This is a genomic window from Chitinivorax sp. B (genome assembly GCF_005503445.1).
Taxonomy (GTDB): Bacteria; Pseudomonadota; Gammaproteobacteria; order Burkholderiales; family SCOH01; genus Chitinivorax.
On record NZ_SCOH01000002.1, the window covers coordinates 115,344 to 170,991 of the forward strand.

General features: G+C 55.0%; 60 protein-coding genes and 2 pseudogenes (2 of these 62 only partly in view). 10 read left to right on the top strand and 52 right to left on the bottom strand.

Annotated elements, in window-relative coordinates; genetic code table 11:
• The 6 genes and pseudogenes from FFS57_RS01955 to FFS57_RS01980 all read right to left on the bottom strand — a co-directional run.
• Positions 1–234 carry the beginning of an SDR family oxidoreductase gene (locus FFS57_RS01955; RefSeq protein ID WP_137936072.1) on the bottom strand. The gene continues 795 nt to the left of window position 1, outside the view, so only the first 234 of its 1,029 coding nucleotides appear in the window; its start codon is at positions 232–234; the stop codon falls past the left edge of the window.
• 96 nt (positions 235–330) lie between these two features.
• Complete coding sequence (locus tag FFS57_RS01960; protein WP_137936073.1) at positions 331–837, bottom strand: RNA pyrophosphohydrolase; 507 nt, start codon at positions 835–837, stop codon at positions 331–333.
• A 92-nt stretch (positions 838–929) separates the two neighbouring features.
• Entirely contained in the window at positions 930–1,718 is a 789-nt protein-coding gene (locus tag FFS57_RS01965) for a polyamine aminopropyltransferase (protein ID WP_137936074.1), read from the bottom strand.
• Entirely contained in the window at positions 1,718–2,653 is a 936-nt protein-coding gene (gene ttcA / locus FFS57_RS01970; protein ID WP_137936075.1) for a tRNA 2-thiocytidine(32) synthetase TtcA, read from the bottom strand. Before ttcA ends, FFS57_RS01965 begins: the two co-directional genes overlap by 1 nt.
• Positions 2,654–2,755: 102 nt before the next feature.
• A pseudogene (locus FFS57_RS26205) lies at positions 2,756–2,926 on the bottom strand (cupin domain-containing protein); the annotation flags it as partial.
• Positions 2,927–3,140: 214 nt separating this feature from the next.
• On the bottom strand, positions 3,141–3,872 hold the full coding sequence (locus tag FFS57_RS01980; protein ID WP_137936077.1) for a pseudouridine synthase: 732 nt from the start codon (positions 3,870–3,872) through the stop codon (positions 3,141–3,143).
• A gap of 133 nt (positions 3,873–4,005) precedes the next feature.
• On the opposite strand from FFS57_RS01980, the gene FFS57_RS01985 reads away from it, so the two are divergent.
• The gene (locus FFS57_RS01985; protein ID WP_137936078.1) at positions 4,006–4,575 is read left to right on the top strand and encodes a DUF3617 domain-containing protein; all 570 of its coding nucleotides are present in this window, start codon (positions 4,006–4,008) and stop codon (positions 4,573–4,575) included.
• 143 nt (positions 4,576–4,718) lie between these two features.
• Positions 4,719–4,943 (top strand): RNA-binding S4 domain-containing protein, encoded by a 225-nt coding sequence (locus FFS57_RS01990; RefSeq protein ID WP_171013512.1) that lies wholly within the window; start codon positions 4,719–4,721, stop codon positions 4,941–4,943.
• Positions 4,944–5,146: 203 nt separating this feature from the next.
• Here the strand turns inward: FFS57_RS01990 and FFS57_RS01995 are convergent, their stop codons facing one another.
• From FFS57_RS01995 to FFS57_RS02025, 7 genes are all read right to left on the bottom strand, one after another.
• Positions 5,147–5,764: a hypothetical protein gene (locus FFS57_RS01995; RefSeq protein WP_137936079.1), complete on the bottom strand. Its 618-nt coding sequence runs from the start codon at positions 5,762–5,764 to the stop codon at positions 5,147–5,149.
• Positions 5,765–6,184: 420 nt separating this feature from the next.
• Positions 6,185–6,463, bottom strand: a complete 279-nt coding sequence (locus FFS57_RS02000; RefSeq protein ID WP_137936080.1) for a hypothetical protein — start codon at positions 6,461–6,463, stop codon at positions 6,185–6,187.
• Positions 6,464–6,588: 125 nt separating this feature from the next.
• The gene (locus FFS57_RS02005) at positions 6,589–7,032 is read right to left on the bottom strand and encodes a hypothetical protein (RefSeq protein ID WP_137936081.1); all 444 of its coding nucleotides are present in this window, start codon (positions 7,030–7,032) and stop codon (positions 6,589–6,591) included.
• 54 nt (positions 7,033–7,086) lie between these two features.
• The gene (locus FFS57_RS02010; RefSeq protein WP_137936082.1) at positions 7,087–9,252 is read right to left on the bottom strand and encodes a replication endonuclease; all 2,166 of its coding nucleotides are present in this window, start codon (positions 9,250–9,252) and stop codon (positions 7,087–7,089) included.
• Positions 9,249–9,593, bottom strand: coding sequence for a hypothetical protein (locus FFS57_RS02015; protein WP_137936083.1), 345 nt, complete (start codon positions 9,591–9,593; stop codon positions 9,249–9,251). Before FFS57_RS02015 ends, FFS57_RS02010 begins: the two co-directional genes overlap by 4 nt.
• Before the next feature lie 90 nt (positions 9,594–9,683).
• Positions 9,684–9,953, bottom strand: a complete 270-nt coding sequence (locus FFS57_RS02020) for an Ogr/Delta-like zinc finger protein (RefSeq protein ID WP_137936084.1) — start codon at positions 9,951–9,953, stop codon at positions 9,684–9,686.
• Between the two features lie 12 nt (positions 9,954–9,965).
• Positions 9,966–10,160, bottom strand: a complete 195-nt coding sequence (locus FFS57_RS02025) for a hypothetical protein (RefSeq protein WP_137936085.1) — start codon at positions 10,158–10,160, stop codon at positions 9,966–9,968.
• A 166-nt stretch (positions 10,161–10,326) separates the two neighbouring features.
• Here FFS57_RS02025 and FFS57_RS02030 point away from each other — a divergent pair, with 166 nt between their 5' ends.
• The gene (locus FFS57_RS02030) at positions 10,327–10,665 is read left to right on the top strand and encodes a helix-turn-helix domain-containing protein (RefSeq protein WP_137936086.1); all 339 of its coding nucleotides are present in this window, start codon (positions 10,327–10,329) and stop codon (positions 10,663–10,665) included.
• On the opposite strand, the gene FFS57_RS02035 is transcribed toward FFS57_RS02030, so the two are convergent.
• The 26 genes and pseudogenes from FFS57_RS02035 to lysC all read right to left on the bottom strand — a co-directional run bounded on the left by FFS57_RS02035 (position 10,662) and on the right by lysC (position 34,943).
• Positions 10,662–10,988: a hypothetical protein gene (locus FFS57_RS02035; protein WP_137936087.1), complete on the bottom strand. Its 327-nt coding sequence runs from the start codon at positions 10,986–10,988 to the stop codon at positions 10,662–10,664. The genes FFS57_RS02030 and FFS57_RS02035 overlap by 4 nt on opposite strands.
• 261 nt (positions 10,989–11,249) lie before the next feature.
• Positions 11,250–11,555, bottom strand: a complete 306-nt coding sequence (locus tag FFS57_RS02040) for a hypothetical protein (RefSeq protein ID WP_137936088.1) — start codon at positions 11,553–11,555, stop codon at positions 11,250–11,252.
• Between the two features lie 372 nt (positions 11,556–11,927).
• The gene (locus tag FFS57_RS02045; RefSeq protein ID WP_137936089.1) at positions 11,928–12,323 is read right to left on the bottom strand and encodes a hypothetical protein; all 396 of its coding nucleotides are present in this window, start codon (positions 12,321–12,323) and stop codon (positions 11,928–11,930) included.
• An 8-nt stretch (positions 12,324–12,331) separates the two neighbouring features.
• Positions 12,332–12,841: a hypothetical protein gene (locus tag FFS57_RS02050; protein WP_137936090.1), complete on the bottom strand. Its 510-nt coding sequence runs from the start codon at positions 12,839–12,841 to the stop codon at positions 12,332–12,334.
• A gap of 66 nt (positions 12,842–12,907) precedes the next feature.
• On the bottom strand, positions 12,908–13,408 hold the full coding sequence (locus tag FFS57_RS02055; protein WP_137936091.1) for a hypothetical protein: 501 nt from the start codon (positions 13,406–13,408) through the stop codon (positions 12,908–12,910).
• A gap of 8 nt (positions 13,409–13,416) precedes the next feature.
• A complete protein-coding gene (locus FFS57_RS02060) occupies positions 13,417–20,511 on the bottom strand; it encodes a polymorphic toxin-type HINT domain-containing protein (protein WP_137936092.1) in 7,095 nt (2,364 codons plus the stop codon).
• Positions 20,512–20,596: 85 nt separating this feature from the next.
• Positions 20,597–20,968 (bottom strand): hypothetical protein, encoded by a 372-nt coding sequence (locus FFS57_RS02065; RefSeq protein WP_137936093.1) that lies wholly within the window; start codon positions 20,966–20,968, stop codon positions 20,597–20,599.
• Between the two features lie 390 nt (positions 20,969–21,358).
• A pseudogene (locus FFS57_RS26210) lies at positions 21,359–21,541 on the bottom strand (hypothetical protein); the annotation flags it as partial.
• Between the two features lie 10 nt (positions 21,542–21,551).
• Positions 21,552–22,661, bottom strand: coding sequence for a phage late control D family protein (locus tag FFS57_RS02070; protein WP_137936094.1), 1,110 nt, complete (start codon positions 22,659–22,661; stop codon positions 21,552–21,554).
• A complete protein-coding gene (locus FFS57_RS02075) occupies positions 22,661–23,104 on the bottom strand; it encodes a phage tail protein (RefSeq protein ID WP_502705888.1) in 444 nt (147 codons plus the stop codon). Before FFS57_RS02075 ends, FFS57_RS02070 begins: the two co-directional genes overlap by 1 nt.
• Entirely contained in the window at positions 23,105–25,816 is a 2,712-nt protein-coding gene (locus FFS57_RS02080; RefSeq protein WP_137936095.1) for a phage tail tape measure protein, read from the bottom strand.
• A complete protein-coding gene (locus tag FFS57_RS26155; RefSeq protein WP_137936096.1) occupies positions 25,809–25,925 on the bottom strand; it encodes a GpE family phage tail protein in 117 nt (38 codons plus the stop codon). The genes FFS57_RS02080 and FFS57_RS26155 overlap by 8 nt, the downstream gene beginning before the upstream one ends.
• Before the next feature lie 8 nt (positions 25,926–25,933).
• On the bottom strand, positions 25,934–26,221 hold the full coding sequence (locus FFS57_RS02090) for a phage tail assembly protein (protein ID WP_137936097.1): 288 nt from the start codon (positions 26,219–26,221) through the stop codon (positions 25,934–25,936).
• A 15-nt stretch (positions 26,222–26,236) separates the two neighbouring features.
• Positions 26,237–26,746 carry a phage major tail tube protein gene (locus FFS57_RS02095; protein ID WP_137936098.1) on the bottom strand — a complete coding sequence of 170 codons (510 nt, stop codon included), beginning with the start codon at positions 26,744–26,746 and terminating at the stop codon, positions 26,237–26,239.
• A gap of 16 nt (positions 26,747–26,762) precedes the next feature.
• Positions 26,763–27,935 carry a phage tail sheath protein gene (locus FFS57_RS02100; protein WP_137936099.1) on the bottom strand — a complete coding sequence of 391 codons (1,173 nt, stop codon included), beginning with the start codon at positions 27,933–27,935 and terminating at the stop codon, positions 26,763–26,765.
• Between the two features lie 113 nt (positions 27,936–28,048).
• Positions 28,049–28,798 (bottom strand): phage tail protein, encoded by a 750-nt coding sequence (locus tag FFS57_RS02105; protein ID WP_137936100.1) that lies wholly within the window; start codon positions 28,796–28,798, stop codon positions 28,049–28,051.
• Between the two features lie 10 nt (positions 28,799–28,808).
• Positions 28,809–30,035, bottom strand: coding sequence for a phage tail-collar fiber domain-containing protein (locus FFS57_RS02110; protein ID WP_137936101.1), 1,227 nt, complete (start codon positions 30,033–30,035; stop codon positions 28,809–28,811).
• Position 30,036: 1 nt separating this feature from the next.
• Positions 30,037–30,657, bottom strand: a complete 621-nt coding sequence (locus FFS57_RS02115) for a phage tail protein I (protein WP_137936102.1) — start codon at positions 30,655–30,657, stop codon at positions 30,037–30,039.
• A complete protein-coding gene (locus FFS57_RS02120) occupies positions 30,650–31,558 on the bottom strand; it encodes a baseplate J/gp47 family protein (RefSeq protein WP_137936103.1) in 909 nt (302 codons plus the stop codon). The genes FFS57_RS02115 and FFS57_RS02120 overlap by 8 nt, the downstream gene beginning before the upstream one ends.
• A complete protein-coding gene (locus FFS57_RS02125) occupies positions 31,555–31,920 on the bottom strand; it encodes a GPW/gp25 family protein (RefSeq protein WP_137936104.1) in 366 nt (121 codons plus the stop codon). The genes FFS57_RS02120 and FFS57_RS02125 overlap by 4 nt, the downstream gene beginning before the upstream one ends.
• Positions 31,917–32,582, bottom strand: coding sequence for a phage baseplate assembly protein V (locus FFS57_RS02130; protein WP_137936105.1), 666 nt, complete (start codon positions 32,580–32,582; stop codon positions 31,917–31,919). Before FFS57_RS02130 ends, FFS57_RS02125 begins: the two co-directional genes overlap by 4 nt.
• 206 nt (positions 32,583–32,788) lie before the next feature.
• Positions 32,789–33,502, bottom strand: a complete 714-nt coding sequence (locus FFS57_RS02135; RefSeq protein ID WP_137936106.1) for a hypothetical protein — start codon at positions 33,500–33,502, stop codon at positions 32,789–32,791.
• A gap of 81 nt (positions 33,503–33,583) precedes the next feature.
• Complete coding sequence (locus FFS57_RS02140; protein WP_137936107.1) at positions 33,584–34,021, bottom strand: phage virion morphogenesis protein; 438 nt, start codon at positions 34,019–34,021, stop codon at positions 33,584–33,586.
• Entirely contained in the window at positions 34,014–34,475 is a 462-nt protein-coding gene (locus FFS57_RS02145) for a phage tail protein (RefSeq protein WP_137936108.1), read from the bottom strand. The genes FFS57_RS02140 and FFS57_RS02145 overlap by 8 nt, the downstream gene beginning before the upstream one ends.
• Positions 34,472–34,687 carry a TraR/DksA family transcriptional regulator gene (locus tag FFS57_RS02150; protein ID WP_137936109.1) on the bottom strand — a complete coding sequence of 72 codons (216 nt, stop codon included), beginning with the start codon at positions 34,685–34,687 and terminating at the stop codon, positions 34,472–34,474. The genes FFS57_RS02145 and FFS57_RS02150 overlap by 4 nt, the downstream gene beginning before the upstream one ends.
• Positions 34,680–34,943: an Rz1-like lysis system protein LysC gene (gene lysC / locus FFS57_RS26215; RefSeq protein WP_212749154.1), complete on the bottom strand. Its 264-nt coding sequence runs from the start codon at positions 34,941–34,943 to the stop codon at positions 34,680–34,682. Before lysC ends, FFS57_RS02150 begins: the two co-directional genes overlap by 8 nt.
• 64 nt (positions 34,944–35,007) lie before the next feature.
• On the opposite strand from lysC, the gene FFS57_RS26220 reads away from it, so the two are divergent.
• Positions 35,008–35,142, top strand: coding sequence for a hypothetical protein (locus FFS57_RS26220; RefSeq protein ID WP_502705889.1), 135 nt, complete (start codon positions 35,008–35,010; stop codon positions 35,140–35,142).
• 88 nt (positions 35,143–35,230) lie between these two features.
• Here the strand turns inward: FFS57_RS26220 and FFS57_RS02160 are convergent, their stop codons facing one another.
• The 8 genes from FFS57_RS02160 to FFS57_RS02195 all read right to left on the bottom strand — a co-directional run bounded on the left by FFS57_RS02160 (position 35,231) and on the right by FFS57_RS02195 (position 40,029).
• On the bottom strand, positions 35,231–36,037 hold the full coding sequence (locus FFS57_RS02160) for an N-acetylmuramidase domain-containing protein (RefSeq protein WP_137936111.1): 807 nt from the start codon (positions 36,035–36,037) through the stop codon (positions 35,231–35,233).
• A complete protein-coding gene (locus tag FFS57_RS02165) occupies positions 36,028–36,339 on the bottom strand; it encodes a phage holin family protein (protein ID WP_137936112.1) in 312 nt (103 codons plus the stop codon). The genes FFS57_RS02160 and FFS57_RS02165 overlap by 10 nt, the downstream gene beginning before the upstream one ends.
• A gap of 2 nt (positions 36,340–36,341) precedes the next feature.
• Positions 36,342–36,704, bottom strand: coding sequence for a putative holin (locus FFS57_RS02170; protein ID WP_137936113.1), 363 nt, complete (start codon positions 36,702–36,704; stop codon positions 36,342–36,344).
• 2 nt (positions 36,705–36,706) lie between these two features.
• Positions 36,707–36,916, bottom strand: coding sequence for a tail protein X (locus FFS57_RS02175; RefSeq protein WP_137936114.1), 210 nt, complete (start codon positions 36,914–36,916; stop codon positions 36,707–36,709).
• The gene (locus FFS57_RS02180; protein WP_249383849.1) at positions 36,916–37,380 is read right to left on the bottom strand and encodes a head completion/stabilization protein; all 465 of its coding nucleotides are present in this window, start codon (positions 37,378–37,380) and stop codon (positions 36,916–36,918) included. The genes FFS57_RS02175 and FFS57_RS02180 overlap by 1 nt, the downstream gene beginning before the upstream one ends.
• A gap of 93 nt (positions 37,381–37,473) precedes the next feature.
• Positions 37,474–38,154 carry a phage terminase small subunit gene (gene gpM, locus FFS57_RS02185; RefSeq protein ID WP_137936115.1) on the bottom strand — a complete coding sequence of 227 codons (681 nt, stop codon included), beginning with the start codon at positions 38,152–38,154 and terminating at the stop codon, positions 37,474–37,476.
• A complete protein-coding gene (locus FFS57_RS02190) occupies positions 38,151–39,179 on the bottom strand; it encodes a phage major capsid protein, P2 family (RefSeq protein WP_137936116.1) in 1,029 nt (342 codons plus the stop codon). The genes gpM and FFS57_RS02190 overlap by 4 nt, the downstream gene beginning before the upstream one ends.
• Before the next feature lie 31 nt (positions 39,180–39,210).
• Entirely contained in the window at positions 39,211–40,029 is an 819-nt protein-coding gene (locus FFS57_RS02195; RefSeq protein ID WP_137936117.1) for a GPO family capsid scaffolding protein, read from the bottom strand.
• A 144-nt stretch (positions 40,030–40,173) separates the two neighbouring features.
• Here FFS57_RS02195 and FFS57_RS02200 point away from each other — a divergent pair, with 144 nt between their 5' ends.
• Positions 40,174–41,943, top strand: coding sequence for a terminase ATPase subunit family protein (locus FFS57_RS02200; protein ID WP_137936118.1), 1,770 nt, complete (start codon positions 40,174–40,176; stop codon positions 41,941–41,943).
• Position 41,944: 1 nt separating this feature from the next.
• Positions 41,945–42,994: a phage portal protein gene (locus FFS57_RS02205; protein WP_137936119.1), complete on the top strand. Its 1,050-nt coding sequence runs from the start codon at positions 41,945–41,947 to the stop codon at positions 42,992–42,994.
• Positions 42,995–43,080: 86 nt separating this feature from the next.
• Here FFS57_RS02205 and FFS57_RS02210 read toward each other — a convergent pair whose 3' ends face one another.
• Complete coding sequence (locus tag FFS57_RS02210; RefSeq protein WP_137936120.1) at positions 43,081–43,953, bottom strand: antA/AntB antirepressor family protein; 873 nt, start codon at positions 43,951–43,953, stop codon at positions 43,081–43,083.
• Positions 43,954–44,179: 226 nt separating this feature from the next.
• A complete protein-coding gene (locus FFS57_RS02215; protein ID WP_137936121.1) occupies positions 44,180–45,874 on the bottom strand; it encodes a recombinase family protein in 1,695 nt (564 codons plus the stop codon).
• 58 nt (positions 45,875–45,932) lie between these two features.
• Here FFS57_RS02215 and FFS57_RS26225 point away from each other — a divergent pair, with 58 nt between their 5' ends.
• On the top strand, positions 45,933–46,274 hold the full coding sequence (locus FFS57_RS26225; RefSeq protein ID WP_137936122.1) for an acyl-CoA thioesterase: 342 nt from the start codon (positions 45,933–45,935) through the stop codon (positions 46,272–46,274).
• A gap of 65 nt (positions 46,275–46,339) precedes the next feature.
• Here FFS57_RS26225 and FFS57_RS02225 read toward each other — a convergent pair whose 3' ends face one another.
• From FFS57_RS02225 to FFS57_RS02235, 3 genes are all read right to left on the bottom strand, one after another.
• Positions 46,340–46,843: a hypothetical protein gene (locus tag FFS57_RS02225; protein WP_137936123.1), complete on the bottom strand. Its 504-nt coding sequence runs from the start codon at positions 46,841–46,843 to the stop codon at positions 46,340–46,342.
• 98 nt (positions 46,844–46,941) lie between these two features.
• Entirely contained in the window at positions 46,942–47,511 is a 570-nt protein-coding gene (locus FFS57_RS02230; RefSeq protein ID WP_137936124.1) for a YqiA/YcfP family alpha/beta fold hydrolase, read from the bottom strand.
• Entirely contained in the window at positions 47,508–47,933 is a 426-nt protein-coding gene (locus FFS57_RS02235) for a type IV pilus assembly protein FimV (protein WP_137936125.1), read from the bottom strand. Before FFS57_RS02235 ends, FFS57_RS02230 begins: the two co-directional genes overlap by 4 nt.
• 293 nt (positions 47,934–48,226) lie before the next feature.
• On the opposite strand from FFS57_RS02235, the gene metH reads away from it, so the two are divergent.
• The 3 genes from metH to FFS57_RS02250 all read left to right on the top strand — a co-directional run.
• Positions 48,227–51,928, top strand: a complete 3,702-nt coding sequence (metH, locus tag FFS57_RS02240; protein ID WP_137936126.1) for a methionine synthase — start codon at positions 48,227–48,229, stop codon at positions 51,926–51,928.
• Between the two features lie 454 nt (positions 51,929–52,382).
• Positions 52,383–54,530: a UvrD-helicase domain-containing protein gene (locus tag FFS57_RS02245; RefSeq protein WP_137936127.1), complete on the top strand. Its 2,148-nt coding sequence runs from the start codon at positions 52,383–52,385 to the stop codon at positions 54,528–54,530.
• Between the two features lie 44 nt (positions 54,531–54,574).
• Positions 54,575–55,648, top strand: the 5' portion of a protein-coding gene (locus FFS57_RS02250) for a tetratricopeptide repeat protein (protein WP_137936128.1). It continues 630 nt past the right edge of the window; only the first 1,074 of its 1,704 coding nucleotides appear in the window; the start codon lies at positions 54,575–54,577; the stop codon falls past the right edge of the window.

Genomic DNA, 55,648 nt, shown 5'->3' on the forward strand with positions numbered 1-55,648 from the left:
GATATCGCCCTCAATGAAACGGAAACGTTGCCATTGGGCCTCCGTGACGCTGCTGTTGATCAGCATCAGATTGTGGCGGTGCCCGGTGGCAAAGTTATCCAGACCAAACACTTGCTGATCCAGCTTAAGCAGGGTTTCAACCAAATTCGAACCGATAAAGCCGGCTGCGCCGGTGACAAGCCAAGTTCGAGGATGAAGTTGAAGATTTTGACGAAGGCTTTCGTATGCAGTCATAAGGAAACGTTTAAAGGCCGATCAAAGGCCCAAAAGAGAGACTTGATTGACAAGTTATAGCAAACAAAGTGCCGACATAACGCCGGCCCCTTGCATTCAGCGAGATTCGCCATTACGCGTTCGACGGTGGTCAGACATCAGATAGCGTTCGAGTTCCTTCAGTGCCAGCGCATACACATCACGCTTGAATTCAATCACACTATCGATCGGCGCCCAATAATCATTCCATCGCCAGGCATCAAACTCCGGGTGATTGGTCTTGCGAAGACTGACATCGCAATCTCGCCCGACCAATCTGAGCAAAAACCAGATCTGCTTTTGCCCTTTATAGCTGCCGCGCCATTCGCGACGAATCCAGTTGGTCGGCACGTTGTAACGCAACCAGTCCTTGGTACGACCCAAAATACGCACATGGCGTGATTCCAGGCCGACTTCCTCCAACAGCTCTCGGTACATCGCTTGCTCGGGAGACTCCCCGGGCTTGATGCCACCTTGTGGAAACTGCCAAGAGTGTTCGCGTATCCGCTTCCCCCAAAAAACCTGATTTCTTGCGTTACAAAGTATGATGCCGACATTAGGGCGATAGCCGTCCTTGTCGAGCATGGTAAATTACCAAATTGTGTAGTTGGCTCGATTTTTTCACATTTCGGAAGGGATGGAAAGCGTCGTTACTACAGCCGTTTGCTGCACTAGGACTATATCAGCAGACGCTTATCCGAATGCATATTCAACTTGCCAAGCTGACTCACAAAAACTGGGAATTCCAAGCCATACTGCTGCTCCAAGGCTTTCGCCCGGTCACGCAAATCCGTCCATTTAGGATTGCCTGGCGAACGCTTGAAAGCCAGAACCGTGACATTGCCTTTGGTTTGTGCGGGCAAACAGGCCACATGACCGTCAAATACGCGCTCAATACGTTGTAGCCAAGTATCAAACAAGCGGTGGTTTCCCCACAGATTAACCACCAACACGCCATCCTGTGTCAGTGCATCGCGACAATGCTGGTAAAACGCCTCGGTATTCAACTGCTCAACGATTTCATAACCGTCATAGCCATCCACCAACATGACATCTGCCACCTCATTGCGGCCAGCCACATAGCAAGCGCCATCCTCCAACAGGATCTGCAATCGATCATCGTCGGACGGCACGCAAAACATAGCCCGTGCAACTTGTACAATCTGCGGGTTGATTTCCACCACCAGATTGATGGCATTAGGTAGGTACCTATAGATCCATTTGACGACTGAGCCCCCACCCAAGCCAATCGTTACAATCTGCCTGGGATCTGCATGAAACAGCAGAAAACCCATCATGCAACGGGTGTATTCCAATACCAATTCATCGGGTGCCGATACCTTCATCGAACTCTGCACGGTAATTGACCCGAGGTGGAGCGAGCGAATACCTTTTTCCTCGCTAACATCGACCTGACCATGCATCCCAGTCGACTTATACAGTCGTTTGCTTCCAAACAGGCCCATTATTCGCAGCCCGTTGCCCGCTTGCTGGCCAGAATATTGGGAAAGGCCACAATAGCCTCAGCAGACACAGGATCGGTAAAGGTTTCCTTATCGAAAGCCTTATCACCATCAGGGTTGGGTAAACCAGTAGGTTGAAGGCCGCGGAAATCGAATAGGTTCGGATCTGCCAAATGGGATGGCACTACATTTTGCAACGCTGTAAACATGGTTTCGATGCGCCCTGGGAATTTCTTGTCCCATTGGTTGAGCATGTCCTTGACTACTTGCCGCTGCAAATTGGGCTGTGAACCACACAGGTTACATGGAATGATCGGAAAAGCCCGCATCACAGCGTATTTTTCCAGGTCCTTTTCACGGCAGTAGGCAAGCGGACGGACTACCACATGGCGGCCATCATCCGATACCAATTTAGGTGGCATGGATTTCAACTTTCCGCCATAAAACATGTTTAGAAACAGGGTTTCCAACATATCGTCACGGTGATGACCCAAAGCGATCTTGGTTGCACCTAATTCGTCTGCCACTCGATACAAAATACCACGACGCAGGCGGGAGCACAGTCCGCATGTGGTTTTACCTTCCGGTACGACACGTTTGACAATACTGTAGGTATCTTCCTCAACAATTCGGAACGGCACGCCAATTTTCGCGAGGTAATCCGGCAGAACGTGCTCAGGAAAACCTGGCTGTTTCTGATCCAAGTTGACAGCCACCAGTTCAAAATCAATCGGGGCATGTTTTTGCAGGTTCATCAAAATATCAAGCATGGCATAGCTATCTTTGCCACCTGACAGACAAACCATGATCTTGTCACCTGGCTCAATCATGCTGAAGTCGTTGATTGCCTCACCTACTGCATGTCGCAATCGCTTGGTAAGCTTATTTACGTTGAATTCTGCCTTGCGCGCGGCCTCGGCCTGAACGTTGCTGTCCATCGTACCTACTATCCTGAAAAAACCAACGGGGCTCTGTGCCCCGCCGCTAACATTAAGAAATTACTGACATTTTACCGGATGAACAGAAAAACTTCGACCCTGTCATTCAACTGACTTACCTGGTTCGAAAACCACATACAACTTACGTGCCGGCTCAAGTACTCGCCATGTACCTTTAAAACCAACTGGAATCATAAAAGTACTACCTGCTGACAGCATGATGTACCCACCCTGCTCACTCTTGATTTCAACTTTACCCGCCAGCAAATGGCAAAATTCGTTGTCAGCATACTAGACACACCAACTAGCAATGCCACCCTCCCAAATGCCAGTACTGAATTCACTTGTCACATCCGTAAAATAATTCCACACCTGTTGAGCACCCAAACCTTCAACACTTCTTTCAGGCATCAGATCGAATGTTTCAGGCGCCACTGCTTGCGTATCAAGCACTACAATATCCCGAATGCCCACACCCACATTCGCTTCAGAATGATTCGTCTGCTGACAGATACCGCCATTGTCCCTGTGGCAAATTACCCAACATCACTTTTCCAATTCGAATTCGCTTCAAGCCAACCACTTTCAGGCCAACCAAGTCACACATACGACGAATCTGGCGCTTTTTGCCTTCACGCAAAATGAAACGCAGCTGGTCTTCGTTTTGCCACCATACTTTCGCTGGCTTTAGGGCTTGGCCATCCAGTGACAAACCATGATTCAGTTGGCGCAGGCCATCTGGCGACAATTTACCTGCCACCCGAACCAGGTATTCTTTTTCTACCCCGCTGTCTTCCCCAATCAGTTGTTTGGCAATACGACCATCCTGGGTCAGTACCAACAATCCCACTGAATCGATATCCAGTCGTCCTGCTGGGGCCAGCCCTTTCATATGCCCAGGTTGAAAACGAATCCGAGAAGGATCTTCGCGCCACTGACGATCAGGTGTAATCAATGTTGCTGCAGGCTTATAACCCTGTTCAGCTTGACCAGACACATACCCGACAGGCTTGTTCAGCAAAATGGTGACACGCTGACTTTGTGTCGCTTTGGCTTGGGCATCCAACACAATGCGTTGCGAGAGCAGCACCTTACTACCGAGTTGATCGACCACCACACCGTCGACCTTGACCCATCCTCTGGCGATATACTCATCTGCCTCTCGGCGAGAGCACAAACCAAGCTCCGCCATGCGCTTGGATAGTCGAATTGGTTCCATTTTGCATCTGCTTCAGTTGACTAACGGCTATTGTACCCCGCCGAACGCACAAAGCAGCAGACGGTGCAATCGCGTATGCTGGATCAAGACAGCATTTTTCAGATGATCCAATCGATTATCAAGGAGTACAAGCATGAGACACGTCCTCACTATCGGCCTGATTCTAACTGGCCTTTGCCCACTCACTCAGGCGAAAGGCCCACAACTAGGCGTTACTTTTCCAAATATGAAGCTAGGCTTGTGGGAGGTTCACAGTGAAATTGTCGGTAACGATGCACAAGCCGAAGTCATGCGCCAGCAACAAAAACAGATGCAAGAAATGATGAAGAAAATGTCACCGGAAGCACGGGCTCAAATGCAACAAGCTATAGGCAAGCAAGGTATGCATTACGATCCGGGCAGCGGTAGCGTCAAGGTCTGTATCAAACCTGAACGCATCCAGTCTCTGAAGCAGGGGGAAGTGGAAACACCTCAGCATTGCTCGAAACCAGTCATCACAACCCGAAACAACGGCTGGTCATTTACAATGAGTTGCAATGAAAAAGGTCGACGCACAGACATGACTGGGAATGTCACATTGAGTGGCGACAGCGCCTATACCAGCACTTTCAACATCGCCTCGCAAAACGAGACGGGACAAACCAAGATCATGGCGTTCAAGCAATCCGCCAAATGGATTTCAGCTGCTTGTATTCAAGGCTGACTAATTCGATGACAACTCGGCAAGTATCCCTTGATGCTCAGTCTCATCTTGCGGGTTGCATAGGCCAACCAGTATGCTACTGCGCCCTACTTGGCACTATAAGCAGGTAGGCTTTTTTGCTTGTACTCAAGAAATAATACCCAATGCCTGAAATCGAATTTGAATTACGTGACGAATTTGTGGAGCTCCATCAATTACTGAAACTAACTGGGCTGGCCGACAGTGGTGGCATGGGCAAGATGTTAGTTTCGAATGGAGAGGTCACTGTAGATGGCCAACCAGAAAGCCGGAAAACCGCCAAAATTCGTGCCAACCAAGTTGTAGAATGTCTAGGTACACGCATCATCGTGCGCAACTCCAATCAGTGAACACCGTCCACATGAATACAACTCGGCACTTGATCCATATCACATCACTTGTCATGCGCTGGGGGGACATGGATGCACTTGGCCAGCCATAGGCAATTCAAAATATATACGTCAGCCATGTCACAGAATTGCCAGGGCGTTACAACTTTCTAAAGATAAACCGGCCGAAGCCGGTTTATCAGAAGAACGCTAGTTCACTGCACCTATTCCTTTGATGGGTACCAGTACGATATGCCTTTTGCAATAACCCCATCGACTCGACCAAACCGATTTTCAAGCGCCATCACCACATCAGGCGGAAAGGCTGGTAGGTCACCCACCAAATAACTGACATACCGTTCAAATTCAGGATGATTCTTCCAATAGCCGCCATCGATGGCCGCATCCAATGATCGATCAAACCAAGCTCGCAATATTAATAAAGCACCCTCCACATGGCTTTCTGCTTCTTCAACAGCCATTAGAGCGTAACCGCGCTTTTTACTGGCCTCACGCCCCACATGATGCTGAGGCGTGTACTTCAAGGCAACGGCAGCCAATTCAAAATTTTCATGTCGGGCTTGGTGCTCTTTGCGATCTTCAACCAGATCGGGACAAAACAGCCATCCGCAATAGGCACAGGTTGCCACATTGCCCGAATGGACGAGATGCTGATCAAGCGCCTGCTGCCTTCTCTTTTTCAGTTCGTGGTAATTTCGTACGCCAAATAGATTCTGAGCGGCGAGCGATAGCAGTTGAGCATGTGAACGCTTAGACAAATCTCGCCCAAGCTTCTTTGCTTCTCGTTTGACATGCATCATATCTGCAAAAGTAACTTGCATAGGGCCTCCAGTTCTTCAGTGGTCCGCTCAGTGAAGCTATCATTTCAAGACTGGGAATGGCCTACTACGGGCCTGGTAGTGCATCAAAGCTTTGCGTATGCGGACGTGCCAGCACCTACCGAGTGCATGCCCCGCAGGTTAGTGATTCAGCCGATTGGTGTCAACAAACACCTATTCGCAGCAGTTCTGCTGAAAATCAGAAATCGCAAACAAATTAAAAAAGCCCATGTCTTTGGCATGGGCTTCTGAAATTTTCTATATCTGGACATTACAGGTAGTTAATTCTTACCAAGCTTCCAAAATCATCAACAACAGCTAAGTATGGTAAGGCTGGGATGCCGAACAAAACTTCACGAACAAGAGTAAATCGACGATCTAACGGCCACTTTTCGATATAGCATTGATACATATGCCGCCTACCTAAGCCGCTTGCATGGAAACGTTTTGGACAACTGCTACTGGTGGTTCACTGTACACACGAACATGGCCTTGTCCGATCAATGTATTCTTGTAGATACCCAGCGTGACATTGAAAGCCTCTCTTGCCACACTTGAACCCACTTCGATAACACGTCCATTGCGATCAACAATCGCCAACTGAGCCGGTTCACCGTCACTTGTTTCGACTTTCAGCCCTTCAAAGCAGGTTCCGCTGATTTTTGCTGCGGCAAGCTGCCCAGTTTTCGGAATTCCAATCATTGCATTTCCTTTTTGTTAGTTTGTATCTGAGATGTTTTGTTCTGTTCTATACGCAGTTGCCCAAAACAACTGCGCTAGAAATCGTTTCTGTTCTGTTGCTAGCCAGTGCTGCCAGCTGATCCATTTCAAAATATGTCCGTTGCACATAAAGCGGGTTTCTCGTCGGTGTAGCCGTCCAGATAAGATGACCATTGATATTGCCGATCCAGGCACTGCCCAATATGGTCGGTCAACAGTGATTCCGCCTGCTCCGGATCAAGCTTCCGATACTCAACCCACATTGCAGGGTGATGACCGAAATGGACTGAATAGCTCACATCTTCTCGTTCGAATTCCGGCAACGCCGCGAGCCGTTTCTGGTAAAGCAGAAAATTCAGCATGTCGTTAATGCACTGCAGCCTTTGAGATGCATTCAGCACCTTCGCCAATTTGTATTGAATGGCATTTCTAATTTTGCGCATTTCATTGTCTGACGTTGTCCAGATAGGGCAATCACTCCCCATCAAATGCACAAACTCGACTCGCTGCATTTTCTTTTTCCTGTACTTCTGCATTCTTCGTTTTTTCATTTTTTATTTTCCTTATCATTCAAACAAATAGACTGCCCACGCGCACATACGCGCTTAAATCCAATCCTCTCCATCCCAATCATGAAGCACCATCGCAAAGGGCGGACTGCCGGAAACCAGGCGCCGAAGTGCCATTTCTTCGAACGTTGGTTCTAGATGCGCCTTTCTATGTCGTTCCAATCGCGTTATTAAGTTGATTGGAACCGGCCGGCGATGGCGGTGATAGAAATCGCGTAGTTTTAGATCCACTTCGTTTTGCTGCTGGTTATTACAGTTATTGACACGAGTCCAAGCTGTGCGGCGCGCCGCACCGGATGTGCTCGCCGGGGGCTCGCGACGTTTGATTTCCCATTCATGGATGCGGGTGGTGACACACTGCCCGGTTTGGGCATCGGTCACCCCGAGAATGCGGCAGCCGGTTTCTTCCCCATATTGATTGGCCACGCCACGCTCTTTCAGCGTGACCAATGCCAATTCCTTACGTGGGCAATAGACGCCACCCATGGCTTCAACATACCGCCCCCACTTGCTGGCATCGGCTGCCAAGGCTGCATCCATCAATGCCCCTTCGCTATCGATGTGACCGAACTGGGCCTGCAACGCATCGCGCTGCTCACGCGCCTGTAACGCTTGTTGCAGGCTGCAATCGGCGCCACCGGGCGGCGTGTCTTCCGACAGCTCCCCCGCATTCAGGCGGCGCAATTCCCGCCAGATCGTGACCGGCACTGCGCCCAGCTGTTGAAATTGGCGAATCCCCCACACGCTGGCCCATGCCTGTACCCGCTCGGCAAATGCGGGCGCGTCGATGCCGTCGAAGGTGTCACCCATGGATTCACCGTTGACCTTGCATCCGGTCAACGCCTTGCAGATGTACTTGACGATGTAACCCGCTGCGCTGCCCAGTTGCAGATCAATCGGCAGTACCTTGACGCGGACTTCCTCACAGCCGGTGACCTCTTCCGGGGATTCACGCAGCGCGTACTCACACAGAACCTGCATGGCGCGGGCATGCTGCGCTGACTCGGAGAACAGCAATAAATGCCAGTGCGGGCAGCCATCGTGGTGGGGTTCCGCCACCCGGAAGCCATACAGCCGGATACCTTCCTGATGCAGTGCGGCCCGCACCTCACTCCACAACTTGGTCAGATACGCCTGGGCATCCCGTGGGGTGCTGCCGTCGTATTTGGGGTTGGCTTTGCCGGTGGCCTTGATGAAGGCGTGAAAGCGTGACGGGCAGGAAATCGTCACAAACGAGCCCGGATGGCCGCGCTCACGGGCAATCTCTTCAAATCCCCGCACCCTTACCATCAATTCCGCAAAGCGCACGCTCGGATTGCTGACACCCACATCCGACAGTTCCGCCAGCGTGTAACAGTCACCCTGTTCGTTGATGGCTTCGGTTTGTTCCAACATGGCCCGATTGCGCTTACGCTGGCCACGTACCCGTTGCAAGGCCTCCTCCGACACATACAGCGCCCGACCTGCACGCACCATGCCCATGCGAATGGCAGCGGCTTCCAGGCGGCGCAGATGCACCACCCGCAATTGACGGCGCCACCACTTCGGGTCTTGCAGTCGCAGCAACAGGCTCTGCACGGTGACACCGCGTTTGCCCACTGCTGGCAATTTCGCTTCCACCCGCATCACTACTTGCTTGGCAAGTGCCAGGCGGCTGGCATCGTCACCCCAAGGCAATTTGGCAATGCTCGCCACATGGTTCGCCAGTGCCTGGGCGTGCTCGACCAACTCGGCATCGGTGGCGGACGCGTTGACCTGATCACAGATGCCTTGCAGCTGCTGCAGGATTTCCCGATACAGCGCCATGCCGTGTTGCCAGTCCGCTGCCGTGAACTGTGGCTGCTCCACCACCAGCTTATCAATGGGCTGTATGAACAGCGCCGGCAGGCTGGTGACTTGACTGGCAAGCTCCCGTGCCTGTCGGGTCAACTCGTCATCGGTGACAGCGGGCTTGATGGGGGCGGCTTCCGGGTCCATCGCCTTGATGACCTCGCGGAACAGCGTGACACCCTTTTTCCAGTCAGTGGCGGCAAAGTGGGCAATCGCCAACTCATCGACCGGCTGGCGGAAGTACTCGGGCAAGCTGAACCACGCCTGCTTGCGCAGTTGCTTGACCCACCATTCCCCCCAGATTTCCCGCGCCTCTTCAATCGGCGTTGGCAAAATCGGCTTGGTGGTGATCGGATCACGACGAAACGTCATCGCTTGGCCCCCTGATCACGCATTTGCTTGGTCTCTAGCGCATGCCAAATCTGGCCGAGTTGGGCGCGAATGGTGTCGAAGTGAATCGGCGTTACATCCAGTGCCAGTTTCTGACTGAGGCTGGCCATACCGATCATCTGTTGATTGATGGCCAGCAAACCGGACTCCAGCAAGGCGAGGGCTTCCAGCTGGGCACGGGTCAGCGGCTTGGTCATGGGGACTACCGCAGCGGGTGTGCTGACCACGGGCACCCGGCGGCGATTGTGTTTAGCCTGGGCCAGTTGAACACGCATGGCCGCCAGCGAGATGGCAGCGAGTTCACGTCCGGTGGCGGTTTGCATGGTGGTCCTTTCCAGTCAGTAGGCAAAGCGAGCCCCTCACCGACCTAATCAGGTCGTGATCGGCGGAATTCGCGTCGTGGGTTTTAGGTGTTAACTATCGAAATCCAGCGTGAGCTGGTTACTGCGATGTAGTACCGATGCGATGGCATGTAGCCGTGCACGATTGGCGACAGGCAAGTGAACATGTGGATTCGGTATTGCTGAGGGGGACAGGGTTTCCAGATGCTCACGCAACGCTCGAAAGGTATGGCCACAAACGGGGTTCGAACACTGGAAATACTCTTCCTGTGTAATCTCAGTCAGGTAACGGCTGCTTCGGGTATTGGCCGTAAAGCCGCAATGTGCGCATTTGGTTGCCATCCCGTTACACCTTTATCGTTGTTGCTTTTCCCATACCTGCAGGCCGGTCAAGTAGACCAAACGGGCAAGTGCGCCATCCGTCAGATTGTGACGGACAGCCAATTCATCAAAGCGCTTACGCTCGTCTGGCATCAAGCGCATGGCAATAGCACGTTTGTCGATTCCATTCGGAATGCGACGACGCATCGACCTGTTTTGCATATGCATGATATCTCCCTGTAGCGGGTTGTATTAGAATGTATGTTACAGCCATTCATAATACATAGTATTCCATACTTTTACAATGGATTTCTATTGTATATCTTATCTTGAGTTGGCATAAACATGCAAAACCATACAAATCTAACTTGTCTCAGCCAACGGAGAATGAACGATGAGCGCAGCACCTGACCTCGATTTCGGAACTCGATTGTTTTCGGAGCGTAAGCGGTTGGAGATGACACAAGGCGCAATGGCCAAAGCGGCAGGGGTGACGGTGTTAACCTATGGAAACTATGAACGCGGCACACAAACGCCAAATGCGACGGTGCTGGCGAACTTGCATACGATTGGTGTAGATGTGCTGTTTGTGCTGACAGGCACTCAGAACGAGGCCGTTTTGTCACCGGATGATACGGAATTGCTGGTGTCACTGAATACGTTAGACACCCGCCTACGGCGTAGCCTTGTGACGGGTGTATTGGAAACCATCAAGGTATATAACGAAAATTAGACAATCTTTCGAAGTTGTTCACCCTGCTGATGGATTTTAGCGTGAAGCGGTTCCAGCAACGAATAGACGTTCGCAGCTGAAATTGACTTGTCACCTGAACTGGACAGAAAGTCCAGGATTGTTTCCATGCTTCGTTCAACAATTTCTATATGGCCAGAAATCGTTTGTAATGGTTCGAGATTGGCCACAACAACGTCAATCTGACATTGCAGGTCGTTATATACATTGGCCAAAGTCGGGCTGGCGACAGCAACTTCTGTTTCCAGCCGGGCAATTTGATCGGAAATTTTGCTAAGCACTACAAATGGCGGTTTTTTTATCATTATTCGTTTATATCTTGAACTTCAAACTGAACAATGATAGTAAGCCAGATGCTGCATCGCAGCAATAGTCACACAAACAATTTTAAACTGGATTATAAAATTGTTTAGGATGTTGGCATATTGACTATGGGCAATGCATTTGCTGAATGAATCTCAACTGTAATGCGCAGTAACCCACCGTATCTAAAAAGTAAAAGCCAGCACTGTGACACTGGCTTTTTTTGCGGGGCAGGCTGGTACGGTAAATAATTGCAAATATGGCTACGCGGTCAAGTTACGGATAGCTGCATAGGGCACGTCTAGCAAACCTGATTCACCCCGGAAAAAGTAACGGCCAGCCCTGCTGTCGATCATGCGATTGATAAACGCCCTATCACCCCTGCGAAATTTAGCCGCAACCTGACAGCCTGCGGTGTCCATCATGATCAACTTGTTCAACAACGCTTCAAAAGTGGCGGAACACCCCCCAGGCAAAAACAGGTGTGGCACCACTGCAAGCGCGCCAGAATCCGCCTCTACGTCTTGATAGATTGCCCGCCTAGCGGCACCTTGATCAACAGCCCACATGACGCCAGTCAAAAACGGGCCATGGTCATCTGCAAAATACTGCCCAGAAAAAGGCGACAAGCACACAAAAATACTATCCGACACCTGATGAAGCGCACGGCCGATTTTTTCAGTATTGATACTATAACTCGACAAAGCACGTAACGGTGTCCAGACCGGTATTGCCAATAGTTGATGGGCTAATTGCCATTCAGACTTTATCCCATTGAATGCCCCCCTAAAAGTTCTGTATTTTTTTATAAAGACCAATAGTTTAAGCCAGCCATCAATTGAAACGGGATTATATTCAGTGAATTCAGAGCAGCTTCAATGAGTCAGAGAAAAAATCACACTCCCATATCTCAAATCCAGAAGTTTGCTTAACGGTCCTTGCTAGGTGCCCCGAGTGGTGATGTACAGCAGCGGATCATCGGTGGCGCTACCATGCGCGGTGCTCCACAGTGGTGTTTGATATTGCCCAGCTGGGTAACCGGCGATGATATCATCGCTCACATACTGGTAATCCTGACTACCCGCGCCATCTGTGCGGCCGATGCGCTTGCCGTCGGCGTCGTAACGGTAGCGGCCCAGCAGGGTGCCGGCGGCGCTGTCCAGGTTGATCTGGGTCAGTTGTTGCAGGCTGTTGTACCGGAAGGCGTGTTGCACAGTGCCAACACGCTTCAGCGTCAGGTTGCCGTTCGGGTCGTACTGGAAGCTGCCCAGCAGGGCGTTGGTGACGGCAATTATCCGACGAAATCGACCACTCTGATCCCAACGATTTACTCCCATACTACACCTTAGCTTGTTTTTGGGGGAAGCTTATATAGTGCTGCATATGGCTCTTCACTCTCTCCGCCCTTGGGGTTTCGGAAGAAGAAGGTATATTCTCGGCTGTCCAATTTCCTATGAACAAACGCCCCGTCTGAAGCAATTCTATATGAGCCAGCTTCTATGCAGCCATTTGGCATAATTTCCATAAGGGTATCCCTAATTGCTCCATACGTTGGCAGGCAGGAATTTGGTAGAAACGAAATTGGAATTGGCACTACCGATCCTTTATCCTCTTCAATCTCCATTGTAATAGCCCGTAATGCAGCTCCAGGTTCACATGCCCACAATATTCCAGCAATAAATGGTGCCTGCGGATTACTCACAAGGCAGCCTTCTTTATATGGACTAACCAAAATATAGATGTTCTCTCCGGCTATATACAGCGAATTTCCAAGTTTATCGAAACTATTACCTGATGAAGTCAAATCAGAAATCGGTGTCCATCGCTTTATTGCAAATACGTCCTGAATATCCATAACTACCTCGTCAAGACCGTCACCTTCTCACCCGCTGCAGGCTGCTTCATCCATTATAAATTCGTGCTAATAAGAAAGCTTATATATCACAGCATATGGCAATTCATCGTCTCTGGCCTCTCTCTCTCGAAAAAAGAAGGCAAAAGATTTTGATTCTATTGATCGATGCACAAAGGCTCCATCTTTGGCAATTCGGTAAATTGCCGTCTCTAAATACTCTTCAGATAGCACTGACTTCAGCACTTTCTTTACTTGGCCGTAGGTAGCATCGACGCCGAAGGGGAAAAACTCCTTCGGCACGACTCCTGAAGCCCCTTGATCAGATTCAATGTCAAAATTCGTTGCGCGTAAAGCAGCGCCATTGTCGGCAGCCCACATAACTCCTACGATAAATGGCGCCCCGGGATCGGTCGCTAGGCTCTTGCCCTTATAATTGGACACTATCAAGTATGTTGATGAGCCTACAAAATAAAGCCTTTCTCCGATTTGTTCACAAATATTCAATTTGCCGCTTAATAATTTAAGCGAAGTCCATTTTTCGATATCAAGCAGTTGTAAATCTTGCATATTTCATCCTATTGAGGCCATTTGAATATAGCACCACCTACATTCCCCTTCTGCAAAGCGCTGGTCGCTGCATCCTTTAAAGGGCCATCAGGCAGATTTTCTATTGCAGATCGAACTTCTGGCATCCACCTTTTTAGCTTTTCAGGAGAGAGGGTTGTTGGATGAATTCCATTGGGTCCTCTATATTTTGCATCCCACACAAAGATCTTTTCAGCATCAACACTGAAGGTTATAAAATCAGCGCCGCGTGCAGTTGCTTTTCCTGGGGCTGCGATTCCTATATGCCCAAGGTTTTCAATCGCATTTTGATAACCCCTTAACTCCCCAATCGTGCCGTTGATATGGCTTAATTTCGAGTTGGACAATACTTCAACGCTAGTCGTAATGGCTCTGGCACAAGCACAATTCCCATTGTTATGAACAAACGCCTTCTGCTTACCCGCAAAGTAGGTATGGAAGTCGGCAACGGTGAAGTTGTAGGTCGTCTCAACCCGGTTCAGCGATGTCAAGCTTACCACCAGCAGCGCGCCCTGATTCAGGCTATCCAACACCATATAGGGCTTCAACGCCGCCGCGTCTACCCAGCCTTGGCCTTGTACCCAATACGGGTGGTTGTCAGTGACGTTCATCTGCTCGATGGCACCGGTGACCAAGTTCCGTGTCACCAGCTGATACAGTGGCTTGCCCTGGGTCGTCATCAACTGCGTGACAGGTTTCAGCGCAGTGGCACCGGTCTGCGGATCACGCGCATAGACCCGTTGCCCGACTTTGATCTGCTCAATGGGCTGGGAGCCGAATTCGGTTTCGACCGGGGTGCCGGCCGGGAAGCAGCAGCAACTATTGACGATTTGCCCGGCTGTGCCTGCTCCTTTCCCCAAGCCGGCCAGCCAATTCCCGAAACCACTTGCACCAGCGGTTGCCGGCATGGAATTGAGGAAATCCAACGAAGGATGCTCAGCAGCAAAGTTCGCATCATTCTTGAACTGCTGCCAATTCCCCCGTGCCCATTCCTTGGAATCGGCCCAGACTTCCTTGGCGCTTGCCTTCACACTGCCAAAGAAATCGCTGATAGCGCTACCAGTGGCCTGCACCGAATTACTCGCCCCATACACCTGTGCCGGTTGTGCCTGGCTGGCGAAGGTCACCGATCCGCTACTGCGTTCCGAATAGGCATTGCTGGTGGTGATCACGCTGCTGGCGTAATAGCTGCCGCCCCGGCTGTTGTACGCATAGCCGGCGTTGCCACTGAAGTTCTGGTTAAGCTGGTTGTTGAACTGCCGATCAATCTGCCGAAACAGCGCATCGCTCAACGTGCGTTCGAAGGCATGACCGGAGAGGAAGGTATCGCTCAACGACATCAACGCAAACCCACTGGGGTCGGTCGCACTCAACGGGTTGTTGTGCACATAGGCATAGCGGTTGAAGTCCTGGCTGTTGTCTGGGTAGAACACGTTCGGGTCCGGGGTCATGAAACGGCCAGCACGTGGGTCATAGATGCGGCCGTTCATGTGTACCAGCTCAACCCCGTCCAGATGGTCATGACCGGTGAAGCCATGGCGGGTGGTGGTGCCGTTCAAGCCGGCCTGATCCGGCCCGCTGGGTAGCCGGCGTTTGCCGAATGGGTCATAGGCCAGCCGCTCGATGACGGCACCGGCATCGTCGGTGATGACAGCAATCGAGCCCAGGTGATCAGTCAGGAAGTAATGGGCGGTTTTATTGGCATTGCCAGCCTGCTGGCTGACCTTACCGACCAATTCACTGCCGGCATACAGGTACACATGGTGGGTGGTGGTATTGCCCTTGGTTTCCTTTTCGTAATGGGCGCCGCCGTGGGTTTCCGGGCGCAGGTGGTAAAGGGTACTGTTGCCGGTCGGCCCGCTGGCGGTCTCCTTGACGCGCAGACGTTCGGCGTCATACACAAAGCTGACACTGGCGGCCGTACTGCCAAAGCGTTGCACGGCCTTGGGCAGGTTGGACGCAAAATAGCTGGCGTTCCGCACCGGCGAGCCGCCGATGAGTTCGTCGGTCAGGTTGCCGTTGTCGTCATAGCGGTAGAGGGTGGCCTTGGTGCTATCGGTGGGGGCGTTGAGTGCATAGGCCATACTGACCGCATGTGGTCGGCCATTGCCGTACACATAGTGGTAACTGAAGTCGGATTTGCTGACCAGATTGCCCAGGTCGTCATAGCTGTAGAACTTGTAAATGGACTGGCCAGCGTTGGTCAGGATGGCTTGCGTGAGCCGGTTCAGCCGGTCGTAGTCGAAGGTTTCCGCTAGATTCAGCGGCTTGTTGGCGGCCGGGTCCAGGCTGTAATCCACCCGTTTTTTCAGGTTGCCCAGCTGGTCGAATTCAAAGCCGAAGTCCTGAATGGCCTGCCCGGCGGCGTTGCGGGTCATCACCGCTTGCAGCAAACCGTCCGTTTCATAGTAGTTGCGGTTGACGGTGTGGCCGTTGCCCAGCAGGAACTGGGTGACCTGCCCGGCGGCATTGGTGGTGTTGGCCTGCCAGTACAGCTTGCTGCTGTCGGCCTCGCGGATGGCTTGCAGATAGCCTGACGGGGTGTACTGGTAACGCAGCGTGAAGCCGTTGGGATAGCTGCGGCTGGCCAGCAAACCGGTTGCTGGGTCGTAGCTGTTGGTCAGGGTGTAGGTGGTATCCAGCTGGTCGGTCAGGGTCTGAACGCGGCCCAGGCGGTCATAGCTCAAGCTGCGGGCAGTCTGATTGTCGGCAGAGACCTTGGCCAGCTTGTCGATACCGTTCGCCGCCGTGTCGTATTCCCACATGCTGGTCAGGTCGCGTTCGGTGCGCTTCACCAGCCGGCCCAAGGCGTCATAGTGCAGGCGGGTCGGTTGCTGGCCGGCCGGCTGTTGCAAGTAGTTGGCGTCACGCTGTGCGATCAATTCTCCGAAGGCGTTATAGTCGTACTCCCAGCGGCCCATGTCCGGGTCAATGGTTGCCACCTTGCGCCCCAGCGCATCAATGGTCATGGCGATGACGTTGCCCTTGGTATCCGTCACCTTGGCCAAGGTGCCCAATGGGTCATAGGCAAAGCGCTGAGTCAGCTTGCCATCGACCTTGGTCTGCTCGATCTGCACGATTTGCCCCAGGCCGTTGCTGAGTTTGCGGCTGACCACGGTCTGCTGATTGTTGCTGGCCACGGTCTTGGTCTCGGTGCTGGCCAAGCCGTCATAGCTGTGGGTAAGGGTACCGGCGTTCGGTAAGGTCACTTTCTGCAGCCGGCCCAACAGGTCATAGCTGTGGCGGGTCCATCGTGCCATGGCACCGGGACGATACGGGCGGGATTCGCCGTCCAGTTGGCCAAGGGCGTTGTATTGCTTGTCTTGCCAGACTGGCGCGCCGTCAAAGCCAATCACTTCCGTGCGTAACTCACGGCCCAAGGCATCCAGGGAGAGGGTTTTGTTGGGACGCGCGGTTTCGCTGATGACGATCTGATAGCTGCCGGTGGCAGGGCAACTGCTGGTGCACCCTTGGTACTGATAGCGGCGTAGGCGGCCATCGGGCAGCGTTTCGCTGACGATGCGGCCCAGCGCGTCATAGCTGGCCTGCTGTAAGGTCAGGTGGTTACGGTCGATCACTCCGTTCAAGCTGTCAGCGAAGCGGGTGTCATAGCCGCGTTGCTCCTGGGTGGGGCGATTGGTGGCGATATCCAGCGCATGCTGGAGACCGATCACGAAGCGGCCGGAAGTATCGTAGGTTTGACGACTGGAACGGGTTTCGATCACGGGTGTGGGGTTGGCGCCGTCACTCAGGCGGGTGAACCCCGTGACATCGGTTTGCGTGACATTGCCGACACCGTCATAAGTCAATTGGGTGGTCAGCTTGTGCTTGACGTCAAAGCCGGCTGCGGTGCCACCACTGTCCACCGTCTTGAGGCGGTGCGGCTGGTCGGGGTAATAGCTGGAGCGGCTGACGGTGGTCTTGCTGTCGCCATCAAAGCCGGTCACAGTCGTGCTGACCTGGGTGGGCAAGCCTAACAGCCACATGCCCGGCTGATTGGTGTATTGCGTGGTGGTGACAGTCTGGCTGGTCTGCCACTGATTGGCGGCATCCAGGCTCTTGGTGGTGACGATGGTCTGCCCGACGTTGCCATACTCATCCACTTGGTTGTATTCGGTCTTTTTGCTGATCAGCAGCCGATTGGCTATCAGCGGGTCGTACGTATGGGACTGGCTGCCGTTGGCATAGCGATGCACCCGGCCCGGGGTCAGGTTGTTCACTGTGTAGGTGAAGGTGTCCTCGCTGAGCAGGTTGCGGTCCTTCTGTTTTTTGACCGCCATCACTGCCCCGGTATACGGCCAGCCCTGGCCATAGTGGGTGAGGGTGTCCACCCCAAGCGGATCGGTGGCCATCACCTGGTGGAAGCCCAGGAAGCCGCGCCCCTTGGTATCGAAACGGCCGGCACGGTAGCTGTATCGGTGGGTGAGGAACCCACCGATCCCGTTGCTGCGCTCAATCGTGGCGACCACGGTCAGTGCCTTGGTCGGGCGCACGCTCGGATAGACCACCGGCAGGGGGTCCTGATACAGCTGGGGGTTGTCGGTCAGGTCATAGCTGATTTTGCTTTCAGCGCCCAAGCCATCGACGATGCGTACAATCTTGTCCGGATCGACACTGCTGCTGCCGACCAACAGCGTTTCATAGTTGCGCGCCCCGTCGCCATAGCGGTCATACGAGCCCAGGCTACCCGGCCGCGCCAGCCCGACATGGCTGGCGACCTGGTAAAAGCGGTCGGCGGCGGTGTCCTTTTTATGATGTAGGGTGCCGTGGCTATCCGTGACATAGATGCCACCGCGTGACAAGAAAAAGCTTCTGACTTCGCCCGCCTGGGCTTTCCAGAAAGTACTGGTGATGTGGCGATTGGTCCGGATCAGCTCATCCACCTCATTCACGGGCGCGGTATACAGGCTGCCGTTGACCAGCACGCCCAGTTTGCTGGCACCCCACTGGAACGACTGGACGTTGTTGGCCAGCTTGCGGAACTCGGCGCGACCTTGACCGCGTAGCCACAATTCCCCGGCCTGGTTGCTGATCAACACCCGACCGTCTTCCACCCGGAAATCCGTCACCTTGCGGCCAGTCACCACCGCTTGCCAGACATTGGATGGGGGCTCGGCAAAAATGATCGGCCGCGTCCACACATCGCCCTGATCGTCCAGCAGGTAGGCGGACAGGTGATGCCCGGTTGGCGCTTCCTGCAGCAGGAAACTGCGCAGTTTGCGACCCGCTGGCGGCAGCACCGTATAGGGGCTGCCACGGGTGCCGGTACAGCAGGCTTCCACCTGCAGGTTACCGCTGATAGCATCGTGCATGGCCAGATAATGCTCGGTCTGGTCGAAGGCTTTGACGTTGGCGGCGCTGATGTTGAACACCGGGGTGCCCCAGGGGCTGGGGTCTTGGCATTGGGTCAGCTGTTCGCCATCGGTCAGCACGGATTTCAGCGTGCTGTGCTCACCCGACCAGCCAGCACGGGATTGCAGGATTTTCTGGTCACTGCACTGCTGATAGGTGGATTGCAGGGCGCCCTGCTTCAGCACGTCGTAGCCGAAATACATGCGGCCGTCGATGCCTTGCGAGATGGAACTGAACTTGTATTCTTTCAGCCCTGGTGCGACATTGAAGCCATACAGCACATCGCTGAGGATGCGCGGCACGGTGAAGGTTGGCCCGCCCGGTTGCTTGACGTATTGCAAGGTACTGGGCAGGGTGATCCAGTTGCTGTGCAGCAAGATGTCGTCGGTACCGCGCACCAGCAGTTTCGTTGGCTGGGGATTCGACCAATCGAAGCGGGTGCCGTTGTAACAGGTTTTGCTGCGGCTGGTCGGATCGATGCCGCATTGCTGGATGCTTTCCAGCCGCGACACCGCCGTCATTTCGCTGGGGTGGTATTGCAGGGTGTACTGGGTGATGGCCTCGCTGAAGCCGGCGGCGTAAATCGAAATGGTACTGATTCGGTAATCGTTCCACAGCGCGGCAGTGCCGACCTTGGCAAATTGGGTATCCGGGCGTTTGGCATAGTCGAATATCACCCGGTTACCAGCATAGCTGACATTGGCCAAGCGATACTGGCCGCCGTTGCGGTCTTTCTGGTATTGATAGTGGATGGTGTTGCCGTCACGGTCGCGGCGCAGGTTCAATGCCCAGGTATGGATAGGATTGCCCGCGGTTACCGCACGACGACTGGCCCCTGAGCCAGGGCGCGCCATCCCAGGCACGTTGACGTCAATCTGACTATCCGGGCTGCTGCCGTAATCCAGTATCCGGCCATCGCGGGTATAGACCTGAAAGAAAGTCGGCCGATCAGCCGGCCCAATCGACACGATCCGGCTGAACCCTTCCAGGGCGGTGCGGTATTCGTTCCAGCCGGTGGCGGTATCCACCCCGGTGGGAATCAAGCGCTCGCCATCCAGGCAGAACCCGTCATGAGTATCGAATTCGACTGCCCCGACCTGGGCATCCTGGGCGATGGTCTTGGCACAGCGGGTCACCGCGGACGCCCCGCCCAGGGTCCAACCCATGCCTAAGGGGCCATTGCCAGCATGGCTGTTGTAACGCAAGGCCAGTTCCGGCACCAAGCCTTTGACCCCACGTGGCAACGCCAGCGGTATTTCATAGACCGCCGCGCCCCCGCTATCAACCGACAGCTTGCCGGGCAGGCTGCCCACCGTGTTGCCGGGTACCGGCACGGCATATCGGACCGGTTGCACCGCCGTCGGCTTGGCATCCGTCCAACCGGGTGAGGTCAGCGAGGTGCCACTGATGGCGGGTAGTTCCGGCAAGGCCGAAATGTCCCAATCGGTGGCAGGGCTGCCCCCACTGCCGCCGCCAGGGGTCGGCGGTTTCTCGTCATCCGTGCTCAGCAGCAGGATCAGATCGACCAGTTGCTTGCTGGTCTGCGCGGCCAGGGCAGCGGCCCTGCTGTCGGCTTTGGGGGTGGTTTTAGGCTTGGTGGCAGCTGGCTTGGGTGCCGGGGCGGCCGCTGTGGCGGGTGGATTGGGCAAATACGCTGGCACATTGGCCAACGTGGATTGACCTAACAGGCTGGCCAGGGCGATCAACAGCACGATGCGGGTCGAATAGGACATGGTCAAGGCTTTGTGCGGACGAGACAAGGCCGACCGTTGCCAGCCGGCAACGATCAGCGGCCATTCGGGTAACGGGAAACGGGCGCTATTCGCCCAGCATCAGATAGCCGGGGGTGGGCGCTTGCTGGTAGGTCGGGACGATGTTGCAGGCAGCGGGTGCCGGGGCGCCAGGGCGGTCCCAATAGGCCACGGTGGTACCGGTCTTGGTGGTCACGGCCGTCTTGGCCGTGGCAAAGAAGGTGGCACAGACTTGCGGTGTGATACCGCGCCAATCGCTGTTCAGATTACAAAGCTGCACCCAGTCATTCCGCCAATCCGGCCGGATGAAGAATTCACCATTCTCGCTCATGTAATGCTGCAGAATCTTGCCGGTACACCAGAGGCCGGCTGCCGTGGCAGGCAACGATAGGCAGCACGCGGCCACGCCAGCCATCATGCAGGCTTTGAATGTAAACATGGTTCAGTCCAATTGTTGATTTAGATGGGTGCGGTGTTTTTCGGTTGGGTTTTAATTGGAGCGGTACGGATGGTGTTAACCAAAAAACACAGTGCAAACAGGATGGTTGCGAACTATAGAGATTCAAAAATCAACGTGCAAATACATATTTTTACAATCAAATACCGAATTACTAACTATCGATCTTTATCAATTACTGAAATGGCGGGGGCGCAATTTGACCCGGTAGCGCATATCCGATTGAAATGTCACAAGGATGACAGGCTGGCCAGCAGGGCGAGCTGGCTTGTTATCCAAAATAACAAAGGGGGGTTGCGTGGTGCATACGCATATGCAGGCACCCAGGCAACCCCCATGCAATCGTGCCGAATCGGCGATGTTCAGGCTACGTTAGCCGCCCATATAGGCCATGACCTTCACCACCTCTTGCGGTGCCCGCCCCGTCAGCACTAAAAAATGTCGCCATACGCCATAGGGCACGGTGCGGGCATTTTTCGGGTTGACGTCGTCCCCTGTGGCACCGCTCTTGAAGGCGCGGATGCGGCGATCACCTGACAGGCCCAATGGGCCTAATTGGCGTTGCCTACGCCATCGCTTCCAGCCGCATTTCTAATTCAACAGTACTCGTGAAACCGGCATGACTGATTTGATGCGTGACTTTTGACACGATCCAGCCACAGGCATCCATCTCCGGCTTGAACCCGACCACTTGCGCGGGCAGTTCCGGAAACAGCTCCGGCCGGCCTTCCGCCAACGTTAAACTGAACTCGGCCACACCGCGTTGCAGCTTTTGCCAGGCGGCCTTGGCGCCCTGCAAGGCGGTGGCTTCGGTGGCGTAGATATGCCGCAGTACCTTTACATTGCGGGTATTCGGTTCTAACGCCTTGGCTTGGGTGGCTGTCCAATGCTTGTGCTGGGTGGCGTTGCCTTTTTTGCTGACACCGGCCTTGCGTTCAAACTGGGTGTGGGCATCCACCAACACTTCCCCTTTCTCGGCTTTATCCAGGTTGTGCCAATAGGCTTTGACGGCGGTGTAAGCATTGCGGTCAGCCGCACTGAAGCGGTGTTGGTCGCCACTTTGCCGGGTAAGTGTCACTGTCGGAAATGGCTTACCAGTGACGCTTTCCGCATCGCCGGTTTTGCAGAAGATCAGCCGGCCGTGTTTGACGGTGGCAATGGCATCGTATTGCTGCGCCAGGCGGGTGAGTAGATTGGCGTCGCTCTCACTGGTCTGGTCCAGATGTTCAACCGACTTGGTCGCAAGCCATTGGGGAATGGCGGGCTGTAGCTGGTTGGCTTGGGCAATGTCCCTGACGATGTCACCCACCGTGCATTGATGAAAGCTTCTTTCCCGTTTGCTGGTGATACCGGCCTGCAGATCGGCGGAACGAGCGCGAATCGTCAGCATGTCGGGTGGTCCGCTGTGCTCGACTTCATCCACGATGTAACTGCCTTTATCCACCAACGGTTGACCGGCCCAACCGATGGCCAGCGTCAGTTTGGCGCCACGGGGTGGCATGGCCAACAGCCCGTCACTGTCGTCCAGGGTGATATCCAACTGATCCACGTCGAACCCGCGATTGTCGGCCAGCGTCAGGCTGATCAGCCGTTGATTCAAGACTTGGTTAATGTCTTTGCCATTGACTCGGATAGCGTAGGCGGGGCGTTTTAATACGTCTTGCAACTGATCCATTACGCCACCTGATCCAGCAATGCAGCGGTGGCCATGCCCAGCTGCTCGATCAGCGATTCATCCACTCGCTTCAAACTCAGCGTGAAATCCATCCGCCGCGCCTTGCCATCGCTGAAGAAATCCTGACGGCGGATGTCCAGCGCCGCGATGGCGAACCAGCCATAAAGGGTGCCGGTCCCCTCGATCAACGGCCACGCTTTACCCTCGTCGGCCATCAGCCGCAGCAACGACAAGGCGGTATCACCGCCGGTCAGCTCCGGCAGCAACAGCCCGGACAGGGTGATGGATTCTTCATCTGGTCCCAGGTATTGATAACTCGGCCGTAGCCCGACCCGGCTGTTACTGGCCAGCCGCCAAGCCAATTGCTGTTGCAGTTCCTGATAGGGTAGCGTGTCCAGCCTGAACACGAACAGCCCCAGGCTCATCATCGGTAAATCCATCATTCAATCCTGATCAGTGAAACGGGAACGGCTGCGGATGGCTTGCTGGCGTAACACCTGTTCCACCTGCCGCGCCACCAGTTGCGCCAAGTGTTGTTCATTCATGCCAGGGCTGGCTTGAATGCTGATGTTGATCACTGGCGCTGGCGCGGATGCGCTAACACTGCGCTGGGCTTGCATCGGTGGGCGGTGGTCCAACGTTACCGCGCCCGCCAGATTGCCCGCCGTGCCGATGGCCAAGCCCGCGCCCAAGCTGGTCAGCTTGCTGGTCATGCTCCGTAGCGCCTGCAACGGTCCGCCTTGGCTATCGCTCAGACCTTGGGTGAAACCGGCCATGGTGAAGCTGCCCAGCTCGGCAAATACTCGGCTGGGGGAATGAATGCCCAGCTTTTCTTTCATCCAACTGATGGCGCTTTCGCCCACACCATTGATAGCACCTTTGAGCTTATACAGTCCGGCCATAAAGCCCGTCACTAGACCATCCATGATCTGCCCGCCCAGCGTGGCGAACCGGTTCACCAAGCCGCCCAGGAACGTGGTGATACTGTCCCAATGGCGGATGATCAGACCGGGCAAGCTCCAGTTCAGGAAGAGATTGACCATGCCTTGCGCCACCGCCGCAATACCGGCTTTGATCCGTTCCCAGATGGCCAAAGTAATGGCGTGCAGGTCTTGCCAGTGCTGTACCACGAACCCAACCACAGTCCAATTCATCAGCACATCGCTGATCCAGTCCACTACGCTACCGACCACTGACTTGATACCTTGCCATAGGGCGGCAAACTTCGGCCCCAGCCAGTCCCAATTGCGCCAGAGCACATAGGCCAGTCCGGCAATCGCCGTGATGGCTAAGCCAATCGGATTCAACAGCAGTACTCTGCCCAGCCATAACAGCGTATTGCCGATCATCGCCAAGCCACCATGCAGCAGCGCCAAGGCGCCCCCGCTGGTACTTGCACTGAGACTGAGGGTCTTCAGTGCAAACGACACGGCGGCCAGTGGCGCCAGCACGGCCGCGACAGCCAGCAGCAAACTACCCACCACCGCTAACACCAAGGCCAGCACGGCGGCAATCTTGGTCAAGGTGGCGGCCAGTTGCGGATTAGCTTTGGTCCAGGCGGCAACTCGATCCGTGACCCGGCCCGCCGTGGCCATGATGTCCAGCAACGGTTGGCGCAGTGTCTGGCCGATGGCGCTGGATTGATTGAACAGCTTGTTGTGCAGCATCTGCCAGCGCGCCGACAAGGTGTCGTTCTTGGCGTCGCCCTCACGCTGCATGCTGCCGCTGGCCTTGGCATCGTTGACCAGCTTCAGCTGCTTACGGTATTCGTCCAGGTTGTCCGCCAGCTTCAGTGCGTCATCGCCGTATTCCTTGCCGAACAGATCCACCATGACCCCCATGCCATCCCGTGCTGGCAGTTTTTTGACGGCCTCCAGCACGTTCAGAATGGTTTTGGTCGTGTCCTTGGCCATAGCGGTTTGCACCTGCTTGGCGGTCAGCCCCAGTGCTTTCAACCCATTCTGGAAGCGCTTCGGCTGTTTCTCGGCAATCGCCAGTTCCCGCACCATGGCTTTGCTGGCAGTAGCGGCAATTTCAGGCGAAGCGCCCAGACTAAGAAAGGTTGAGCCCAAGGCCGCCGCTTCCTTGAAGTTCATGCTGCCCGTGCTGCCAGCAATCCGTTGCATGACATTGATGATGTCTGCCCCTTTGGATTGGGCGTTGTCATCCAGATAGTTCAAGGTGTCGCCTAGCTGGTTGATGTGCTTGATCGGGATTTTGTAGGCATTGGCAATCTTGCCTAAATCCTCCCCCAGCTGACCGGCTGGCAGGTTAAAGGCCGTCGCCGCCAGCGCCCCGGTTTCAGCAAACGCCAGCAGTTCGGCGCGACCCTTGACGCCCATGCGCGCACCGCCTTCCACCAGCGCGGCCAGCTCGGTGGTCGCCATCGGGATGCGTTCGGCCATGGCTTTGATGGCGTCGCCCAACTGGTAATAGGTCACGGTCAAGCGGCCATGGTCATCGCGGGCACCCTCCACCTGCCTTGCCACCCCCAGCATGGCATCCTCGTAACGGCTGTAATCGCGGATGGCTTTGATCACCGGTAGGCCGGCAGTGGCGCCCATGCCCACCGTTGCTGCGCCAACCCCGGCCAAGCGCTCGCGGTTTTCTAAACGGTGCTCGTATTGGCTGCGGGCGGCCTGCAGCTTGCGTTGCTGGTCGGCCAGCCGCCCCACTGCCGCTTGTTGCTTGTGCATCGCCTGGGTGGTGTCGTGGATGCGGCTGGCCAACTCACGTTCGTGCTGGTTCAACCGGCCAAGGCTGATGCCTTGTTGCTCCAGCGCGGCGCGGGCGGCTTTGGCGCCCGTCAGCTGCTTATCGTGGGCCAGCGTGAGTTTTTCCACCGCGATTTGTGCGCTTTGTAACTTCCGTTGCATGGCCTCAGTGGGGCTGGCCGTGGCGGCCAACTGCTGCTGGTACTGGCGCAGCTTGTGCCGGGCATCACTCAATTTGTCAGCGGTGTGCTTAGCGTCCTGGCTCAACTGGCGGAAGGTGGTGATATGGCCTTGGGTATCGTTCAAGGCTTTCAGTTGGTCGCGGGTCGCTTTCAACTGCTTAGATAAGCCGGTACTGCTTTGCAACACCGCCTTGATCGGCTTGGTGGCCTTGTCCAAGGCTGCCAGTACCACTTCCAGGCGTAGATTCTTACTACTCATGATTGCTCCACCTGACCCGCGCCGCTTCGCGCCAGTCCATCAACTCGGTTAACGACATGTGCTTGAAGGCAGACGGCGGCCAGTGAAACACCAGCGCGATATCCGCCATCGCATCTTCTACCCGGGCAGGGAGTCCGCCAGCGCTTGCCTCGTCAGCAAAAAAGCCACTACCTCGCTACCCAGTTGTAAGAAATCCGCTGGGTCCAGCTTGCTGATTTCCGGCTCAGTCAGTGCCGGGATGGTGATGCGGGGCAACAGCTTCATCAAGGTGATGGTCTGTATCTGCAATAACTCGGTCAACGCGCAGCCGCGCAGTTCGCCGGCGCTGGGTTTGCGCAGTTCGATGGTGGTAATGGTTTGGTCGCCGCGTTGAATCGGCGTATCCAGGGTAATGGTCTTATTCATGTCTGTTTTCCAGGGTTAGAGGCCGATGTTCTTGCGATGCTGGGCGAGACGATCCACCCCCATCACCTTGAATATCTTGTTGACCAGGTCGATTTCGAGCCAGTCCTTGCCGTTGACGGTGGCCTTGTAATAAGTGCAGTCGGTTTTGACCTTCCAGGTGCTGTTGTCACCCGGTTTGGCGTCACCCGGGTCCAGCTCGTTATGGCGGCCACGCGCCACAATTTCGACGGCTTGATGCATACCGCTGCCTTCTTCGGCATAGCTGCCCATGAAACGGATCAGGCTGGCATCGACCGTGTCCGCACCAAAGTCGGCCACGATCTCCGCTTGCGGACCGTTATAGGTGTGCTCGATTTCCAGCTTGTCGATGGCCTTGTGCAGCGCCACTGGCCCTAACATGCCAGCACCGTGGTAATCCTCGGTTTTGATGGCCAGCTTGGGTAATTTGATTTCCACCGCCTCATCAATGAAGGTGTGGCCGTTCACGAACACATTGAACATGCGCAGGGTTCTGGGGAGTGCCATAGATAACTGTCCTTTCTCAGCCAGTTACTTTGCTGGCGAAATCCAGCAGGTAACGGTCGGTGATGCGTTGCCGCAGTTGTAGGTTCTCCAGTGGCGGCACCGGCGTGTAGTCGTAATCCAGCGTCAGCTTGCCGGCCTTCAAGGTGTCCTTGCTGTTGGCTTGCTCGTCATACCAGCAATCGAAGCCCAGTAGATAGCCATTGGTGACCAGCTCGCGGCCCTTGGCGCGGATGCCTTCCACAATGTCCCTGACTAGTGTCGGATGCATCGGCTTATCGATGGCCCACAGGTGCGCGTCGGCGATGGTGTCAGCCAGCACTTGCGCAGTGCGGGTGGTGTTCTCGAAGGCAAACAGCGGATCGGTGGCGCAGGTACGGCTGCCCCAGAAACGGAAGCCATCGCGGCGAATCAAGGTCGTCACATTGGCCGCGTTCAGGTACCCCGCATCGGTAGCCGGGTCTTGTAAGTCCCAATACACGTCCTTATTGATGCCCTGTACCCCTTGCACGGGCACATTCGACAAGGTTTTGTGCCAGCCTTCGGCTTCATCCAGGTAGGCGCGTAGCCCCAAGGCGCGAGCGGTGGCGTAAGCAATGTTTTCGCTGTTGCTGGTGGTGTTCCAGTTCACAAAGTCTGGCCAGATCACCATCACTTCGCGTTGCCCGAAATTGGCGCGGTAGGTGCTGGCGTCTTCCTTGGTCTTGCAGTTCCAGGCGGATACGTAGGCGAAGGCACGCAGCTTGGCGGCGACACTGGCCAGTTCGGTCGCCACCGGCAGGCTATCCAGCCCAGGGGCGCCCAGAATGCGCGGTTTCACCCCTAAGCGCGATTGCGCGGCCAGCAAGGCTTTGATGCCCGTGAATTTGCCATCGGGCGTGGTGGTACCAATCACATTGCTGGTAGTGTCGGCGTCGGTGGCCCCTTGCTTGACCCGTACCACCACCACCAGCGGCTTGGCTTGGTCGGCGATGGCATCCAGCGCAGCGGCCAAGGTGCCTTTGCTGCCGGCCTTGCCAATGGCGGTGTAGATGTCGGTGATTAAGACCGGGGTGTTTTCTGGAAAAGTGACCGGGTCGGCATCCTCGGCGAGGGCGACCAAGCCAATGACAGCGGTTGAGATAGTACGAATCGGCCGGGTACCCTCGTTGAGTTCCAGTACCCTGACCCCATGATGATAGTCGGTAGCCATATCAAGCCAAGTTCCCGTGAGTTAGACGGGAACACTGTACGGGTAAGCCCAACCCACTGCAGCAAGGACTGGTCGTATCAGCCTCGGCCACAAGCAACGCCCTGCTGCCGGGCTTACACCGCCCAGTGTTGGCGGCTGGCGGCCTCGCGCAAGTGCTGGCTGGCACTGTCGGCCAAGGCTTGGGCGGTGGTTGCATCCTGGGCTTGGCGAATGGCTTCCTTGGCTTTCAGGCGCCAGGCACGGATGCCATACAAGGCGGCATCCCACTTGGCCGACTCGGTCAGGATGCGCTCGGCCGCTTGCTGACCATTGCAACCGGTAGCCTCGGCCCAGGCTTGCACCGCCGGCGGTACCGTGCCGCGATAGCTGGCGGCTTGATAGGCACTGGCCTCGGCGCGTGCCCGTTCGTACTCCATGACCCGCAACGGGTCGCCGGCCACCTGTTGCCGGGCACGGTCGGCCGCCTCGTCCAGCTGGTTGGCCAGTTGGGTTTTGAGTTGCAGCAACAGCGCAGCCGCCTGAGTGGCGTCCAGCTGCCATTGCCCGTGGCGCCAGACGTGTGCCGGACTGGGTGGCGCTTGTTCGGTGGCGCCCACCTCGGCCGGGCTGGCGCCGAGCTGGGTCAGCTGGCACGGTTCGCCGGTGGCCAGCCGCCACAATGGCACCGCCCGCCAATCCGCAGCCAGTGTCCAGGTCTGACCGTCAAACACCGCCACCTGCTGCGGCCCGGCTGGCGGTGGCGGTTGCTCGGTGGCATGGATCGGGACCAGATAGCGCCCCGGCTCCAGTGGCGATGCACAGGCCAGCGAGTGCGCCAGGTATTCGCCGGTGTGCGGGTGGTAGTGATAAATACGGGGGGACATGGTCACTCCTTTAAAAACGAATACAGGCCAGCAAGGCCACGTTACGTGGGCGGGCTTCGTCGCCGCCGGGGTTCAATTTGCCATGCGGAAAGGTGCGGGCTTCGCGCTGGGTGGCGGCAGGGTTGCCCAAAATGGCGATTTCGTTGCTCATGCCGGGCGCGCCCCAAATCCCGATGTCTTTCAACGGCGCATAGCCGTCATCCACCGCCCCGCCGGTTTCCGTGACCAGGTAGTGATCATGCTTCAGGTTCTGGCTACCTTGGCCATAGCCGACGGTGCGTCCCGGATCGATCCCGCGCCCCTCATCGGCGGCCCGGAAGAATTCGCCGCGCAGGTCGGGTACCCGGAAGCTGGTCGCGTCAACCTCGGCATAGTAGACGCAACCGGCTTCCCAGCTGTTGACCGGTTTAACCAGGTTGTTGTCTTTGGCCCAGCTCCACAGCCCGCCATACACCGCCTTGGCCAAGCTGGCACCATTGGCCAGCACCGTGCCCGGTGGCGGGGTCGGGGCGCTGTGCAACAGCATGTCCCCACACTGGATCGACCGATACAGCTTCGCCCCGGCCACCCAGCCCATCAAGCCATAAGGGGGAACATAGATGATGTCTTCCTGCTTGCTGCTGGGTACGGCGCCGTAATAGCCGATGGCATTGCCAATGCCGTAGCCGGCCAGAGTGCTGGCCTTGTTGGCCTTGCCCGCGATCAGGGTGTTGACGTCATCCGGGGTGGTGTATTGCGGGTGCGGGTCACTGGCCTTCACATGCTCGATCAGCACTTGGTCCGCGTATTGCCGTGTCGCCAACACCACACTCGGATCAATCTTCAGTTCCACTGCCGTGGTACTGCTGACGATCAACACCAGCCGGATGATCTGGGTGCGGCCGGAGCCGCTGGCCAGCACTGGCTTGTAGGTGTCCGGGCAGTTGGCCACCGCGCACAGGTCGCCGGCCGCGTCGTACAGGCCGATTTCGCGTATCCACCAGCCGCCGGCGTCTTCGGGAATGATCTGTTCCGCCACCAGTTGATTGGGATTCTTCGGGTCAACCGACAGCTGGTTGAGCGCGGCACGGCGGGTTTCGTGAAGCAGGCTGGTTTGGCTGCGGTTGGGCTGCGGCGTGCTACCGTTGCCATCGCCGACGCCCATGTGCGTCAGTTTCAGGGTGGTGCCCAGGGCGGTGGCGTTGGCCAGCTTGGCTTCGCCGACGGCGGTCAGGATGGCGTAATACTGTGGTGTCATGTCAGGGGTTTCCTTGTATGGTCAGGGTATCAATCACATGCGACCCACCGGCCGCCCATAGCTGCCCGGTCAGGGTCAATTCGGCCGTGGTATAGGGGTAAATGGTCAGCACATCGCCGCCATAACTGGCCACGGTCACCGCTACGGTACCGCTGGTTTCCAGGCTGATGGCCAGGCCCAGCAGATGCCGCGACAGCGGCTTGGCGTCATCGATCACCCGTTCCAGCTCGCCATACATGGCATCGGTGATGCCCTGTTGGCTGACGCCCACCCGTAGCCGAAAGGTGCCGGGTGGGCCTTGGGGCGTGGTCTGCCACCATTCCAGGACTTCGATCAAATAGCCGAGCGGTTCCACCACCCGCCGTAGCGCGCCGATGGTGCCCTTGTGCTGATGCACGTAGAACGACGCTTGAATGACCTTGCGCTTGGTGTCGTCCGACCAATCGACGTCCCAGCGGTCCACCGACAGCGCCCACGCCAGATACGGCAACAGCGCAGGCGGACAACTGGCCGGGTTCCACAGGCTGCGCAGTGGTACCGGCAAATCACAGTTGCTGGCCAATACGGCCGCTGTACTGCGTTCAAACGGGGTCGTCCCAGGCGGTAACAGTTGATCAGTCATCGGTACCGCCAATGTCAATCTGTGATGCCGTGCAGTACGCCGCCTGATGGCCGGCCAATACCAGATCGGCAGCCGGCTGGCTCAGCTCCACCCGCTGCACGCCTTCCACGTGCAAGGCGGCGAACAGCGCGGAGCGGCGAATGTCGCGCCCCAGCCGGCGTTGCTGGGTCAAATAGCGTTGCAGGCTGTGCCCCGCAGCCGCGCGGATCAACTCCGCTTCCGGCCCCGGATACAGGTACAGCGTGGCAGCCACGGTATAGGGCACGATGGCGGCGCTGTGCACGGTGACCCGGTCACCCACCGGGCGCACGTTGTCGTCATTGAGTGCGGTACGGACCGCATTCAATAAGGCCACTGAGGCGGTGCCATCGCCTTGCCGGGATAGCACCGACACCAACACTTCACACGGGGCGGGGCTGGTGGCGGTGACATCGGCGACTTGGCCATCGGCCGACAAGGCATGCGAGATATAGGCGGCACGCGGTCCGGCTACTGATAGCCCCTCGAAGGCCAGTTGCGCTCGTGCCCGTAGGTCGTCGTCGTTTTCCCACAGCTCGACCTTGGGCGGCTGGGCGCTGGCATCGGCCTGTTGTAACCGCTGGCGGCGGGTGTTGAGATTGGCGCATAGCACGTCCAGGTCAGCGTCCTTGGCGTAGGCCAATAACACCGCTTGGGCGGCTTCGTTGATGCGTTGCCGTAGCAACAGCTCGCGGTAGGCGTTCTCCTGTAACAGCGCGGTCAGCGGTTCGCTGTCCAAGGCCAGCGTGGCGGCCACCGCTTCGCGTAAAGCAACCGGCAGCGCCGCCAGCAACTGTTGCTTACGCTGGCTCAACAGGGTTTCGTAATCCAGCACCTCGATCACAGTTGGCGCGGGCAATTGGGTTAGGTTGATGGCCATCAGGTGGAACCTCGTAACGGTAGCTGTAGCGATTGCAGGGCGGTAGCGGGTTGGTCACGGCGGCGCAGCTCGATGGCAAGTTGAAGGAAGCCCGCCGACTCACCGGCTTGCAAGCTGACCCGCTGGAGTTCCACGCGCGATTCCCAGCGGGTAATCGCCATCACGCAGGCCGCAATCAGCTGTAGTTGCGTGGTACCGTTCAACGGTCGATCCAGCAAATCCGGAAGCAAGCTGCCAAATTCACGGCGCATCACCCGGCTGCCCAGCGGCGTGGTCAGAATCACCCGCAGGCTTTGCCGGATGTGATCCAGCTCGGTCAGGGCGGCCCCGGTAGCGGCATGCAGGCCCAGATAGCGCACGGTCATGATGGCACCCCGGTATGGCCGCCATGGGGGTCGGGGTGGTTATGTTTGTCCAGTACGACACCATTGCTCGACAGCGTGCCGTGATTGGCGAAATGGCCTTGATGCTCAATGGCACCGCTGATGACGGTTTTACCGCTCGCCCCCGCTTGGCCCGCCATGCCGGCCAGATAGGTCAACAGCGACTTGGCCAGGGTCTGGCCGTCAACGGTCAGATTGCCGTTGATCTGTACATCGCCGGTAAACACCGACTGTGGACAATCCACCGTGCAACGCTGGCTGGCTTGCACCCGAGCGGTTTTAATGCCGGTGGCGGATAGGCTACCCGTGCCATGGTGGTAACGGATCACCGCGCCATCCGGAAAGGCGCACACCTGTTCATCGAGACTATTAGACGGGCTGGGGTGTGGCTCGGCATACAAACCCAGCAACACCACCCCGGCAGCGGGTTCGCCGCTGGGTGACAGCAATAGGCATTGCTCGCCCACCGTGGGCGGTGACCAAGTGCGGGTAGACCCGGCGCGTAACGTCAACCAGGGCAGCCAAGTGGAGTGCAGGCCGCCCGATTGCACCCGCACGCGGGGTGGTTGGGGTTGAATGGCAAGGATGGTACCGAACCGAATCAGTGATTCGAGACGGCGGGCAAGATCAGCGTAAGAGTCCATGCGGCGAGTGTGCCGCAGGGACTGTATGCACGGGAATCAAGGGGGGTTGTGGGAGACACAGGAACAACAGACCGCAAGTCAGTTCAGACTAATGCAGTCAATCTTAAGACACCTCTGCCTAGATCGATTTTTTTAATTTCTTGAGCTTAAATGGCTGATTTTATGCGACATAATTTACCATTTTACTAGCAAGAAGATGTGTTTAATTATTTTGAATAGCTTAATTGAATACTCTTATTGAAATCAGCGATAGATGCCACAAATGCAATATCATGCAGTGAGCCGATTTCTAAGGTGTATGGTGAATCGTTTGAATCCCCACGATCCAAGACTACACGATACTCTTGCTGATGGGAAAATTTAAGATGTTTTCTAAATAGAATCTCTTCATTTTTGAAAATATGACTTAATTTTCCAGAATCATAATATTCAACGAGATTGCCCTTGCACTCAAATCCATTATCTTTAGCAGCGCTCATGATCCGTTCTTTAAACTTTTTCGCATTGTATATAATTACAGACTTCTTGCCGAGCGAGCCATTCTCTTCAGGTAATTTAAAGCAATCTTGCAGCCCCTCTACAGAAGAAAACTCAGATGGCTTATCTTTACCTGTGTAGACGGCATGCATGCAAAAAATATTCTTTGCAAGATGAATAGGCGATTGGATTGAAACAGGGGACGCCAAATCCATTGATTCTATTCTATGTGCAACTCCATTAAAATTTAATGTTATTTTTATATCACTCGGCTGCAGCCAGTGTGATAAACCCTCATGCCGATCCAATCTCCCAGTATTGTCGTCTTCAAGCTTTACGAAGTAACTTAATGGATTCATATACATTGATCCATTTAAGAAATGTTCCAAGTGTACTTCATTATCAAATGTTTTTATTAGCATGTGAATATATGCATTATTCATGGAGCAGTCATTCCTGTTAAATTTTGTTTAAAAGGCACCCAGATTTATATTAATGCTAGGTATTGTAATGAAGTATTTTGATTAAAGTAGATTCAATGCATTTTTTCGAATTTGTGTAATATCAGGCTCTGTCAACCCCAGTAATTGACGTTCCACATATTGAACCACGACCCCACTTGGTTTGATCCTATCACGTAAGCCTTCCTGATGCACCCGCGCAATCCGACTGACTCGACCCACAAACCCCACCACTGCTAAATCCGGGCTGGCTTCAATCTTCAGATACTTGGCCGTACGCAGCTTGGCAAACATACCGCGTCGCAATGCCCCTTGCTGTTGATGCAACTGCGGCTTACGTGGCGCGTAGGGCGTGCCATCCGGGTTCAACTGCGCGGCAATGCGTTGTTGCTGACTGCGGCGTAGCTCGGTGGCGATCTGCCGCGCCAGCTTGCGGCGCTCGGCCGGTTTCAGCTTGGTCAACAGGCTGTTCAATTCACTTTCCCAGCGTAATTCAGCCATCGATCACCTGCCCATTGGCGATGATCTGTAACGGATTGGGCATCGGCCAACGTTCGCCCAGGTCCGGTTCCGGCAGGTGAATCGCCTGCAGGGTGTCGCCCTGCTGTTTCACTTGAACAGGTTCGGATAACTGAATCTGCAGCTTCAAGTCATAGCTGCTGTGATTGAGGATTTCCGCTTCGAACTGGATGGCTTCACGGGCGGTGTCCGGGTTCTGCAACAGCGAGGGCTGATATTGCCGCAACCACTGCAACACCGGCACCATCACCCGGTCGGTATGGCCCGCGAAATCCAACAGCCCGACCGTCACCTTGTAACGATACTCGAACGAAGGCCCGCCCAATCCAGCCGCGATCTGGCCGGACTCGATGTAAATCACCAGGTGATCCGGATTGGCCGCCAGCTCCGGCAAGGCGGCTTCCAGGGTAGCCCGCAGGCTGGCGGGCTTGTTCATCGGCGGCGCTCCCGTATGCTTTGGCAGTCAACACAACGGGTGCAGCACGGCATCGCTTGGCGTCGTGCTTCAGCAATGCGTTCGCCGCAGTCGTCGCAATGGCTTTGGCCGGGGGTAGCCAGCATCAAGGCAGTGGCGGCCTGTTGTCTTGCGATGGCTTCCGCGCGTTGCCGCGCTTCCAGCGCCTGGGCGCGGTCATAGACATCACTCATGCTGCATTCCTTTCTGACACTGTGCGATCAGTGCCACTTGTGCCGCGCAGGCTTCCAGCGCTTGCCGATGCGCGATCAGACTTTGCGCCAGCTGCCGGTTGGTGGTCGGTTGCTCGCTGGGTAAGGGGCACGGTGTCACGCTCGGGCACAACTGCACCTGAATTGGGGTTGGGCTGGCGGTGGGTGAAGTCGAGCAGGCGGGCAATGTCGTCAGGCAGACGAGTATCGCCCCAATGCTGGTTTTCGGACTGGTCATGGGTCAGGGCATCCAGGGTGGTCAGACGGCGGGTGGCCAAGTCACGGCTGGCCTGTAGCCGCATTTGCAATTCGGCACTGTAGGCGGCTTGCAGGCGATTCACCTGCAGCAGCGCATCGATCTGCCCGCGCTGCTGTTGCAAGCTGGTGTACAGGATGTCGCGTTCGGCTTCGATAGTCATGATGGTCTGTTGCAATAGCGTGTTGTTGGTCTGCAGGTTGGCATTGGCACGCCACAGGATCACCCCGGCCAACAGCCCACTACTGATCAACATTAAACGAATCGGATTACTGAACATCGCTTGTCCCTTCTGCCTCCGCAAACGCTTGCGCGAGCTTCACGTCATACAGATTGGCCTTGTACGCCGGCCCGTTATACAGCTTGGCGAACTCGGCCCAACGGCGGGCTTTCAGGGCTTTGAGCAAAACGGCATCCGCTTGCAGGAAGCGTATAAACGCATCCAGCTGCGCGGCTTCGCTGGCTTCCATCGCGGTGCGGAAGGCTTGTGCCGAGTCATAGCCTAAACGCTGCCAGTGATAGCCCATGATCTGAAACAGCCCCCAGCTGCAGGCTTCAATTGCCACTTGTTCATTGGCAATCTGCTGGATGCCTTCAAACCGCACCCATTCTGCTGATCTGCCAACATAACCGCCGCGCATCGGGTTGATCAGGGTCGGATAGCGTTGCTGTAGCGCTTGTACATCCAGCCCAGCGGCTTCGGCCTGTCGGTAGGCAATATGCCGTTCCACCAAAATGACAGGTCGGCCATCCGGCAAGAAACCAGAACCACGGGATTCCACTTGGTTAACCGCTTTAATCGCCGCCAGCGATACGCCCAGTTGTGCCGCTGCCGCGATCAAATCCGCCTCACGCAAGCGCTTGGGGTTGGGTTGGCCAGTCAGGGCTTCACGGGTTTTGAGGCCGGCCATCCCATCCACCACCAACCCAGCCTGAGCTTGCAGCTGTTTGACCGCGTCGCGGGTGGCCTCGCCAAACCAGCCATCGATGGCCAGTTGGGCGCCGTGTTCATTCAATTGGCGTTGCAGGTCGGCCACGGCTTGACCGACATCGCCGATTCGTAACATCAGATCCATGTTTCTTTTCTCAGTAACCGTAACAGCCCGCTGTGCTGATCGGCATCGGCCGGGCGGAACAGATCCACCACGTTGCCGCCGACCGCCAGAATGGCCAGACACAGCAAGCTATTGATCAGTAATTGCGGCCAACCGGTGACGACCGGCACGCCCCACAGCGGCATCACCACCTGCGCCGCCAACGCCACGCTCAGCCCATAGGCCAGCACACTGGCCCACGGGCGGTGCACGCTGCGGCGGGTGTACAACAGCAGGCGGCCACAGGCCAACGCGCACAGTGCGGCATTCAACAATTCCAACATGGTTACTTGCCCCTCAGTTGGTTGAACAGCGTGCGCGGGTCGGCTTGCTGGATCAGCCAGATCAGCAGCTTGATCACCACGGCAGACGCCAACAGCGCCCCGACCCCAGCCGACACGGTCACCCCGGTCGGCAGGAAGCTGCCCAGTAGTGCGGCCGCAGTCGGTGCCGCAACGAGGCCGGCAATCATCGCCAGCCCGAGAAACGCCAGTTTGCGCAGCGTGCCGAGTTCATTGCTCGACATCACAAACACCGCGCCCCCGGCAAAGGCGCCCAGTACGGCGCCAGCATCCAGGCCGGGAAACAAGGCCAGTAGGCTGGCGCCGGTTAATGCCAGCGTGGCGGTACTGCTTGCAGGTTCAGTCATGTTTAATCCCATAAATTGATCAGTGGTCGGACAGGGACCGATACCGGGCGATCCGGCAGCGTGACCTGTGTCCCCAACGGCAACACCGGCCCCAGCTCGGCCAGGCCCGGATTGCGGGCCAATACCCGTTCCGTGACGCCACCGGTGCGGCCGAGATGGCGCCAGCACAGCAGGTCCACGGTATCGCCTTGTAGCGCGATGACGGTCGCCATCAGATCAGCGCCACCGTGCTGCGGCCGATGCCCAGCAGGTCGGTGACCGCCCAACGGCTATCGCGGCGTAGGTCGTCCACCGTGCTGTCCAGGCGGTCGGCTTGCTGGTGGCCGGCGCCGGTGGCATCGAAACTGCGGTAGCGTTCGGTGACATTGGCCACCGCCAGGCAATACACGGCCCGTAACCAGCGTTGCACCAGCACCGATTGGCCATCGATTGGTTCGGCGGGTACCGTGGCCAAGCTGGCGAAGCCTTGCGCCTGTTGGCGTTGCCGCCAGCTGGCCAAGTCGCCGTTGACGCTGGCGATGGCTTCGATCAGCGCCATGCGCAAGCGCTCGTTGGTGACGGTGCCATCCAGCCGCATCGCCTTGCGCAGCTGATCCAGCGTTACCACTGGCCAGAACGATCCGGCCTGAATCGGCAGGCTGTCGGCTGGTGGGCTGGTGGTGGGTTGAATCATCATCGTGTCAGTCCCTGAGTGGGGACGGTGGAGCGGGTTTTGAGACATCCTTGATGCTCGCCACCCGCTGCCGTCCGGGTTGCGGGGTACGCTCGGTTAACCACTGACCACCGATTGGCGGTCAGTGGGTTGTTTGGTCAGCTTTTGCAGCCGCTCGATATCCTTCACCACCCCGACCTTGTCATGCAGTTGCTTGGCGCGGGTCAGGTGTTGTAAGGCGCTGGCCGGGTCGGTTGGCTCCAGTAACAGGCCGATTTCCTTATGCAGCTTGGCTCTGACTTGGTCGGGCATGTCCTGGGCCTGGGTCAGCTCGGCGGTGGCCAACAGCACCGTCACGTCAAAGGGCTGCTGGCCATCGCGGGCACGCTTGGCGGCGTCGGCCAGTTCTTCGGCAATCACGGTGGCAGTGGTCCGCGCAAACTGATCCGGCATCGCCAATTGGTAACGAATGGCATAGTCGGCAATCGCCAACGCTGCGGCATAGTCGCCGGCATCGATACGCCATAGCATGATGGTCATCAGCACGTCGTCTTGCGCGCCGTGGCCGGCTGCAAGCACCCCTTCAATCCAGGGTGCGTAATCCGGCAACAGTTCGCGCTTCAAGGCGGCCTTGGCTTCGGTGGACTGCACGCCCTTCAGGCGGCGCCGGTCGTCGTTGAGCTTGAGCAGCATCAGTTCGTACTGGCTGCAATCCTGCAGCGGTGCATTCGCCTGGGCGGATTCCGCCGCCAAGGCTGCGGTCACGCGGATGAAATGGGCACGGGCAGGCGAGATCATGCGTCCACCAGGGTGATGTTTTCGATCAGGCAACCGGCTTCGTAGCACTCCACCACATAGGCATCATTGCTGGATTCGTAGTTGGCAATCTGGTTGTAGTCCGGCTCTTCCCGCACATGACGGCGGCGTGCGTCCTCTTGGTAGTAGAGGGACAGATTCGACAGCGTGGTAATCAGCATCTTGCCGGCGGGCATGAACGGCGCCCGTACCGCTGGCAGCCCGCCAATGCGTTTCTGACTGATCACCAGATCGGCCGCCATTTGCTCAGTGGGCGGGTTGTCCTTGTTCAGGATCGGGAAATACTTGTCCGCCAGCAGGTCACGGCCGACGATCACCACCAAATCCGGATGCTCGGCGAACACCTCATGAATCAAGCTTTGCGTGGCATCGAACACCAGCGCATCCAGGTTCTTATAGCCATCTGCCTTGGCCACCTCCTTGCCAATCATCACCTTGCCGGAAGCGGCTTTGACTTCTTTCATCACCCGCGCCGGGGCGTTGTCGCGGTATTGCTGCAACCAGCCCTTGTTGACGTCCTGTAGCAAGGGGTTGGTGTCGCGGTTGGTTTCGTCGGCTGCACTGCTGCCGTTGAAACCAATCATGATGCGGTCCAGCGCCTGCTGTTTGATGATCACATCGCGCAGCTTGGTCTGGAATTCCGGAAACTTGGCCCATTGATCCAACTGGGCATAGGGAATGGCGGTATCGAAATCGGTTTTTTCGCAACGGTATTTGCCGGATGTGAAATCCGCCATCGAACGCGGTTGGCGTTTCTTGCTCGGGCTGGTCTTGGTACGACCGGCAATGGTGCCGATTACGCCCAGGCCCAGCTTTTCGCCTTCCAGATCACGTACGCCAATGACGTTGATCTTGGACAGGAATTCGCTGGACAGCTGAATGCGGGTTTCCAGCTTCTGCTGCACGCTGGGTGCCACCGCAAAGGATTTCTCTGCATTGGCCACCCCATTCAATTGCGCCACCTTGGCGCTATAGGCTTCAAATTGCTTGCGGGTATCGTTTCTCATGAATCAGGGTCTCAATTGTTATCGGGGTGGCTTAGCAGTCGGTCTCATGGGCTGGGCCACCACCACCCGCAGTCCGGGGGCGGCTGGGTTGGCTGGGTTGCTGGCTCAGTTGTTGCACCAGGGCGGCATGGTCGGCCGACAGCTGCTTGAACTGGGCTTGCAGCGTGGTGAGTTCCTGGCGGGTGGCTTGCAGGCTGGTGAAGTCGGCCAACACCTCGCGCTGACTGTCGGCAATCACCTCGACCGCGCTTTGCAAGTCGTCGAATTGCTGGTCATTCGCCTGTTGATTGCCTTTCAACAGTGCTTTGATCTTGCTGCTGAAGCTGTCCAGCAAGCCTTGGCTGTCGGCGGTGTCCAGTTCCAACTGGAATGCCACCGCCTCACTGAACAGGTTGTCGGGGTGGGATTTACGGCTGGCCAGCGGGTTATGTTTGGCGGTGGCGCTGAATTGCAGCATCTCGGTGCCGAGGCTGGCCGGGTCATCGGTCACCGCCAGCCCCACCAGATAGGCTTCGCCGGTATCGGCAAAGTCGGTGCGCACTTCCATCGAGGTGTAGACCTTTTGCCGTGCCTTGGTCATCGCAATCAGCTCGTCGGTGGGGTCGATCACCGCATACAGCGCCAACTTGCCGTCAGCGTCTTCCTGGGTACTCAGTGACAACACATCACCATAGCGTTTGAACGGGCTATCCGGGGTGAAGCCCTTGATGTGTTCCAGGTTGACCCGTGCGCCGTATGTCTTCGGGTCGTAGTTGGCCGCCATCTGAGTCAGCCATTGGCGTTCGATGACCCGGCCATCAGTGGTGGCGCCTTCGGTGGCGATACGAAATTGTTTGGATTTACCAGCCATGTCGCGGTGTCCTGTGGGTGGATGTTGTCGATATCGTCATCGTGCCGCACCCCTGGCCCTGCCTCAATCGACGCTGGTTGTCAGTGCTGGTGGCACAACGGCCAACGCGGGGAATTTGTGTGCGCACGCGGCAAACTGCCCAGCATGACCACATCGCCCCTTTCCCCATTCGACTTTGACCCCCGCCGCCACGCACGGGCGCTGTACTGGCAGGGCTGGCGCATTGCGCGCATTGCCCAGCAACTGGGTGTGAAACCCGCCACCGTGCACAGCTGGAAACGGCGCGATGGTTGGCACGACACCGACCCCACCGAACGGATTGCGGTGGCCATCGAAACCCGGCTGCAGCAGTTGATTGCCAAAGACACCAAGGAGGGACGCGACTACAAAGAAATCGACCTGCTCGGCCGACAGCTGGAACGACTGGCGCGGGTCGGCAAGTACCAACAGACCGGCAAGGCAACCGACCTGAACCCGAAGCTGACTAACCGCAACGCCAACCCCAAACGGCCGCCCAGCAAAAACGCCATCAGTGAGGCGCAACACCAGACCTTGCGCGATGCGTTCTTTGACAGTCTGTTTGACTACCAGCGCACGTGGTACCGCGCCGGGCAAACCGAACGAATCCGCAATCTGCTAAAGAGCCGGCAGATCGGCGCCACCTACTACTTTGCGCGGGAAGCGCTGCTGGATGCATTGGACACCGGCCGCAATCAGATTTTTCTGTCGGCGTCCAAAGCCCAGGCGTTCCAGTTTCGTAGCTATATCGTGGACTTCGCCAAGGTGGCGGACATCGAGCTGAAAGGCGAGGTGATCAAGCTGCCGAACGAGGCGGAACTGATCTTCTTGGGCACCAACAGCCGCACCGCGCAGAGCTATCACGGCAATCTGTATCTGGATGAGTATTTCTGGATTCCGCGCTACCAGGAACTGCGCAAGGTGGCGTCGGGGATGGCGTCGCAGAAGCGCTGGCGGCAGACCTATTTCAGTACGCCCAGTGCGCTGTCGCATGAGGCGTATCCGTTCTGGTCGGGTGCACTCTATAACCGAGGCCGCGCCAAGGCGGAGCAGATCCGGCTCGACATCAGCCATGCCGCCTTAGCGGCGGGTCGCCGTTGTGAAGATGGCCAATGGCGGCAGATCGTTACGATTGAGGATGCACTCAGACATGGTTGCGATCTGTTCGACCTCGATCAACTAAAACGGGAATACAGCCCGGATGAATTCGCCCAGTTGTTCCAGTGCCAGTTCATCGATGATGGCAACAGCGTGTTCAGTTTCACTGCGCTGCAGCGCTGTATGGTGGATAGCTGGGAGCTGTGGACCGACTGGAAGCCGTTCAGCCTGCGCCCATTCGGGCAGCGCGAAGTGTGGTTGGGGTATGACCCGAATGGCGGCACGGATAAAGGCGATAGCGCTGGGTTGGTGATCGTGGCACCGCCTGCGGTACCGGGTGGACCGTTCCGGATTCTGGAACGGCACCAGTTCAAGGGCGCGGACTACGAAGCGCAAGCCGACTTTATCCGCCAGAGCTGCCAACGCTTCAACGTCACCTATCTGGGCATGGATACCACCAGCATCGGTTCGGCGGTGTATCAACTGGTCAAGCAGTTCCGCCCGGATACGGTCGCATTCAGCTACAACGTGGAACTCAAAACCAAGCTGGTGTTGAAAGCACTGAACATCATTCAGAACGGTCGCCTGCAGTTCGATGCCGGCCATACCGATATCCCAGCCTCATTCATGGCGATCAAGAAGACCCTGACCGCCAGCGGTCGCCAAGCCACCTATGTGGCCGGTCGTTCAGAAGACGTGAGCCATGCCGATCTGGCCTGGGCCACCATGCACGCCCTGTTCAACGAGCCCTTGGAAGGCGCGACCGCCACCAATGGCAGTATTTTGGAGATTTATTGAGATGGCACGCGCCAAACGCAATACCCGCACCACTTCACCGAGTCACCCCACCCCCGCAGCACTGCCGGCCCCCATCGAGGCGTTCAGCTTTGGCGACCCAATGCCGGTACTGGATCGACGTGAAATCTTGGACTATCTGGAATGCGGCCATGCCGGTCAATGGTACGAGCCGCCGATCAGTTGGGAAGGCTTGGCCCGTAGCTGGCGGGCTTCGGTCCATCACTCCAGCGCATTGGCGGTGAAACGCAATGTGCTGGTCAGTACCTACCAGCCGCACCCGTGGTTGAGCCGCTCGGCGTTTCAGCAATTGGTGCAGGATTTTCTGATCTTTGGCAATCTGTATCTGGAAAAACAGTGCAATCGGCTGGGCGGGGTGATCAAGCTGGACCCGGCCCCGGCCAAGTTCGTACGGCGTGGGGTGGAACTGGATCAGTATTGGTGGGTACCCAGTGTCCAACAAGCCACACAACTAGGCGACGTGTTCCACCTGCTGGAGCCGGATATCAATCAGGAAGTGTATGGGCTGCCAGAATACCTGGCGGCGCTGAACAGCGCCTGGCTCAACGAAAGCGCCACGTTGTTTCGGCGCAAATACTATCTGAACGGCTCGCATGCCGGCTTCATCCTGTACATGACCGATGCCGCGCAGAACCCAGCCGACGTGGATGCGCTGCGCACTGCCTTGAAAGACAGCAAAGGCCCCGGCAACTTCCGCAACCTGTTCATGTACGCGCCCAACGGCAAGAAAGACGGTATCCAGATCATGCCCATCAGCGAAGTGGCGGCCAAGGATGAGTTCTTCAACATCAAGAACGTGACCCGCGACGATGTATTGGCGGCGCACCGGGTACCGCCGCAGCTGATGGGAATTGTGCCGAACAATACTGGCGGCTTTGGCGATGCCGGCAAGGCGGCGCAGGTGTTCTATGAGAATGAGATTGTGCCGTTGCAGGCGCGGTTACAGGAGTTGAATGACTGGTTGGGGGAAACGGTGGTGAGTTTTGGGGCCTACCGGCTGGCCATCCCAGAAACGGCCCATGACGGTCGTTGATCAACCCAAGCCGGGTAGCACTGCTACCCCTCCTTACGACGTCCTACACGCTAACCACCTGACGGCGAAAGCACCGCGACATCCATTCATGCTGACGCAGAAAAGATCAGACAGCGCAGTAACGGCGCCTGCCCGTGATGTAGACGGCTTTGAATCCGGCCGCTTCGTAGATAACGGGGATCGTACCGCAGCGCGGTTTCAATGGCATCACGCGTTTTGGCTTTGTCCAGTTCCGGCCAACCTAGGCCGTACTGTCTCGCCAGCTGGCTCAGGTAGGGCAAGCTGACTGCAATTTCAGCGCGGTTTGCACTGTGATTGACCTTCGCCAGCTCCACATCGTCCACCAGCTCCCAAAATTCACGGCGATATACTGCGGCCAAATCAGGGGGACAGGGAAAGCGTATGCTCAGCGGTGCCGGTTGATTCAATAAGGTGTTGTAGCTGGTCAATGCATCGAAGTGTTGCTGCCATTCGCCCGGTGTCGCTGCCTTGGCTAACTTGACGGCCGTTTGCTCGGCAAGCTTGGCAATCAGACGGATATCCGTTGCACGTAGGGTGCCCTGTTGTGTACGTTCACCCAATAGGAACGGTGGCTGGATTTGGCGTATCGTGCGTTCCTGCTCGATAAAATAGCGACGAATCTTACGGCCAATGTCGGTACGCTCGACCAAGGATAACTCGATTGCCATGCGTAGTGTGAGGTGGTATTTGGTAATCGGCCGCCCACCTTTTCGTAGACCAGGCGCGTTCCCCAGATTCGCGGTAACTTGCTTATCGTTGACACAGGCATCCAAATAATAGTCTTCACCTTCGAAGAAGCCGTATTCATCGATACGTTGATGTATCCAACTACCAAAGCGTGTTTGTACTTGCAATTGAGCATGCAACAGACGGGCATCGACCAACAAGCCGCCGTGCTTGATGCTGTTAACGGTATAAACAGGTATCAGTTCATTCATGGGGCTGGAGCTTAGATGCTGCACTTTTCGCAGTCAATATCGTTGGCTCAACCTCAGCGCGCGCGCTCGTGACCCCGCCACGCCCGCGCGCTAAAGGGGTGGCTTTTTATGCAGCTGTATGATTGCCGGGGAAGGCCGCCAGCTATGGCGCTTCAAACGATTTGTCGGCCCACGCAAACCTTGCGTTTTCATGCAGTCTACATATGCAGTTGCGCACGTTCGGCATCTAGCTTTGTATTACTTTAATTGGACTGGCATTGCGACGTGGCTTTCTGGCCCGTTCTGGTGATGGTAGGTCAACGCCTCCAATATTAACGTCCTCGCCTGCTATCCACGCACCTGACTTACGATCTACTCGCAACATTCTCGTTGTACCAACCTTCGAAATCAAAAGAATATCCATGACTTTTTCAGGACTAGTCTGATGTGGCATTACTCCAAATTGGAATACAACAATCTTTTCGAAATTGTCATATACTAGTTTACGTAATTTCATCCTCGCTTCGTAATCTAGCTCTAATGCATCGGCAACAAGTGCCTTCCAAGTATTGGCAATCTCGGGAATGTTCTTGCTTCCAAGCCTTGCAAGCTTTTGGTTAAGTATTTGTAATTCAGCCTGACTTTCTAATATTTTCGATTCTAATTCCTGAGCCTTACGAATGAAAGCAACCGGCGAATTATCCTCAGCCGCAAGCAAAGCATCCGTTACTCTCTTCAGCTGCAATTCCAACTTTTTCAAATCACTGTTTTTTGAATTAATTTCAGCCTTACACCGCTCAGCTTCTCCATCCCCTTTCAACAGTTGCGACAAATTAAACTTATCAGAACAATAATTCAATACCGCTCTTTCAAGCGGCCCAATGCTGAAAGTACCCGGATGCGGGCATTTGTTAGCAACATACTCACCCGAACACATTGCTCGCCTCAAATAGTCTCGCGGCTTTCCATCTGCCAGCTTTCCGCCTCGAATGTTCTGACCTACTACAGCTTTTCCACAATAGCCACACATCAAAACACCGACCCCAGTAAGCACTGCAGGTATTTCCCCTTTAATCTGCTTTCGGTGACGTGATGCCATTACACTCTGCAGCTCATTAAACTCATCATCGGATATGACTCTTGGATAGTACCCCTCCAAACAATATTCAATACCTTCGATGTTTAATACGTTTACCCCGATTAAGTCTTTTCTACCCAATACTTTCCGCAGTGATGTTTTCGAAACACCAACGTCAGTAATCTGCAGCCCAAGCGCACTTAATTTATGTGTAATGGCCTCATGCCCATACCCTTCAATTAGTAGCTTGATTGCAATTTTTATCGCCTCAACACGTTCAGGAATAACTTCAAACTTTTTATCTACCACTCTTAGCCATTGCGGGTATCGACCACCACGCACTATTCCACGGTATTGCCCAGCAATCCATTGTTGGCATTGTCGGTGCATTGAAGCTTTGGCTCGTTTACTTTTTGTATCTGACTCCTCATGTGCACGGATCATCACCAAAAGACTGTAAACCAAGTCCATAGGTTGAACCTTCAACCGCTCCCTATTGTATTCACGGCCATCCGATGCAGTTACAACTGTGATACCGGCATTGATGATCTGGGCCAGTTGTGCCTGCGCTTGTATAGGCTCTGCTCTACTCAAACGATCCAATCCTTCCACTACCAAGATTGAACCAGCTGGAATTTGTCCATCTTCAACAGCTCGCAGGAAGCTTCCAAGAGCCCCTAATCTAACGTGAGCTTGATGATAGGCGGACAAGCCTTCATCCTTTAACGATAGGCTCTCATCAAGTGTCAGCCCTCTATCAGCAGCCCATCGCTGGGCATAAGTAGTTTGCCTATCCGAACTCCCCCCAAGCGCCTGCTTTGCCGAAGAAAACCGCAAATAACTGTAAACAAATGGTTTTTCCATAAATCCATCAAATCCATACTGAACAACATACAGTATATATGATGAACCCTATGGCCATTTGAATAACACTTGCTACTTCCGATATATGGAGCAAGCCCGTATCGATTGGCTGGACAGTATTGATTGCAGTCTGAATCCCGACGATATGGGTCCTGTCATTGCTCACATCAGTTGTGACTTCAAAAAGGAACTCGTCTATCCAGCCACGATCCAGCTATTGACCTTTGTCACCCATGTAGGCAAAAGCAGCCTAAAGTTGGATCATGAATTCCGGATTGATGGTGATGAAACTGTGTACGCTACAGGTCATGTTGTCTTGGTATGGGTGGATTATGGGAAAGGTGGTAGTACTCAATTGCCTGAGAAGGTGCTGAATCATACCAAATATAGATTAGACTAAATATAATCGAAGCAATTAATAAAAGGGTGGCAATGCCACCCTTTTATTTCAATACAACAAATTCATTATTTAAGTGCAACCATATCCTTACGCATTGCCACTGGCACATCTTCCAGCAAGACAATGTTCAATGTACGACCGCCGTCCATTGTTACTTTTGCTGCATCTTGGTCCAATGTCGCATCAATCTTCTCTGGTGTTAGTTTCCACATTGCACCAGTTAAAGGATCAACCACCAGAAAACCAATCAGGCCTCCAAACAGGATATTTCCGATATACCAACCATTCATGCTACTACGCAATTCAATAGTTTGTGACTTGTAACCTGTTTTGGTCAATTCAATTGAATAAGATTTGGCTTTGAAATAGCCAGCGCCTCGTGCCAGCGAAATCGTGGTAGGCGTCTCGGCCTTATGTACTTTACTACCAGCTTCATCTGTCACGACCACAGTCGCACCTTCCGGTGTCGATTTCACTTCAACTACACTGCTACCGCCATCAATAATTGAAGCGCATCCAGTCAGGATCGCGAAATTGGCCGCCATTGCCATAGTGGTGATTTTTTTCATGTGCTTCTTATCCCTGTCTCAAAACTTATCGCCAAAAAGGCGCGGGATTTCATCACATCACAGAACAATTCGTCAATACGAATATACTGAACATCTAATCATCCAGATTGAATTGAAAACGCTTCAATTGACGTCAAGAAACGCTCAAAACCTTGGAATGAGTGATCTCCTCTCTCCTCAATAGTCAAACGTGCGCCATACAATCTCTCAACCGCCAAACGATAATCCAGCACTTCATCGCCAGTCTGCACCATTAACCAGTATCGATCCAGCCGAGTAGGCTGCATCACTTCCATGGCTTTCAACTCGTTGATGTGTGCAGTTGTTAGCGTAAATGCCTCGCCAGTATATGGGCTGATTTGTGGCCCAAGAAAACGATTGAGGTCTTCATAGGGTCGAATGGCAGGGTTAACCAGAACAGCCTTACAATTGAATTTTTCCGCCAGATTGAGTGCATAGTATCCACCCAGCGAACTACCAATCAAGCAGGGTGGATCAACAAAGTTGCTGAGCAAGTTTTCTAATTGGGTGATAGCTTGTGCAGGATAGGGAGATAACTTAGGACAGATGAACTGATCAGCTTTACCTCGGTCTGACATAAACTGTCTCAGTTGAGAAGCCTTATGCGAACTTGGGCCAGACATAAAACCATGTAAATAGACAATCATGCGTGTGAATGTCCTTTATCAGTATTGGCACTAGGTTGATACAGTGGATTATCCGGATCCAACTTACGGCCTGCACGGGCAATTTTGTCCCATAGAATTAGTCTGCTGTGGATCAAAGCAGGATAAACATCGCGAGCAACTCGCTCAAATTCATCACGATTCTTCAATTTCGCATAACAACGCAAAAGCAATAGCTTGGCATTGATATTACGCGGATCACGCACCAAAGCCTCCAGTAAAAGCTGGACAGCTTCTGAATGCCGCTTGTAGTGCAGAAGAATCTCTGCTTCTGCAACGAGATCAAGTTTGGTGAGTGGGCCGTATCGCTCATTCCAGATACGGCGGCGTTTGACTAACCAAAATATGATGCACAATACAAGCACCGCACAGCCTGCCCATAGTATGCTGCTATTGATTTCCATGACATCCTCCACTGCCTTCGCCCATTTCAGGCGAAGCTATCCGCATTCGCGTCGATCAAGCATCTAGCGAGGGCCGGGGCAGCGCTGGCGTGCGAGACAAACTGACCAACAATCTTACTTATTTCAGTATTTGCTAAAGGATGAAACAGGCCGGTTGGCATGTCAAATTCACTCATCCGAATTAGCAGATAACATTTCGCCTTTGTCATATCGAAGTCGCACATGGGAGCCCATCTCGGCCCATGCTAAGATTGAGAACTTTCATTCATTTGCAACAAGCCAGAGTCGCCGCCATGCCCGTGAACCGTACCACTGAATTGAAACGCCTGCTCGCTGACCGCATCCTGATTCTTGATGGGGGCATGGGTACCATGATTCAGCGTTACCAATTGGATGAAGCGGCTTATCGCGGCGAACGATTCAAGGATTGGCCTTCCGATCTGAAAGGCAATAATGATCTGTTGGTGCTGACCCAGCCGCAGATCATCAGCGACATCCACCAGGCTTATCTGGATGCTGGTGCCGATATCATCGAAACCAATTCCTTCAACGGTACATCGGTTGCCATGGCCGATTACGACATGCAGGAATTGGTTCATGAGCTGAATTTCGAAGCGGCCCGCTTGGTCAAGGAACTCTGCGATGCCGAAACCGCTCGCAATCCGTCCAAGCCTCGTTTCTGTGCAGGGGTATTGGGACCAACCAACCGCACTTGCTCCATCAGTCCGGATGTCAACGATCCCGGTTATCGGAACATCAGCTTCGATGAACTGGTTATCGCCTATACCGAGGCAATCCATGGCTTGGTGGAAGGCGGGGCCGACCTGCTAATGGTCGAAACGATTTTCGACACACTGAATGCCAAGGCTGCCGTTTTTGCCATCAAGCAATATTTTGAAGTCCATGGCATTGATTTGCCCGTGATGATTTCCGGCACCATCACCGACCAATCTGGCCGTACCTTAACGGGTCAAACGACTGAAGCTTTCTTCAATTCCTTGAACCATGCCGAGCCGCTAAGCATGGGGTTGAATTGCGCATTGGGGCCTGATCTGTTACGGCCTTATGTAGAAGAGATGGCGCGCGTTTCTGACACTTTCGTTTCGGTTCACGCCAATGCCGGCCTGCCCAATGCCTTTGGCGGGTACGATCTGACCCCGGAAGACATGGCCGAACAGGTCAAGGAATGGGCGGAATCCGGTTTTGTGAACATTGTAGGCGGTTGTTGCGGTACGACACCCGATCACATTCGGGCCATGGCCAACACATTGGCAATGATTCCTCCTCGCCAATTGCCTGTCATTGAGAAGAAATGTCGGCTCTCCGGCTTGGAACCATTCAACATTGGCGATCGCGATTTATTCGTCAACGTTGGTGAACGTACAAACGTCACTGGCTCCAAGGCATTCGCCAAGCTGATTCTGGCCGGCAATTACCCAACCGCTTTGGACGTGGCGCGCCAACAGGTGGAAAACGGCGCTCAAGTCATCGACATCAACATGGACGAGGGTATGCTGGATGCCCACAAAGCCATGGTCACGTTCCTTAACCTGATTGCGGCCGAGCCAGATATCTCCCGCGTGCCGATCATGATTGACAGTTCCAAATGGAGCGTGATCGAAGCAGGCCTGAAATGTATTCAGGGTAAGGGAATCGTCAATTCAATCTCGCTGAAGGAAGGCTACGACGAATTCGTCCATCACGCCAAATTGGTGCGCCGTTATGGCGCAGCTGTGATTGTGATGGCCTTCGATGAGCAAGGCCAAGCCGATACCTTTGCCCGCAAGATCGAGATCTGCAAACGCTCTTACGACATTCTAGTCAACGAAATTGGCTTCCCTCCGGAAGATATCATCTTCGACCCAAACATCTTTGCCATCGCAACTGGGATTGAGGAACACGCCTTATATGGCTTGGATTTCATCCGCGCCACTGGCTGGATCAAGGAAAACCTGCCCCATGCCAAGATTTCTGGCGGGGTATCGAACGTATCATTCTCTTTCCGCGGCAATAACAAAGTTCGCGAAGCCATTCATGCGGTCTTCCTGTACCACGCCATCAAGCAAGGCATGACGATGGGTATTGTCAATGCCGGCGCATTGGAGGTCTATGAAGAGATCCCACCAGAGCTCTGCGAACGTATTGAAGATGTAGTCCTCAACCGACCATCCAAAGATGGTGGCGATGGCACTGAACACCTGATTGCTCTGGCCGAGAAATTCAAAGGCGATGCAGCCCAGGCTCAAACAGAAGACTTGAGCTGGCGCCAAGCTCCGCTGCAAGACCGTATTACGCATGCTTTGGTAAAAGGCATTACCACCTATATCGTGGAAGATACGGAGGAAGCCCGTCTGTCACTGCCTCGCCCAATCAACGTGATTGAAGGCCCGTTGATGAACGGCATGAACCATGTCGGTGACTTGTTTGGTTCTGGCAAGATGTTCCTACCCCAGGTGGTGAAATCAGCTCGGGTCATGAAACAGGCGGTGGCCCACCTTGAACCCTTTATTGAAGAAGAAAAGATCCGTCTTGGCCTGCAAGATGCGCCGGCAAAAGGCAAGATCATCATGGCGACGGTGAAAGGCGATGTGCACGACATTGGCAAAAACATCGTTGGCGTCGTATTACGTTGCAACAACTATCAAGTGTTCGACCTTGGTGTGATGGTGCCTTCGCAGGTCATTTTGGACAAAGCACGCGAAGTTGGTGCAGACATCATCGGACTGTCTGGCCTGATCACCCCCTCTTTGGAAGAGATGAGCCATGTTGCCAAGGAGATGACACGGCAAGGTTTCCATATCCCGCTATTGATTGGCGGCGCAACCACGTCAAAGGTACACACCGCCGTCAAAATAGCACCCAACTATCAGCACCCGGTTGTCTATGTCCCGGATGCATCCCGCGCAGTGGGCGTATGTTCCAACTTGTTGTCGGACGAATTGAAAACCGGCTTCGTCGAAAAAGTTGCTGCCGAGTACGAGAACATCCGTACCATCCACGCCAATCGCGAGAAGTCGCCGATGTTGTCGATCACCAAAGCACGTGACAACGCTGTCAAAATTGATTGGGCTAACTACACCCCACCTATCCCCAAACAGATGGGCGTGATCAAGTTTGAAGCCTATCCATTAGCTGACATCGCCAATTACATCGATTGGAGCCCGTTCTTCAACGCGTGGGAATTATTCGGCAAATATCCGCGCATCCTGCAAGATGATGTCGTCGGCGAAACAGCCCGTAACCTGTTCGCCGATGCGCAGAAGATGCTGAAACAGATCATTGATGAAAACTGGCTACAAGCAAATAGCGTCATCGGCCTGTTCCCAGCCAACGCCGTGGGGGACGATATTGAATGCTATGACCCAGCAACTGGTGAAACATTGCTGACTTGGCACAATCTGCGCCAACAGAATCAGAAAGCAGAAGGAAAACCGAACTATTGTCTATCTGACTTCATTGCCCCGAAATCATCTGGTAAGAAAGACTACCTGGGTGCATTTGCCGTAACCGCCGGCTTGAACATCGAACCCCATGTAGCGCGATTCGAACAAGCTAATGACGACTATAGCGCTATCATGGTCAAAGCATTGGCTGATCGCCTGGCAGAAGCATTTGCCGAACTGATGCATGCCAAAATCCGTACCGAATTGTGGGGCTACGCCAGCAATGAGCAACTCAGCAATGAGGAATTGATCGACGAACAATACATCGGCGTCCGGCCAGCCCCCGGCTACCCTGCCTGCCCGGACCACACTGCGAAAACCGCCTTGTTCAAGGTATTGGATGCGCCCAGCATCGGCATGACACTGACCGAAGGTTACGCGATGCTTCCAACCGCTGCAGTCAGCGGCTTCTATTTCAGCCATCCGGATAGTCAATACTTTGCTGTCGGTAAGATCGACAAAGACCAGGTTGAAGACTATGCCAACCGCCGAGGTGTATTACTTGAACAGGCAGAACGTGATCTGGCCCCGCAACTGGGTTACAACACTTAGCCAGCAGGGCTATGTGCAGATCCTTTCTTCACAGCCCGCATAGGATTTCACCAGACAGGCATTTTGACGTTAACATCAATGACACCATGACTTACCACGAGGCGATTCCAGCAAGTCGAGATAGAAGCCTGAGAACAGATGATCTGTACATACAGGAGTCGCCCCTTTGCTTTTCAGCTTGATGTAGTGTTCAAAGTTTATGGAGAACAAGTAATGTCGTAACCTCCCCAGGGGAGAGACAATCTACTTTGCTGCCGGTTCACCTAACAATGCCTGTGTATCCCGTTCCCATATTGGCTCTAACTCTCAAGCACACAAGACACTCTACCCCTATTTCCCCCGCTCGATTGCGTCATCCACCGGTAATCAAACCCAGCTGTTTTGATACTTCCCGCACGCCTTTGCTTGAAGTCACGGTAGAATACGCACCTTTCCACCTGTATCTTTATACACCATGACCTCTCGCTCCCTACTGGAAGGCCTGAATCCTGAGCAATTGGCGGCAGTAACGCTGCCCAAACAAGCGGCGTTGATTCTGGCAGGGGCTGGGAGTGGCAAAACACGGGTTTTGACCACACGTATTGCTTGGTTGTTGCAGACAGGGCAAGTCAGCCCGCAAGGTATTCTGGCCGTCACCTTTACCAACAAAGCGGCGAAAGAAATGCTGACGCGGATTTCGGCCATGTTGCCAATCAATACGCGTGGCATGTGGATTGGCACCTTTCACGGCATTTGTAACCGGATGCTGCGTGCCCATCATCGGGAAGCTGGCCTGCCGGAAGCCTTCCAGATTTTGGATAGTCAGGATCAGTTGTCGTTGATCAAACGCGTGTTGAAAGCGCTGAACATTGATGACGAAAAATATCCAGCCAAACAGCTACAGCACTTCATTAATGGCAATAAAGATGCAGGTCTTCGCGCAGTGCAGGTGTTGGCGCATGACGAATTCACTCGCCGACTGACGGAACTGTACGCAGCGTACGAACAGCAATGCCAACGTGAAGGAGCCGTAGACTTTGCAGAGCTGTTGTTACGCTGCTTTGAACTGCTGACACGCAACGCCATGCTCCGCGAACATTATCGCGAACGATTCCAACATGTATTGGTGGACGAATTTCAAGATACCAACCGACTGCAATATCAGTGGTTGCAATTGTTGGCAGGGGAACAGGCTGCCATTTTTGCAGTGGGCGATGATGACCAGTCGATTTACGCCTTCCGGGGCGCACTGGTTGGCAATATGTTTGATTTCGAACGTGATTATCACGTCAAGAATGTGATCAAGCTGGAACAGAACTACCGTTCTTACGGCAATATTCTGGATGCGGCGAATGCACTGATTCAACACAATGGTACACGCCTGGGCAAGAATCTGTGGACATCGGCTGGGGCCGGGCAACCACTCAAGGTGTATGAAGGTGCGACAGATCTGGACGAAGCAGCCTTCCTGGTTGAAGAGGTTCGTCAGCTGCAACGAGAAGGTACGGCCTTGCAGGATATGGCGATTCTGTACCGTTCCAATGCGCAATCCCGGGTGATTGAACATCAATTGTTTTCGCTGGGTGTGCCTTATCGCGTTTACGGTGGGTTACGATTTTTCGAACGCCAGGAAATCAAGCACGCACTGGCGTATCTGCGTTTAATGGCCAATCCGGATGATGACGGCGCCTTGCTTCGTGTCATCAATTTCCCAACCCGAGGCATCGGCGCACGCACGATCGAAGGTATTCAGACCAATGCTCGTCTGTCTGGCGCATCACTATGGCAGGCAGCATGTGCGGGGGGGGGCACTGGGCGTAGTGGTGCCGCTGTCGCCCAGTTTGTTGGTTTGGTGGAAGGTATGCGCAGCCGAAGCGAAGGGCTGACGTTACCAGAACAGATTGAGCTGATGTTGGAACAAAGCGGGTTGCAGACATTCTACCAAGCGGAAAAAGACGGCGAAGACCGCTTGGACAACCTGAATGAATTGATGAATGCTGCGATGAATTACCTGGCCGAAGCGGAAGATCGTTCTTTGACAGGTTTTCTGGCCCATGCGTCACTGGAGGCAGGTGATCACCAAGCCGATGCTGGTGCCGATGCGCTGCAATTGATGACTGTGCACGCAGCCAAAGGCTTGGAATTCAATGCAGTTTTTATTACCGGCTTGGAAGAAGGTCTGTTCCCACATGACAATTCGGTGCTCGACCCTACTGGCCTGGAAGAAGAACGCAGGTTGATGTACGTCGCCATTACCCGGGCACGCCAGAAGCTGTACCTCACCATGTCGCAAAGCCGCATGTTGCATGGCCAGACCCGCTACAACGTCACTTCGCGCTTTCTTACGGAAATACCAGACAAACTGTTGCACTGGCTCAACAAGCCTGCTGCTGCACCCAAGCTTGCCACACTGGCCAGCAGACAAAGCACTCGTTACGCCACGGAAAGCGTTACTGGCAGCAGCTTCCGGATTGGGCAAAGTGTATTGCACACCAAATTTGGGGTCGGCGTGATCATTGATTACGAAGGTAAAGGTAGCGATGCACGAGTACAAGTCAATTTTGGCGGTAGTCATGGCGTCAAATGGCTGATGTTGGAGTTTGCCAAGCTTTCGCCAGCGTAATCACCTAAAATCACCATATCGTCATTATCGTATTTGAACGTGTCGTGAGCCGCCCACCCAATGCACTGACCGATCTTGCGCAACAAAACAGCAAGCGACTGGAAGACCCACGCAACGAACAGATCGATTACGCGCAACGGCTGTTTCTAGTGGTCGACAATGTGGTCGAGATGCGACAGTCGATGAGTTTTACGTTGTCTGCGATTGGTGCCAATAAAGTCGAGTTCGCCACCCGGGTGGGAGATGCACTGGCCAAGATCCAGAAACAGGATATCGACATCATCCTGTGCGATTACGACTTGGAACATCCTGCAGATGGCCTGCATTTGCTTGAGGAAATCAAGCTGCGTAACCTGGCCAAGCAGTCTTGTGTATTCATGATTGTCACCGGCGAGCGACGAGCACAAAACGTGATAGGTGCCGTCGAGCAGGCACCAGATGACTATCTATTGAAACCTTTCACAGGGGACGCACTGATCCGTCGCCTAGATCGAGCCATTCGCAAAAAACGCGAGTTTGAGTGTGTGGACAATTTCATCCTGCGCCATGAATACTTACGTGCAATTGATGAATGTAACAAGCACATTCGCGACAAAAACCAATATGCACTTGATTTTCTGAAACTCAAAGGGCGCATGTGCCTACAAATTGGCGATTTCGATACAGCCCGACAGACTTACAAACAGGTGCTGCAAATCAAGCCTTTGGCCTGGGCCAAAATGGGCTTGGGTAAATCAGAATTTCACTTGAAACACTTTGCCCTAGCAGAGCAATTGTTCAACGAAGTGCTCGACGAAAATGGCCAAGTCATGGAGGCCTACGATTGGCTGGCGAAAACCTTGTCTGCACAAGGTGAATTTGACCGTGCTCAACATACGTTGCAAACCGCCGTACGTATCTCTCCTACTATCGTCCAACGGCAAAAACAACTTGGGACCTTAGCCCACCGGAATAAGGATTTTGGGGTGGCTGAAACGGCCATGCGGCAAACCATTCAGCTAGCTCGCTATTCGTTTTGGCGTGACCCTGGCGACTACGCAGATTTGAGCCGAGTACAGCTAGACAAAGGTGATGTTAAGGCCGCACAGCAGACGGTGAGTGAAGTTCGCAAAGATTTT

What these genes read in the sequence shown, in the direction of transcription:
- FFS57_RS01960 (WP_137936073.1), bottom strand. Translation starts at nt 837, where the DNA reads ATGCTCGACAAGGACGGCTATCGCCCTAATGTCGGCATCATACTTTGT.
- FFS57_RS01965 (WP_137936074.1), bottom strand. Translation starts at nt 1,718, where the DNA reads ATGGGCCTGTTTGGAAGCAAACGACTGTATAAGTCGACTGGGATGCAT.
- ttcA (WP_137936075.1), bottom strand. Translation starts at nt 2,653, where the DNA reads ATGGACAGCAACGTTCAGGCCGAGGCCGCGCGCAAGGCAGAATTCAAC.
- FFS57_RS01980 (WP_137936077.1), bottom strand. Translation starts at nt 3,872, where the DNA reads ATGGAACCAATTCGACTATCCAAGCGCATGGCGGAGCTTGGTTTGTGC.
- FFS57_RS01985 (WP_137936078.1), top strand. Translation starts at nt 4,006, where the DNA reads ATGAGACACGTCCTCACTATCGGCCTGATTCTAACTGGCCTTTGCCCA.
- FFS57_RS01990 (WP_171013512.1), top strand. Translation starts at nt 4,719, where the DNA reads ATGCCTGAAATCGAATTTGAATTACGTGACGAATTTGTGGAGCTCCAT.
- FFS57_RS01995 (WP_137936079.1), bottom strand. Translation starts at nt 5,764, where the DNA reads ATGCAAGTTACTTTTGCAGATATGATGCATGTCAAACGAGAAGCAAAG.
- FFS57_RS02000 (WP_137936080.1), bottom strand. Translation starts at nt 6,463, where the DNA reads ATGATTGGAATTCCGAAAACTGGGCAGCTTGCCGCAGCAAAAATCAGC.
- FFS57_RS02005 (WP_137936081.1), bottom strand. Translation starts at nt 7,032, where the DNA reads ATGAAAAAACGAAGAATGCAGAAGTACAGGAAAAAGAAAATGCAGCGA.
- FFS57_RS02010 (WP_137936082.1), bottom strand. Translation starts at nt 9,252, where the DNA reads ATGACGTTTCGTCGTGATCCGATCACCACCAAGCCGATTTTGCCAACG.
- FFS57_RS02015 (WP_137936083.1), bottom strand. Translation starts at nt 9,593, where the DNA reads ATGCAAACCGCCACCGGACGTGAACTCGCTGCCATCTCGCTGGCGGCC.
- FFS57_RS02020 (WP_137936084.1), bottom strand. Translation starts at nt 9,953, where the DNA reads ATGGCAACCAAATGCGCACATTGCGGCTTTACGGCCAATACCCGAAGC.
- FFS57_RS02025 (WP_137936085.1), bottom strand. Translation starts at nt 10,160, where the DNA reads ATGCATATGCAAAACAGGTCGATGCGTCGTCGCATTCCGAATGGAATC.
- FFS57_RS02030 (WP_137936086.1), top strand. Translation starts at nt 10,327, where the DNA reads ATGAGCGCAGCACCTGACCTCGATTTCGGAACTCGATTGTTTTCGGAG.
- FFS57_RS02035 (WP_137936087.1), bottom strand. Translation starts at nt 10,988, where the DNA reads ATGATAAAAAAACCGCCATTTGTAGTGCTTAGCAAAATTTCCGATCAA.
- FFS57_RS02040 (WP_137936088.1), bottom strand. Translation starts at nt 11,555, where the DNA reads ATGTGGGCTGTTGATCAAGGTGCCGCTAGGCGGGCAATCTATCAAGAC.
- FFS57_RS02045 (WP_137936089.1), bottom strand. Translation starts at nt 12,323, where the DNA reads ATGGGAGTAAATCGTTGGGATCAGAGTGGTCGATTTCGTCGGATAATT.
- FFS57_RS02050 (WP_137936090.1), bottom strand. Translation starts at nt 12,841, where the DNA reads ATGGATATTCAGGACGTATTTGCAATAAAGCGATGGACACCGATTTCT.
- FFS57_RS02055 (WP_137936091.1), bottom strand. Translation starts at nt 13,408, where the DNA reads ATGCAAGATTTACAACTGCTTGATATCGAAAAATGGACTTCGCTTAAA.
- FFS57_RS02060 (WP_137936092.1), bottom strand. Translation starts at nt 20,511, where the DNA reads ATGTCCTATTCGACCCGCATCGTGCTGTTGATCGCCCTGGCCAGCCTG.
- FFS57_RS02065 (WP_137936093.1), bottom strand. Translation starts at nt 20,968, where the DNA reads ATGTTTACATTCAAAGCCTGCATGATGGCTGGCGTGGCCGCGTGCTGC.
- FFS57_RS02070 (WP_137936094.1), bottom strand. Translation starts at nt 22,661, where the DNA reads ATGGATCAGTTGCAAGACGTATTAAAACGCCCCGCCTACGCTATCCGA.
- FFS57_RS02075 (WP_502705888.1), bottom strand. Translation starts at nt 23,104, where the DNA reads ATGATGGATTTACCGATGATGAGCCTGGGGCTGTTCGTGTTCAGGCTG.
- FFS57_RS02080 (WP_137936095.1), bottom strand. Translation starts at nt 25,816, where the DNA reads ATGAGTAGTAAGAATCTACGCCTGGAAGTGGTACTGGCAGCCTTGGAC.
- FFS57_RS26155 (WP_137936096.1), bottom strand. Translation starts at nt 25,925, where the DNA reads ATGGCGGATATCGCGCTGGTGTTTCACTGGCCGCCGTCTGCCTTCAAG.
- FFS57_RS02090 (WP_137936097.1), bottom strand. Translation starts at nt 26,221, where the DNA reads ATGAATAAGACCATTACCCTGGATACGCCGATTCAACGCGGCGACCAA.
- FFS57_RS02095 (WP_137936098.1), bottom strand. Translation starts at nt 26,746, where the DNA reads ATGGCACTCCCCAGAACCCTGCGCATGTTCAATGTGTTCGTGAACGGC.
- FFS57_RS02100 (WP_137936099.1), bottom strand. Translation starts at nt 27,935, where the DNA reads ATGGCTACCGACTATCATCATGGGGTCAGGGTACTGGAACTCAACGAG.
- FFS57_RS02105 (WP_137936100.1), bottom strand. Translation starts at nt 28,798, where the DNA reads ATGTCCCCCCGTATTTATCACTACCACCCGCACACCGGCGAATACCTG.
- FFS57_RS02110 (WP_137936101.1), bottom strand. Translation starts at nt 30,035, where the DNA reads ATGACACCACAGTATTACGCCATCCTGACCGCCGTCGGCGAAGCCAAG.
- FFS57_RS02115 (WP_137936102.1), bottom strand. Translation starts at nt 30,657, where the DNA reads ATGACTGATCAACTGTTACCGCCTGGGACGACCCCGTTTGAACGCAGT.
- FFS57_RS02125 (WP_137936104.1), bottom strand. Translation starts at nt 31,920, where the DNA reads ATGACCGTGCGCTATCTGGGCCTGCATGCCGCTACCGGGGCCGCCCTG.
- FFS57_RS02130 (WP_137936105.1), bottom strand. Translation starts at nt 32,582, where the DNA reads ATGGACTCTTACGCTGATCTTGCCCGCCGTCTCGAATCACTGATTCGG.
- FFS57_RS02135 (WP_137936106.1), bottom strand. Translation starts at nt 33,502, where the DNA reads ATGAATAATGCATATATTCACATGCTAATAAAAACATTTGATAATGAA.
- FFS57_RS02140 (WP_137936107.1), bottom strand. Translation starts at nt 34,021, where the DNA reads ATGGCTGAATTACGCTGGGAAAGTGAATTGAACAGCCTGTTGACCAAG.
- FFS57_RS02145 (WP_137936108.1), bottom strand. Translation starts at nt 34,475, where the DNA reads ATGAACAAGCCCGCCAGCCTGCGGGCTACCCTGGAAGCCGCCTTGCCG.
- FFS57_RS02150 (WP_137936109.1), bottom strand. Translation starts at nt 34,687, where the DNA reads ATGAGTGATGTCTATGACCGCGCCCAGGCGCTGGAAGCGCGGCAACGC.
- lysC (WP_212749154.1), bottom strand. Translation starts at nt 34,943, where the DNA reads ATGACCAGTCCGAAAACCAGCATTGGGGCGATACTCGTCTGCCTGACG.
- FFS57_RS02160 (WP_137936111.1), bottom strand. Translation starts at nt 36,037, where the DNA reads ATGGATCTGATGTTACGAATCGGCGATGTCGGTCAAGCCGTGGCCGAC.
- FFS57_RS02165 (WP_137936112.1), bottom strand. Translation starts at nt 36,339, where the DNA reads ATGTTGGAATTGTTGAATGCCGCACTGTGCGCGTTGGCCTGTGGCCGC.
- FFS57_RS02170 (WP_137936113.1), bottom strand. Translation starts at nt 36,704, where the DNA reads ATGACTGAACCTGCAAGCAGTACCGCCACGCTGGCATTAACCGGCGCC.
- FFS57_RS02175 (WP_137936114.1), bottom strand. Translation starts at nt 36,916, where the DNA reads ATGGCGACCGTCATCGCGCTACAAGGCGATACCGTGGACCTGCTGTGC.
- FFS57_RS02180 (WP_249383849.1), bottom strand. Translation starts at nt 37,380, where the DNA reads ATGATGATTCAACCCACCACCAGCCCACCAGCCGACAGCCTGCCGATT.
- gpM (WP_137936115.1), bottom strand. Translation starts at nt 38,154, where the DNA reads ATGATCTCGCCTGCCCGTGCCCATTTCATCCGCGTGACCGCAGCCTTG.
- FFS57_RS02190 (WP_137936116.1), bottom strand. Translation starts at nt 39,179, where the DNA reads ATGAGAAACGATACCCGCAAGCAATTTGAAGCCTATAGCGCCAAGGTG.
- FFS57_RS02195 (WP_137936117.1), bottom strand. Translation starts at nt 40,029, where the DNA reads ATGGCTGGTAAATCCAAACAATTTCGTATCGCCACCGAAGGCGCCACC.
- FFS57_RS02200 (WP_137936118.1), top strand. Translation starts at nt 40,174, where the DNA reads ATGACCACATCGCCCCTTTCCCCATTCGACTTTGACCCCCGCCGCCAC.
- FFS57_RS02205 (WP_137936119.1), top strand. Translation starts at nt 41,945, where the DNA reads ATGGCACGCGCCAAACGCAATACCCGCACCACTTCACCGAGTCACCCC.
- FFS57_RS02210 (WP_137936120.1), bottom strand. Translation starts at nt 43,953, where the DNA reads ATGAATGAACTGATACCTGTTTATACCGTTAACAGCATCAAGCACGGC.
- FFS57_RS02215 (WP_137936121.1), bottom strand. Translation starts at nt 45,874, where the DNA reads ATGGAAAAACCATTTGTTTACAGTTATTTGCGGTTTTCTTCGGCAAAG.
- FFS57_RS02225 (WP_137936123.1), bottom strand. Translation starts at nt 46,843, where the DNA reads ATGAAAAAAATCACCACTATGGCAATGGCGGCCAATTTCGCGATCCTG.
- FFS57_RS02230 (WP_137936124.1), bottom strand. Translation starts at nt 47,511, where the DNA reads ATGATTGTCTATTTACATGGTTTTATGTCTGGCCCAAGTTCGCATAAG.
- FFS57_RS02235 (WP_137936125.1), bottom strand. Translation starts at nt 47,933, where the DNA reads ATGGAAATCAATAGCAGCATACTATGGGCAGGCTGTGCGGTGCTTGTA.
- metH (WP_137936126.1), top strand. Translation starts at nt 48,227, where the DNA reads ATGCCCGTGAACCGTACCACTGAATTGAAACGCCTGCTCGCTGACCGC.
- FFS57_RS02245 (WP_137936127.1), top strand. Translation starts at nt 52,383, where the DNA reads ATGACCTCTCGCTCCCTACTGGAAGGCCTGAATCCTGAGCAATTGGCG.